Here is a 57,671-nt window from a genome sequence, read left to right as displayed (position 1 = left end):
GCTCTGCGACACCCAACAGATAGAACGAGAAATACAAATTGGTCGGTCCAATTCAACATTATTAAATATTGGTCTTGCCAATAAAATTCACGGCGTGTAGTTTTTCAGGCGTGATCATCCGAGCGGGCACCTGCCCGACTACAACAAAAAGAGATCAACAAAAAGAGACCCTCCTGATGTGTAGATATCCCGCCTGCAGCGCGCTCGGTGCCCTTCCCCTCACCAAGGAGCATCAGCATGCTGACCGTCATCTGTAACGAACCCGGCTCGTTAACCGCTATCGAACGCGATAAGCCACTTAGACAAGCCGGAGAAGTCCTTATCCGTGTCAAACGCGTGGGTGTCTGCGGCACCGACCTGCATATTTTCACCGGCAACCAGCCTTACCTCGAATACCCACGAGTCATGGGCCATGAGTTCTCCGGGATCGTCGAAGACGCCGACAGCAACAGCGAGCTTGCTGCTGGCGACGTGGTTTACGTGATGCCTTACCTTTCCTGCGGGACATGCATCGCTTGCCGCCAAGGCAAAACCAACTGTTGCACCCGAATTCAAGTGCTGGGGGTTCACTGCGACGGGGCGTTCACCGAATACCTGAGTATCCCCCAGGCATTCGTTCATAAAGCGGCGGGTGTTTCTCTTGATCAGGCCGCGATGATCGAATTTCTCTCGATCGGTGCTCACGCGGTGCGCCGCTCAAATGTGCAGGCGGACAAACGCGTGCTGGTGGTCGGCACCGGTCCAATTGGCATGGCCGCGGCGATCTTCGCCAGTCTTCGCGGCGCGAAGGTCACGGTACTGGATACCCGTGAAGACCGTCTGGCCTTTTGTAGCCAACACCTGAACATTCAAGCAGCGGTGCAAATCGGCGAAGGCGACAAGCAGGCTTTGGCTGACCTCACAGAAGGTGATTTTTTCGACGTGGTATTCGACGCCACCGGCAATGCCCGAGCCATGGAGCGTGGCTTCGAGTTCATTGCGCACGGCGGTACCTACGTGATGATTTCAGTGGTTCGGGACTCCATCACCTTCTCCGACCCTGAGTTTCACAAGCGTGAAGCCACCCTGATGGGCAGCCGTAACGCCACCCAGGAGGACTTCCACTATGTGGAGGAATGCTTGCGCAACGGCTTGATTCCAGATGCCGCGCTGAACACCCATCGGCTGACGCTCAAGGATGTTGCCGAATCGTTCACCACACTGCTCGACCCGAAACAGGGCGTCGTCAAAGCCATCATCGAGTGCTGAAAAAACGCATTTAGAGGACGCACCATGAACCAGCCCTCCTTGCTCGTTTTATCACCCGGGGATGATGTCGCTGTCGCCCGAGGTGACATCGCCGAAGCCCGGCAACTCAGCGCCGACGGCATTGAGCTGATCGCCCGGCAGCCGATTCCGTCCGGCCACAAGATTGCCCTGAGAGGCGTATCGGCCGGACAACGAGTACTCAAGTATGGCCAGCCCATCGGCCAGGCAACGCAGAACATCGAGCCCGGCGACTATGTCCACGTGCATAACCTGGCCATGCCGACCGTTAACTCCGAACACAGCGTGCAGAACGTCTATTCGCCGACTGCGTTGAGCCAAGAGCCTGCTACGTTCGAAGGTTACCTGCGCGATGATGGGCGGGTTGGCACCCGCAATTACATCGGTATCATTTCCAGCGTCAACTGTTCCGCGACTGTCTGCAAACACATTGCCCAGGCGTTCACTGCCGAACGTTTGAAGGACTTCCCGAATGTCGATGGCGTGGTTGCCATTACCCATGGCAGCGGTTGCGGCATGGGCGCCAAAGGTGAAGGCATCGACATCCTCAAGCGGACGTTGAGCGGCTACGCGAATCACGCCAACTTCGCCGGTGTGCTGTTGATCGGCCTGGGGTGTGAGGTCAACCAACTGACCCCGTTGCTGGATGAACTTGACGACCGCGCAGCCCTGTTGAAGGCCAGTCTGATCATCCAGGATGCGGGCGGCACACGTGAAACCGTGCAGCGCGGCATCGCCCATATAGAGGCGATGTTACCGATCATTAATAAATTCCAGCGTACAACCGTAGCGGCCAGCCACCTGTGCGTAGGTCTGCAATGCGGCGGATCGGACGGTTATTCAGGCATCACCGCCAATCCGGCACTGGGTGCAGCCGTGGACCTGTTGGTGCAGCAAGGCGGCACGGCAATACTTTCGGAAACCCCGGAAATCTATGGCGCTGAACACTTGCTGACGGCCCGCGCCGCCTCCCCGGAAATCGCAGCGCAATTGATGGAACGGATTCACTGGTGGGAAGCCTACGTGCGCCACAACGACGGTGACATGAACAACAATCCCTCGCCCGGCAACAAGGCCGGGGGCATCACCACCATTCTGGAAAAATCCCTGGGTGCCGTGGCCAAAGCAGGTGCTACCGGCTTGATGGGGGTTTACCAGTACGCTGAAACTATTGAAGCCCGTGGGCTGGTTTTCATGGACACGCCTGGCTACGACCCGGTTTCTGCGACAGGTCAGGTGGCAGGCGGTGCGAACCTCATTTGCTTCACTACCGGCCGGGGTTCGACTTATGGCTGCAAGCCCACACCCTCGCTGAAGATTGCTACTAATACAGGGTTATTTCAGCGCATGGAGCTGGACATGGATTTCAATGCCGGGGGGATTGTCGACGGGGTTGAGTCCGTCGCCGAGTCAGGTCAACGGTTGTTCCAGTTGATGCTCGATACTGCTTCCGGACGGCAAACCTGCAGTGAAGAGAATGGCCTGGGAGACAACGAGTTTTTGCCATGGCAGATCGGCGCGGTGATGTGATGACGGCTTGAATCCAGACAGCATGGACGCTTTCACCAGCGGCGAGGCAATCGGTCGCTATGGTAGCCTTCGCCAACTTTCCGATGGACGCCATAGCCATGGTTTCACCGATCAACGCCGCTGAGCGGAAGCCGTATCAGAAAATCGCCGATCAATTGCGCAATTACATTGCGCAGGCGGACTTCAAAACCGGTGCAAGGCTTCCCCCTGAACGTGACCTGACGCGGCTGTTGGGTGTGTCGCGACCTTCGCTGCGCGAGGCGTTGATTGCACTGGAGATCGAAGGCGCCGTCGAAATCAAGATGGGCTCAGGTGTTTATGTGCGCGCCACTCCCAAGGATGGCAGCAGCAAACCTGTGCCCCTGGGCGAGAGCCCCTCGGAGTTGATGCAGGCCCGAGCGTTGATCGAAGGCGAAAGCGTGATTCTGGCCTGTTTGCATGGCAAGAAAAGTGACTACCGCTATTTGCAGGACTGCATCGACGCCATGCGCGCAAGCATTGCCAATGGCCTGCCACCGCTGGAGGACGACCGCAAGTTTCATCATCGGCTGGCCAAAATGAGCGGCAATTCGGCGCTGGTGCGAATTATCACTGCACTGTTTGATGAGAGACACAACCCGATTTCTGCTCACTTGAGCAAGCATTCTGAGAATTCGTCAACCTGGGAAGCGGCGGTCACTGAGCATGAGGCGATTCTGCGTGCGGTTGCCAGCAAGGACGTACTCGGCGCCCAGACCTCAATGCGCCAGCATTTAAGTCGCTCGGAAGGACGCTGGCTGCAGGCGCTGGAGCCTGAGGATGGGGGGCGTTAGGGTTGGCTTGATGTCTGTGGCGCCTGCATCGCGGGCAAGCCCGGCTCCCACATGAGATCACATTCCACCTGTGGGAGCTGGGCTTGCCCGCGATGCAGGCGTTAAGGCCTATCAGCCCAACTGCTGCCGCACCGCCAGTTCCACCCCGCGAATCTCTGCCAAGCCTTTGAGCCGACCAATCAGCGAGTAACCAGGATTGCTGTTGCGATGCTGATCGTCGAGCAATTGATGACCATGGTCCGGACGCAATGGCAGGCGTGGGCCGCCTTCGCGTTCACGCCTGCGCTCCTCGGTGACCAGCTCGCGGATTACCCCGACCATATCAACGTCGCCGCCCAGGTGGTGGGCTTCGTGGAAGCTGCGCGGGTCGGCCTCGCGGCGGGTTGAGCGTAAATGCGTGAAGTAGATATATGGCGCAAAGTGCCTGGCCATGGCCACAAGGTCATTGTCCTCGCGCACACCGTAAGAGCCGGTGCAGAACGTCAGACCATTGGCCTGGCTAGGCGCGGCGTCCAGCAACCATTGGGTATCGGCGGCGGTGGACAGGATGCGTGGCAGCCCCAGCAGCGCACGAGGTGGGTCGTCCGGGTGAATCGCCATCCGCACGCCAACTTCTTCCGCTACCGGAATCAATGCACGCAGAAAGTACCCCAGATGCTCACGCAAACGGGCTTCGTCGATGTCCGCGTAAGTACGCAGCAAGGCCCGAAAATCTTCCAGGGTGTAATGCTCCTCGGCGCCCGGTAAACCTGCAATCAGCGTATTGACCAACGCCTGGCTCTGGCTTTCGGTCAGCCCTTCAAAATAGGTTTTGGCCTGCTGAATATCCTCGGCGCTGTACTCGGCTTCTGCCCCCGCACGCTTGAGGATGAACAGATCGAAGGCGGCAAACGCGGTCTGGTCGAAACGCAGTGCCCAACCACCGTCTGCCAGTTCCCACGCCAGGTCCGTACGTGTCCAGTCCAGTACCGGCATGAAGTTGTAGCAGACGATATCGATGCCGCAGCTTGCCAGGTTGCGGACGCTCTCCTGATAGTTGGCGATGTACTCATCACGTCGGCCACAGCCGCGCTTGATGTCTTCATGCACCGGGATGCTTTCCACCACTGACCAGGTCAGGCCAGCGTCTTCAATCATTTTTTTGCGCGCCGCGATGGCCTCTACTGGCCACACTTCGCCGTTGGGGATTTCATGCAGTGCGGTGACGATGCCGGTCGCGCCGGTTTGCCGGACGTCCGCCAGGGAGATCGGGTCTTTGGGGCCAAACCAGCGCCATGTCTGTTCCATGTGCTTCTCCTTTCTTGTTAGTGGTGTGCAGCGAAGCGTTGCAGCACGCTACTGATACCTTCGCCAACCAGCGAGCTGTAAGCCTGTTGCACGGCGTCACGAAACGCCGGGCGATTGGCCAACGCCGCCGGGAAAACTTCATCCAGCTCGAGAAATGCGTCTACCAGAGCTGCACCTTCGAAACGCCCCGCCAGATCGGCAAAGGTGGCGTTCAATGGATCGTCGATAACCTGCTCAGTCGGCTGCGTGCAGTAACGAATCCAGGCCGCGACGCCCAAAGCGGTACAAGCGATATCGCGACCGTCGTCAAGCAACTGCTGTGCGCCGAGCAGCCAGCGTTGCGGCAGCTTTTGCGAACCGTCCATGGCAATCTGGCGCAGACGATGTTGCAGGCTGTCATTGGCAAAGCGCGCTTTCAAATCACGGGCATAGAGGGAAAGATCGATGCCCGCCGGCATGTCTAACGTGGGGGCCGCTTCCTGAGCCATGTAATGTTCGATCAGGCCCGCGAGTTGTGGGTCATTGACCGCCTCGAACACCAACTCATGACCCGCCAGCACGCCCACGTAAGCCAATAACGAATGGCTGCCGTTGAGCATCCGCAGCTTCATCGTTTCGAAGGGCTGCACATCCTCAACCATCTGCACGCCTTCGACTTCCCAGTCAGGGCGACCCAGCGGAAAGTTGTCCTCGATTACCCACTGGCTGAAGCTTTCACACACCACGGCCGCAGGGTCATGGCAGTCCAGTTGTTGCTCCAGACGACCGAAAGACTCTGCGGTCATGGCCGGGACAATGCGATCGACCATGCAACTTGGAAACGCTACGTGCTGATCGACCCACTGCGCCAGGTCTTGATCCTGTTCTGCCGCCAGGCCGCGCACCGCTTGCCGGGTACGCTGGCCGTTGTCAGGCATGTTGTCGCAACACAGGACAGTGAAAGCCGGGATGTCAGTTGCCCGACGACGGCGCAAAGCTTCGAGGACGATGCCGGGCGCCGAACGCGGCGTGTGCGGATGAGCGATGTCATGGGCAATCGTCGGGTCTTCAACACGCAATTGCCCGGTAGACGGGCTCAGGCAATAGCCTTTTTCGGTGACGGTAAGCGTGACAATCCGCGTTTGCGGCGCGGCCATGCGTTGCAACAGCACTTCCAGCTCATCACCGCCCTCGCCCGCATACAACGCCTCGCGCACCATAGCAATTTCACGCAGCGTCACTTGTTCACGATCGCGGTACTCGGCAACGTGGTAGCGGCCATCCTGTTCGCGCAATAGATCAACCACGGCGCGATTGGAGCGCAGGTTGGCACTGCACAGCCCCCAACTGCTCTGCCCGTGACGATTGAGGTTGCGTTGCAGGTAGACCGCCTGATGGGCGCGATGGAACGCCCCAAGGCCCAGATGCACGATACCGATCTCCGAGGCAGGGTCGGCAGCAGGCACACGGTTCACAATTGGCATCGAAACGCTCCTTATGTTCTTGGATGGCTCAAGGCCGAATCATGCTGCGGCTGCGGGATCTGTGCAGCCGCTTCACCCGTGTCTGCAGCGCTCAGCGGTTTTACGTAACGCGCCACGCATACGGCGCCGATCACGGTCAATAGCCCTGCCAACAGGAACGCACTGGTGAACGAGCCGGTGAACTGCACCAGAAAACCGGTCAGGGTCGGGCCAATGATGCCCGAGGTGTTCGCCAGGAAATGCATGAAGCCACTGACCCCGCCCACGCGTGCGGCAGGTACGGTGTCCTGGATGATCGCCCAGTAAATGGCACCGGTCAGGTACAGGAAGAACACGGCCAGCGCGACAAGAATGACCGCTGGATAAAGTGTCTTGACCACACCGGCTACCGCAATACAGGCCGCGCAGGCGAGCAGGCACGTGACCAGCACCACTTTGCGGGAGAACATCATCCGCCCGGTCTTCTTGAACACGAAATCCGAGATGAAACCACCGAGGGCCAGACCGAGGAAACCCAGCAGCCACGGAATGACGGTGGCGATGCTCATATCCTTGACGTTCAAGCCATGGGCCATGGTCAGGTAGCTGGGGAACCAGGTCAGGAAGAAGAACAGCGTGTAGTTATAGGAAAAGAACGCCAGCGAGGTGAACAGCACGGTGGGTTGCTTGAGGTAATAACGCAGCGGATGCACCGGCAACGAAGCCACTTCGCTCGTGCCTTCGGCGCGCTGGATCTCTTCAGCCACCTTGCCTTCCGGTTTGTCCTTGACGAACTTGTACCAGACAGCGGCCCAAACCAGGCCCACGATCATGATGATAATGAACGATACTTTCCAGCCGTAGCTGATGGCAATAAAGCCCACTACCGGCCCGGAAATCGCCCCGCCCAGCGGCGTACCTGACATCGAAGAACCCAGCGCCCGCGCACGTTGTTTGGGCGTGTACCAGTTGTTGACCATCTTGCTCGTGGTGACGCTCAACGGCCCTTCACCCATACCGAACAGGATGCGGATCAGCACCAGCGAGGCGAAACCTACGGTCAGCACAGTCAGGCCGCTGAACAGCGACCACAAGACCATAGCCAGCAGCAGCGTAGTTTTTGCGCCGTAGCGATCAGCCGCCCAGCCACCGATGAAGTTGAACGCCGCATAGCCGACAAAAAAACTGCTGAAAATCATGCCCATTTCACCCGTCGTCAGACCGTAGTCCTTCTGGATGAAAGGGGCTGCAACGGACAATGCCGAGCGATCCAGGTAGTTAATGACGCCTGCCAGGAACAGCATGATGATGATTAATGTACGACCTTGACCAAACATTGGAACCTCCCGCTTTTTATGTTTATTCGGTGAGGGTGCCCAAAGGGGCACTCGTATCTACATCGGACTAGTGACGCGCTTCACCCAACTGCACCAGCACCTTGCGGGTCTGTTCAGGATGGTGTTCGATCAGGTCGATAGCTGCTGGCATCTCGTCGAAAGACACCTGATGGCTGACCAGCTCCTGAACCTGCAATTTGCCGCTGGCAATCAGCTCGATCACCTTGGGGAACTTGCGGTTGTTCAGGCGCGAACCCACCAGGGTCAGCTCCTTCTTGATCATTTCCAGTTGCACCAGATCACTCGGCGTCGCATTGAAGCCCAGCAGGCCGATGCGCCCGGCTGGCGAGGCCAGGCGAACCATTTGCGGCATTAACGACGGGATGCACGCCGCGTCGACAATCAGCGGCACGCCTTCGCCATAAGTCAATTCGCGCATCGTGGCTTCCACGTCGACAGCCTGACCATTGAGGGTACGACTGGCGCCCAGGGCTTTGGCGGTTTCCAGCCGCGCGTCGATCACATCGGTGACGGTGATGTCGGTCAAACCCAGCGCGCGAGCCATCTGAACCAGGGTCAGGCCAATCACGCCAGCCCCGTAAATCAGCAGACTGTCACCCGGATGCACCTGCATGCGATCCAGTACGTTGAGTGCGATGGAGTAAGGCTCGACCAGCGCCGCGTGGCTCAGGGACATCGAGTCAGGCAGGCGATGGGCGTTACCCGCCGGGACGCAGACTTGCTCGCTGAAACCACCGTCACGGTGCACGCCAATCACTTGCAGCCTGGTGCAGACGTTGGGACGGTTGATCCTGCACGGGTAACACGTACCGCAACTGATCACCGGGTCGATGCACACGCGGTCGCCGGCCTTGAGGTGTTCAACGCCCTCACCCACTTCGCGCACCACGCCAGAAAACTCATGCCCGGTAACCCTAGGGAAGCGCACGAAAGCGTTCTGCCCGTGGATGATGTGCATGTCCGAGCCGCAGATCCCGGCATAGGCGACGTCCACCTTGACTTCGCCGGGTGCGATTTGCGGCACCTCGACCTGGGCCAGGCCGAACTCAAAAGGTGCTCTCACTTGAAAAGCTTTCATCGGGTAACTCCTGTCAGGGCGGCCGCCGCCTGATGTTCTTGTTGTGGTAAATCGTTTTTTACTGGTATCGAAGCCGGGCTTACCAGTGCCAGAGCGTGCCGTCTTCCAGGCGATTGACCGGCAGGCTGGCGCGCTTGTAGGGGTATTTCGCCGCAAGGGTTTCGTCGATGTCGACGCCATGCCCCGGGGTTTCGCCGGGGGTGAAATGGCCGTCGTCAAAGCGATAGGCGTGAGGAAAGACTTCGTCGATTCGCTCGTCGTGAGGCATGTGTTCCTGAATGCCGAAGTTGGGCACCCAGGTATCGAAATGCAGCGCCGCGCCCATGCACACTGGCGACAGGTCAGTCGCGCCATGAAAGCCGGTACGAACCTGGAACAACGCGGCAAAGTCCGCAATGCGTCGCACATGAGTAATGCCACCTGCGTGTACCAGAGTGGCGCGGATGTAGTCGATCAACTGCTCCTGGATCAGCTCGCGGCAGTCATGAATCGAGTTGAAGACTTCACCCACCGCCAATGGCGTGGTGGTGTGCTGACGGATCAGGCGAAACGCTGCCTGATTTTCTGCCGGGGTGCAGTCCTCCAGCCAGAACAGGTTGAACGGCTCAACAGCTTTACCCAACCGACCGGCCTCGATAGGCGTGAGGCGATGGTGGACGTCGTGAAGAATGTGCAGGTCGTCACCGAAACGCTCGCGAACGGCTGCAAACAGTTTGGGCACATAGTTGAGGTACTTGCCGGTGTCCCACATATGTTCGGCAGGCAAATCGCTGTCAGCCGGTTCGTAACGCTCGCCGCTGCGCTTGGCCACGCCATAAGTGGTCGCAATCCCGGGAATCCCGCACTGCACGCGCACCGCTTTGTAACCTAGCTCGACATGGCGGGCGACTTCGTCCAGGCAACCCTCGATGTCTTTGCCGGTGGCATGCCCGTAGACCATCACCCGCTCGCGGCTCTTGCCACCCAGCAACTGATACAACGGCATGTTGGCCGCCTTGGCTTTGATGTCCCACAACGCGATGTCTACCGCGGCGATCGCGGTCATGGTCACCGGGCCACGGCGCCAGTAGGCCCCGCGATACAGGTATTGCCAGATGTCCTCGATACGATGAGCATCGCGACCGATCAGCGCGGGCAGTACGTGTTCTTCAAGGTAGGCGACTACCGCCAGTTCACGGCCATTGAGGGTCGCATCACCGATGCCGTAAATACCGGCATCCGTGACGATTTTAAGAGTGATCAGGTTGCGACCCGGACAGGTCACGATCACGCGGGCTTCAATGATTTTCATCAGTTGCGGGCCTCTGCGGCAAAAGAAAAAGAAGGCATATCGAGACTGGGCATCGCGGCCAAGGGGATCAGTGCGCCGCGATGCTGAACGACCTGAGCGGCCAGTCGATGTCCCCACTGAGCCGCGAGATCCGGGGCGCCGCCTTGCAGGCGACAGGAGAGATATCCGGCGCTGAACGAATCGCCTGCCGCCGTGGTGTCGACGATGTTGCGCACGGCTTCGGCAGGCACTTCGAAGCGCTCGCCGGCGCAGTTGATCAGGCATGACGCCGCGCCGCGCTTGAGCACGACCTCGTCCACGCCGAAGCTCGCATAGGCACTGAACAGGGACTCGACGTCGGCGTAACCAAACAAGGCTTCGTCGTCCTCCCAGGTGATCAGGGCCAGATCGGTCAGGCGCAGCATGTCGCTATAGACCTGACGCGCCGTGTTGGCGTCTGGCCAAAGGTGGGGACGGAAGTTGTTATCAAAAACGATCCGGGTGCCGGATGCCCGGGCTTGAACAACAGCCTGCAGCAAGCGAGCGCGGCCATCGGGCGTGAGGATCGCCAGGCTGATGCCGCTCAGGTAGAGGTAGTCGTAATCGGCCAGTGCCTGCAGCAACACATCTGCCTCAGGCCCATCGAACATGCGCCGCGCTGCGGCCTGGCCCCGCCAATAGACGAAACGTCGTTCGCCGCGCGTATCGGTCTGGATGACGTAAAGGCCCGGCAATGCGTCCTTGATCACCCGCACGTTCTGGTTGCCGACGCCTTCATCACACCACAACTGGCGCATGGCGTCGCTGAAGCTGTCGGCACCGATGGCGGTCACGTAATCAACAGCAATGCGCGCGGCTGGATTCAATCGGGCCAAATAGACGGCGGTGTTGAGTGTGTCACCGCCAAACGTCTGGCTGAAGTCTGAAGCTGACTCGGCACGCATCTCGATCATGCACTCACCCACCATCGCTACCTTCACGGGTTTGGGTGAAACGGATTGCGGCCGGTGTTTAGAAATCGCATTCATCATTACGCGCCTTTATTATTTTTAAAACGGCGTTTCATTTGTAGCTTGTGGCCGAGTTTTGATCAGATTTTCCTCACCGTCAAGAAAAATGAAACAGCGTTTTGATTCGCTAGCGTATATCCTTGGGTTTTCCGTTCCCGTTGGAGCCTTCATGGACAACAGCACTCTCCAGAACAATGAACTGGTCTCCGCAGTAGGCCGGACCATGGCGGTACTAGAGGCATTGGCAGAACATCCCGAGGAAAGCGGCGTATCGGAAATCGCGCAGAAACTGGACATGTCCAAAAGCACCGTTTACCGCTTTTTGCAGTCACTCAAGGCGCGTGGCTATGTGGTGCAGGACGCCGAAGACCGCTACCGGCTCAGCGTTCGACTGTTCGAGTTGGGTGCCCAGGCCCTGCCCCATCTGGACATCGTCCGCGAGGCTGAGCCAGGCATGCGCCGTATCAATGAGCTGACCGGCGAAACCGTACATTTGGGAATTCTTGACGAAGGCAGCATCGTCTACGTGCACAAGATCGACTCCAAGTACAACCTGCGGATGTACTCGCGTATCGGGCGCCGCGCGCCGCTTTACTGCACCGGGATCGGCAAGGTCTTGATGGCATGGCTGGATCAGCCGGAATTGTTGGCGCACTTGCAGGAAGAAAGCTTCGAGCGCCGCACAGCCAACACGCTGACAACCGTCGATGCTTATTTGCAGGAATTACAGGTGGTTCGCGACCAGGGTTATGCCGAAGACCATGAAGAATTTGAAGACAACATGCGCTGTCTGGCAGCGCCGATCCGCGACCGTTTTGGTCATGTGATCGGTGGCATGAGCGTTTCATTTCCCTGCTTCCGCTTTCGCGAAGAACTCAAGCAGGATTACGTCAAACAGCTGATGGAAGCCACGCAGCGCATTTCCAGCCAGTTAGGCTGGCACGCGAAATAACCTGCTGATCAAAACGCCTCTTCGATGACTCGCCGAAACGACTCGATAAAAACCGTCTCGGCGCGGTTCATCCGCTGATCACGGTTCCACATCAGAAACATATCGACATCCACCACACCGTCAGCCGGTGGCAAACGCCAGATCAGGCCGTTGTGCAAATCATTGTCCACCAGGTGTTCAGGCAAACAACCGATCCCGTAACCGGCAATGATCAACCGCCGAATCTCTTCAAAGCTGGGCGATGATGCGACGATTTTTCCGGTAAAGCCCTGCTGATCACGGAACACTGTCAACGGCGACAGATTGCCGCCAAGCTGGTCGCTGGTGAAGCTGACGAAGTTCTCGCCCTGTAACGCGTCCAGCGCCAACCCTCGTTTGCCGAACAGCCGATGTCGTTTGCCGCAGAAGAATGCGTAGCGCTGGCGCATTAACAAAACCCGCTCCAGTTTCGCCTGGGGGAAGCGGCACAGCCCGATGCCCAGACTGGCAGTTTTCTGGTTCAGCGAACTCTGAATGTCCGAACTGCGCATGACTTCAAGTTCCAGCTCGACACGCGGATGCAACAGATGAAAGTCCGCAAGAAAGTCGTCATAGAGCGGTGACTGCACATGACTGATGGACAGCACACGCACCTTGCCAACGACCTCTTCCTCGGCGCCCTCAACTGCCGTGCCCAGGCGCGAGACATTGCCATACATTTCCTGGGCAATCCCAAACACCTCCTCTCCGGCCTGAGTCAGATCGAAGCGCGGGCCCTTGCGCACGATCAACGCACAATCGAGCTGTTCCTCAAGGCGTTTCAGCGACTGACTGACCGCTGACTGCGTGACGAAAAGCCTTGCCGCCGCACGGCTGATACTGCGTTCCTGACCGATCGCCAGATACGTGCGCAACAGGTTCCAGTCCAGTCGATCATTGAGAAAGCGCCGACCTTGCCACTTGCCTTGTGCTTCGACCGATTCGTCGTTGTTCATCACCGCACCATTAGTAGCCTGGCTAATACACAAAATAAGTATTAGCAAATTGATTAATTATAGGCAGCGAGCGATAAAGCAGGGAAGCGCCCCCAGAGCGCTACGTGACCAGCCTCAATCCCTGCCATAACGCCAAAACCAAAAAGGGCCTTGCATGCGAACCTCATCCAATCAGCCTCGTCGCGCGGCTGCCGCGGCATTCGTTGGGACCACTATTGAGTTCTACGACTTCTACATCTATGCCACTGCGGCTGCATTGATTCTGGGGCAAGTGTTCTTTCCCAGTGATACTCCCGGCCTCAGCACCCTCGCGGCTTTCGGTACCTTTGCTGTCGGCTTCATCGCACGGCCCATGGCCGGGATGGTTTTCGGGCACCTGGGTGACCGTCTGGGCCGGAAAAAGATGTTGCTGTTCACCATGCTGCTGATGGGCCTGGCGACAACAGGGATTGGTCTGCTGCCAAGCTACGCCACTGCCGGTATCTGGGCGCCAATCGGGCTGGTGGCGTTGCGCATCGTGCAAGGCATCTCTGTCGGCGGCGAATGGGGCGGTGCGGTTTTGATGGCCAGCGAGCATGCACCCAAGGGTCGTAAAACCTTCTATGCCTCTTTCGCACAACTGGGCAGCCCGGCCGGTTTGTTGCTCGCGCTGATTGCATTCAGGCTGGTGACTTCTCTGGAGCCTGCTGAATTCGCCGACTGGGGCTGGCGTTTGCCGTTCCTGGCCAGCGGCGTGCTAATGATGATTGGCCTGGCGATCCGCTTTGGCGTTGAAGAATCACCGGAATTCAAAGAAGTCGCAGAGAAAGGCGAGACTGCCAAATACCCGGTGCTGGACGTGCTGCGCACCTGCTGGCGACAGATTCTCTTCGCAGCCTGTGCCGTCACCATTGGCTCGGCAGGATTCTTCTTCACCAACACCTTCATGATTACTTACGTGACCCAGTATCAGGGCATCTCCCGGGCGACCATCCTCGACTGCCTGTTTATCGTGACCGTCCTGCAATTCATTTCCCAGCCCATCAGCGCTTTGCTGGCTGAACGTATTGGCGAAGGCCGCTTCCTGATGTTGGCGGCGCTGCTCTCCATGGCCATGCCCTACCCGATGTTTTTACTGGTCGGCACGCAAAATCTAGCGTTGATGACCCTTGGCATCGCTATGGCCGTGATCACCCTGTCGGCGCTGTATGCGGTGATTGCTGGCTACATGGCTCAGGCTTTTCCAGCGCACCTGCGTTACAGCGGCATTTCCATTGCCTACCAGTTGATCTGTGCCATCGCCGGCGGCACAACGCCCATCGTCGGCACCTTGCTGGCAACTCACTACGCGGGACAGTGGTTACCGCTAGCGATCTTCTTCAGTGTGCTGGCAGGCATTTCGCTGTTCGGTGTCTGTGGCCTGGCCCGGCTGCGCGGCGAAAACAGTCCGGCTGCACAGCCAGCTTTCAACAAGGAGCTTTCATGAACACCCCAGACACTCTCGATGCCGTGGAATGGCAAGCCCGCTGCGAACTGGCGGCCCTGTATCGATTGATCGCGCACTTTCGCATGACGGACTTGATCGACACTCACATCAGCCTGCGCATTCCGGGCCCTGAGCATCACTTCCTGATCAACCGGTACGGCGTGATCTTCGACCGGATGACGGCTAGCGATCTGGTGCGCATCGATCAGCACGGTCAGGTGGTCAATGGCGATATCGAAAACAGCCGGGTCAACGCTGCGGGTTTTGTCATCCACTCAGCGATCCACATGGCGCGTGAAGACCTGAACTGCGTGATCCATACCCACACGGCCGCAGGCATGGCCGTTGCCGCCCAGGAACAGGGGTTGCTGCCGATCAGCCAGCACGCCTTGAAGTTCTACGGCAAGCTCGCTTACCACACCTATGAGGGCATTGCGCTGTCACTGGAAGAACGCGAGAGACTGGTGGCGGATCTTGGCCCCCACAGAGCGATGATCCTGCGCAATCACGGCCTGTTGGCGGGTGGTGGCAGCGTGGCTCAAGCGTTTCACGAGATACATTTTCTCGAGCGAGCGTGTCAGGCACAGGTTCAAGCCCTGTCCGGTAACAGTAAACTCGTGCAACCCAGCGAGGAAGTATGCCGTTTGACAGCCCAACAGTTTGATCGCGATGAAGCCGCAGAAATCATTCAGTTGAGCTGGAAAGCAGCACTGACCTTGATCGAAGACCAACGCGAGTCCTACTGCTCATGACCACCATCGTCCTGCTGACCAATGACACCGTTCTGAACAGCGAACTGCAAGCCGCATTCGCCCGTAACGCGCCTGAACTCAAGGTGGTATTGCCCGATGATCCGGCCGCCGTCGAGGCACAAATCGCCGCCTGTTGGTATCCACCCGCAGGCAGCATGGCGAACCTGCCCAACCTGCAACTGGTGCATTCGGTGGGCGCCGGTGTCGATCACTTGCGCACGGACCCGAGTCGAGCGGACCTTCCCGCCTGCCGCGTGGTGGACCCTGACCATCGGCGAGGCATGACCGAATACGTGCGCTGGGCCGTGCTGCATTTTCACCGCGACTTTGATCGCGTGGCCGCACAGCAACGCCAAAGCGCCTGGCAGCGTCATCCACAACAGCCCGCCGGTCAGTTCAAGGTAGGCGTAATGGGACTGGGTTCGCTGGGTGCCGCAATCGCCAGTGATCTGGCCGGTGCAGGCTACGCCGTAAGGGGCTGGGCACGTAGCCCGCGAGAAATCCCGGGCGTGATCTGTCATCACGGTGACGAGCAGTTCGAGGCATTCCTCAACGGGCTGGACATGCTGGTCAACCTGCTGCCCTTGACCGATGCCACCCGAGGCATTCTGTGTAGCAAGACGTTTGCCGCCCTGGCTCCTGGCGCGGTAATCGTCAATGCCGGACGCGGGCAGCACCTGATTGTTGATGACTTGCAACAGGCGTTGGTCAGCGGGCATCTGCGCGGCGCGGTGCTGGATGTGTTCGAGCAGGAGCCGCTGCCGGTCGACGACCCTCTGTGGCAGATGCCGGGCGTGATCATTACCCCGCACATGGCCTCCGCAGCCTCCGACGATTGCATTGCGCAGCAGGTCGCAGAAAACGCCCGCCGCCTTATCAACGGCGAACCCCTGAATAACCTGGTTGACCCGGATCTGGGTTACTGAAGCAAGCGCAAGAGGTTTAATGATGAACGTACTCAACTGCAACGGTGATCGGCTCTGGGGCAGCCTCATGGACATGGCCAAAGTCGGTGCCACAGCCAAAGGCGGCAATTGCCGTCTGGCCCTGTCCGCTGAAGACAAAGCCGGGCGTGAGCTGTTCATGGGCTGGTGTCGGGAAGCAGGCATGACCCTGAGCTTCGATGCCATCGGCAACCTGTTCGCCCGCCGCGCCGGACTGGACGACACGCTTGAGCCGATCGTGATGGGCAGCCATCTGGACACCCAGCCCAAAGGTGGTCGCTTCGATGGTATCTACGGCGTGCTGAGTGGTCTGGAAGTGGTGCGTTGCCTGAACGAACAAGGCATCCAGAGCCAGCGGCCGATCGAGATCGCGGTCTGGACCAATGAAGAAGGTGCGCGCTTCACACCTGCCATGTTTGGCTCTGCAGTATTCACCGGCAGCCTGGAATTACAGACCGCGCTGGACGCCTGCGATGCGGATGGTATCAGTGTCGCTCAAGCGCTGGACGCCACCGGGCATGTGGGTGAGCACCCCTTCAAACGTCCTTTCGATGCGTATTTCGAAGCGCACATCGAACAGGGTCCGATTCTTGAAGATAACGGCATCCCGGTGGGCGTGGTGACGGGCGGCCAGGCGATTTGCTGGCTGGACGTGCAGGTCAAAGGCCAGAGCGCCCATGCCGGGACTACACCGATGAAACTGCGCAAGGACGCGCTGTTTGGCGTAGCGCAAATGGCTGCGCAACTTGAAGCTTTGGCGGACGAATACGCCCCCAAAGGTCTGGTCACCATCGGTCAACTGAGCATCGCCAAATCGTCGCGCAATACCATCGCAGGCAGCGTGAATTTCACGGTCGATTTGCGTCACCACGAAGACGAGCAGATTGCGCTCATGGAACAGCAGGTCCAACAGCGTTTCCAGCAGGTGGCGGACGCCCGCGGGTTGACTCTGGACATCCAGCGCCACTGGCTAAGCCCGGCCACTCCGTTCGACAAGGATTGCGTCGCAGCGGTGCGCCGTGCCGTCGAGGCGCTGGGGTATCCACATCAGGACATCGTCAGCGGCGCAGGCCACGACGCCATCTTGCTGGCTCGGCATTGCCCGACCACCATGGTGTTCATCCCTTGTGTTGGCGGCCTGAGCCACAACGAGGCCGAAGACGTTTTACCTGAAGATGCACGCATGGGCTGCGATGTGCTGCTCAACGCAATTGTTGAGCGGATTCAGCGCTAGCCCGATATCCGTCACCACAAGCACCTGTCGGCCTCAACGCCGGCAGGCAGGGCGCGCAGATGCCCGATAAACAATCAGGCGCTCGCTGATCAGCACGCGCCAACTCCTCGTAGAACTGCCAATCAATAACTCAATCCTTTGGGCATACGCTCATTTTGGAGACATAAGGCATGAACAGCTCTGCGTATGTAGAAAGCCAGGCGCCGGTAACGGAAACGCCGGTCAACATGAAAAAGGTCGCCATCGCCAGCGTCATCGGCACCACGGTGGAATGGTATGACTTGTTCGTCTTTGCAACCGCGTCTGCACTGGTGTTCAACAAGATTTTCTTCCCGGCATTTGATGCCCTGATCGGCACATTGCTGGCGTTCGGCACCTTTGCTTCGGCCTACGGTGCGCGCATCGTAGGCGCCGCGCTGTTCGGTCACTTCGGCGACAAGCTGGGGCGCAAGTCGATGTTGTTGATTTCGCTTTTGGTAATGGGCGCAGCGACTTTCGCCATCGGTTTACTGCCCGATTACGCCAGCATCGGTATCTGGGCGCCGATCCTGTTGCTAACGCTGCGGATCATCCAGGGACTGGCACTGGGGGGTGAATGGGGTGGCGCAGTGCTAATGGCCGTGGAGCACGCCCCGGCTAATCAGCGCGGACTCTATGGTTCATGGGTACAGATCGGTGTACCGGCCGGAACCATGCTTGCCAACTTGGCATTTCTGGCCATTGCCGCCCTGCTCCCAGCCGAAGACTTGCTCTCCTGGGGCTGGCGTATTCCGTTCCTGGCCAGCGCATTGCTGATTGCCGTGGGTTTGTATATTCGCCTCAATATCAGCGAAACCCCTGCTTTCAACAAAGCGCAGAAAACCGAAAAGCACATCAAGGTGCCGCTTGCAGAGATCTGCCGCAAATACTGGAAACAGGTGTTGTTGGGCGGCATCGCTACCATGTCCACCGGCGCCTCTTTCAACATCATCGTTGCGTTTGGCCTGACCTACGGCACCCAGACGCTGGGCTTTAGCCGCACGATCATGCTCAGTGTGGTTCTGGCCTCCTGTGCGCTCTGCGTCTTTCTGTTGCCGGCATTCGGCGCGCTGTCTGATCGTATTGGACGCAAGCCCGTGATCATTGGCGGGATTATCGCCGAGGCCGTGGTGGCCTTCCCGATGTTCTGGCTGATGGACACCCGTGAGCTGCCGTTCGTGTTCCTGGGCTACATGCTGCTGATGACCGCCTTCGCCGCCAACTATGGGCCTATTGCGACCTTCCTGGCCGAGCTGTTTGGTACCCGGGTGCGTTATTCCGGGCTGTCAGTTGCTTACATGTTGTCCGGTTTGCTGGGTAGTGCTGCAACCCCGATCATCACCACGGCACTGCTGTCCTTGACCGGTAAAGGTTCTTCGGTCGCCTGGTACATGATCGGCTCGGCCGCTATTTCACTGATTGCGCTGCTCTTGCTAAGCGAAACCTTCAAGCGCGACCTGACCAAGGAAGCAGCCATTCATGGCTGATTGAGACCCACTATCCCCTGAACTACCGACAACTCTGTAGGGGCTGCCGAACACTGCGAAAGCGATTGGCCTGAGTCATCGTCATCGCAGCCTTCGACAGCTCCTGCAGTCAACGCGCGACAACTCGGTGTCAGGGCCTTCAGCGAACACGAGGATCAGCATGAAACGCATCAACTCAGCGCCAGGCACCATCGGCCCGGTCGGGCCTTACTCCCAGGCAGTCATCAGCGGCAATCTCGTCTTCACCGCCGGACAGATCCCGGCCTTTGACGGGCTCGACTCACAGCCAGAAACATTTGAAGAGCAGGTGCGCCAGACCCTGCGCAATCTGGAAGCGATCCTGATCGAGGCCGGGTCGGACTTCGATCATGTGATCAAGGTCAACAGTTACCTGACCGATCCCGCGCAGCTTGAACCCTTCAATCGGGTCTACAGCGAAGTGCTCGGCCATGCGCCACCGGCACGGACCACGGTCTGCGTATCGCTGTGGGGCGTATCACTGGAAATCGACTGTATTGCGCAATTAAAGGAAGCATAACGATGAGCGATGAAGAACTGCGGGAAAAACTGGAGCGTGTCAGCTTCGCTACGTTGGGGCATTTCCTTGAGGAAGGATTCGTCTCCCACGAAATCCGTTCAATGCTCAGTAACGTGAAGGTGGTGGGTCGCGCTTTTACGTTAAAGGTCGCCAACGCTGACGCCTTCGCCGTCAATCGGGCGCTGGCCAGCCTGGCCGAAGGCGACGTGCTGATCGTGGACATGCAAGGCGATCACCGCCACGCGTGCGTCGGCACGGTCACCTCCTGTGCCGCAACGGCACGCGGGGCAAAAGCAATCATCGTCGACGGTGCCGTTACCGATATCGTCGAACTGCGCGGCGCGGGGTTGCCGATATTTGCCCGAGGTACCAGTTTACTGACCACCAAGTTGTGCAGTGATACCGGCAGTGCCGTGGCGATACCGATCAAATGTGGAGGTGTCAGGGTGGAGCCAGGCGATTGGGTGATGGGCGATGATAATGGCTTGTTGATCACCAGCAGTGAAGCACTTGAACAAGTGATCGATATTGCGCTGGCCAGTGATGCTGCAGAACCGTTGTTGATACAACGTTTGCAGGCAGGGGAAGCGGTTGAGACGCTGTTGAAACTGGACGGCAGCACACATTAATAAGGCGCAGGTCGCTGGGCATGCCTTGGGAGTGGTTTAGCCGGGAGAGGGTTATTCCTGACAACTGTTCAGAAATTTTGCCCCCGCCCTCGCGGCTGAAGCCACTCCTGCGAACCTCACGTAACCTAATGAGCCGCTATCTACCGAACCAGCCGCTTCTCTTTTGACGGCCGATAACCAAAGAACGCGTTGTAGCACTTGCTGAAATGGCTGGGCGAGACGAATCCGCAGGCAACTAGCACTTCGACCTGGGACATTTCGGTGTGCTGCAGTAAGCGACGGGCTTCGGTGATACGCAGTTCGAGGTAATAGCGCTGTGGTGTGGTGCCCAACTGCTCCCGGAACAAGCGCTCGACCTGACGACGAGAGCGACCGGCGTACCTCACCAGTTGTTCCATTTCCAGTGGTTCCTCAAGGTTGGCATCCATCAGTTTCACGACCTCACGCAACGGTGCGCTGAGCGACAGATGGGCAGAACTCTTGATACGCCGATAACGGGACTCCTCAAAAGAAAGAATGTCCTCAATGCCTTCAACCAGTGCTTTGTCATGCAGCGCCTTGATCCACTCCAGCGCCATGTGAAAAGCGCCTGAAGGACTGGCGGCCGTCAAGCGGTCCCGGTCCACTACAAACGGTTCGCTAGTGACGTGGGTGACTTTGCAGATTTCAGCCAGTGCAGGACGATGCTCTGGATGGATCGCGCAACGGTAACTGTCGAGCAAACCGGCAACACCCAGAAACCACGCGCCATTCCACAAGCCCGCGAGTGCAGTACCCTGCTCCGCCGCCAGATTCAGTAACGCGGACAGCTCAGGGTAATGCTTGAGCTCAGTCCGGTAGCCGCCACAGATAACCAGCAAGTCCAGCCCCTTTATTTCCGCAAAGGTCAGCTGCGCATCCGGTCGAATCACTAACCCTAGATCGCTGACGACTTCGCCCTCCTGCAAACCGAAGGTACGGGTCGCAAACAAACCGGGACGCAGCAGATTTGCGGTGATGATGGTGTCCAGCGCCTGAGTGAATGCAGGCAGCGAGAAGTACTCGAGCAGCAAAAATCCGGCTTTCGTCTGGCGAGTCGAAGCCGTTGAGTCATCTCCGAGATAGCGGAAATTCTTGCCCTTCATGCCGCCGCTGAATTGACGTCGCTCGTTCATGTCGCGGGGTTCTCTGTCTCATCAACCGAATACCGGTCAGCGACCGGCCCATGCACCGCCATCAGTTCTGCAACCCAATCAATGAACACTCTGACCTTGATGCTGATGTGTCGATTGGGCGGGAACGCTACGTATAACGGCATCGGCTCCATCTGCCAGCCCTCGAATAGCCGGACCAGCTCACCGCCTGCCAAGTGCGGCTTTGCCATGTAATCGGGCAGCCAGAGCACGCCCATACCGGCCAGACCGGCTGCGAGATAGGCGTTGCCGTCGTCCACCGTCAAAACGTGCTGTCCGTTGATGTGCAGATGCTCGTCATTGTTATGCATGGCGTACGGCAGGGCTTTGCCGGTACGGGCCCACAAAAAACCGACGATCCGGTGCAGTGAATCTTCCAGCTCACGAGGGTGCGCGGGCGTGCCCAGGCGTTCCAGATAGCCGGGAGCGGCATAAACCCCAAGCTGCAAATCCCCCACCCGGCGGGCAATCAACGACTGATCGGTGAGTTCACCGCCGCGCACGACGCAGTCCACGTTATCGCCAATCAGGTCGACCACACGGTCACTGACGCCCATGTCGATCTGAATGTCCGGATATTTCCTGTGAAACGCTGGCATCGCTGGCATCAGGACCATTCGCGCCAATGGGCTCGGCACGTCCACGCGCAACCGGCCTCTGGGCAACGCTGCGGCACTGGAAAGACTGGTTTCTGCGTCATCGAGGTCGGCCAGGAGCCTAACCGCCCGCTCGTAATACACGGCGCCGTCAGCAGTCACGTTGACCTTGCGCGTTGTGCGATGGAGCAACTTGACCCGCAACCTGGCTTCCAGTTGCTGAATCAATTGGGTCACGGTGGTCTTGCTCATGTGCAGCGTATCGGCCGCTTTGGTAAAGCTGCCCGCCTCTACGACCCGTACAAAGGCCTGCATCGCATCAAAACGGTCCATTGCTGCCCCGGCTAAAACGTCTGGATTGTTTGGGATTCGCAAACAGTGCTGACTAAGGTTGCTCGTTTATCCCGTGGGTGCAAGTGCTTAGAGTCTGTTTCGTCGATACCTCACTCAATCCACTAGAAGGAAGCCCACCATGAGCCAACGTGACGTTGTATTTCCACCCGGTCGCCAGGCGCTTTACGAGCGCAACCGTTACTCACCGGCAATCCGCTCCAACGGTTTTCTGTTCGTCTCTGGTCAGGTCGGTAGCCAGGAGGATGGCTCGCCCGAGCCTGATCTGGAGAACCAGGTCCGGCGCGCTTTTGAGAACCTCAATGCCATTCTGGGGTCGGCCGGCTGTACATTTGACGATGTCATTGACGTCACGGTATTCATCGTCGATCCCGCCTCCAGATTTGAGACCATCTGGAAAATCGTACCGGAGTTCTGGGGTAATGCGCCGCACCCGACATTGACCGGGGTGGGCGTGACCTGGCTGTACGGCTTTGACTTCGAGATCAAGGTAATCGCCAGAATTCCAGAGGCTGCCACGCACTGACAACCCCACGAGGACGAGTGCTGATCGTCGTCCTCGACATTTTTTTATGTTTTTTTCACCGGCGTTGAGAAAAATCCCGGAGCGTTACGTCTTTGATGGTCAGTTTGAGAATTTTTCGCAAACGTAACCAAGACGTATGAAGGATCGTATTAATGCCGCGCCTACCTGCATTGCCGTCTCTTGCCCTCCTGATCATGCTGCCGATGGGCAACAGCTGGGCTGCCGAAGCCTCTGAAAGCCCGCGCACGCTGCGCTACAGCATGAGCGCACAGCCACTGGCTTCGGCGCTGGCGCAGTTCGCCCGGCAGAATCAATTGCAGTTGAGCTTTGACGCTGCCTTGGCGGCAGGCAAGACTGCGCCGGCAATCAGCGGTGAACTCAGTGAGCGCGAAGCGCTGACGCAGTTACTCAGAGACTCAGGTCTGGGCTGGTCGCTGACCGATGACCGCACGCTGTTGTTATTCGCGCAGCCTGCCAGCGGTTCTATCAACCTGGCGCCTTCGACGATTACCTCCACTGGTTTTGTCGAACACGCAGACGGCCCGGTCCAGGGTTATCGCGCAACCCGCAGCGCCACAGGAACCAAGACTGACACGGCCCTGCGCGACGTTCCGCAATCCATCCAGGTGGTCTCGCGTCAGGTGCTTGAAGACCAGCAAGTCAACAACCTCGGTGATGCGTTGACCAACATCAGCAGCGTGCAGCGCGGCAACAGCCATGGCGGTTCTTCGGAAAGCTTCATCATTCGCGGTTTCAAAGCCACTACGTATGCGGTGGATGGCATGCTGATCAATCCGCTGGTGTCGCGCCCTGAAGCCCTGCGTGATCTGGCCAACGTCGAACGTGTGGAAGTCCTCAAAGGGCCAGCGTCCGTACTGTACGGCCGTGGCAATCCCGGCGGCCTGATCAACCTGGTGACCCGGCAACCAAGCTTCACGCCCGAAGCCGAGGTCACAGCGCAAGCTGGTTCCTATGACTTCTATCGTCTTGAAGCCAACGCCAGCGGACCAATGGACGAAGCTAAAACGCTGGCCGGGCGCATGACCGTTGCGACCCAGACCGAGCGGGGTTTTCGCGACACATTCCGCGACAGCAAGCGCACCTATGTTGCGCCGACACTGCGCTGGGAACCCACCGATACCACGCGAGTGGATGCTGGCCTGGAATACATCAACCAGACCAGTCCGTTCGACAGAGGGCTAATCCCGGTCAACGGCAAGATCAACATGAGCGCCGACCGTTATTTGCACGAATCGTGGTCGCGCGACAAAGCTGACAAGGTTTCGGTCTGGTATCGCGCCGAACATGACGTCAACGACTGGCTGACCCTGCGTCAGATGACCCGCTGGGACCAGTCTCACAAAGATCGTTATGTCGTCGATTTGCGTGACCTGGAGGCCGACGGCCGTACCCTGCGCCGTCGTGCCACTGATGGCGATGAGCGCATCAAAACTCTGGACATGCAGTTTGAAGCCATTGCGCGCTTCGCCACCGGTGGCCTGAACCACACGGCACTGGCGGGTTTCGAGTACATCGACGGCAAGCGCAATGTCGCCAGTGATCGCGCGAACCTGGGCTCTATCGATATTTACAATCCAGTCTACGGTGCCCGGCCTGGTACGTTCGCGTTCAATGAGGAAAACGATTACAAAGTCGAGTCCTACAGTTTTTATCTTCAGGATCAGATTGACCTGAGCGAACAATGGAAGCTGATTGTCGGCGCGCGTTATGACGACACTCGTCAGCGCAATACCTCGACCAATGCGGACTACGAAGTCACCAAGACCAATCTGGACCCTACCAAGGTTTCCCCGCGTTTAGGTCTGGTTTACCAGCCCACTGACTGGCTCGCGCTCTACGCCAGCTACAGCACATCGTTTACCCCACAGAGCGATGTCCAACGCAGCGGCAGTACGCTGGACCCGGAAGAAGGTGAGCAATATGAGGTCGGCGCAAAATTTGAACTGATTCCTGATCGCCTCAGCGCAACCCTGTCGGTATTCGAGATCACCCGCCAGAACGTGGCCGCGCCCGATCCGACTGACGACAATTACTCCGTGCAAACCGGCGAACAACGCGTACGCGGCGTTGAGCTGGATGTCAGCGGCACACCGCTGGAAGGCTGGGAAATCATCGGCAACGTCAGCGCTCTGGACGCCAAAGTCACCAAGGACACTGAAATCGAAACTGGCAACCGCCTGGACGGCGTACCGATCCTCAGCGGTTCAGTCTGGTCCAGCTATCAACTGCAGAACGGTCCGATGAAAGGCCTGGGCTTTGGTGCTGGCGTGATCGCGGTGGGTGAACGCCAAGGCAATATCGACAATTCGTATGATGTGGGCGGATATGCCCGGATCGACGCCAGTGTGTTCTACGACATTGATGAGAACATCCGTGTCTCCCTCAAAGGCCGCAACCTGACTGATCGTAAGTACATTGAAACCGCGGCCGGTACCGACGGTAACTACGCAGGCGCGCCCGCCTCGTTCATTGCCAGTGTGAGCGCTAAGTTTTGAGTCCTCCGCCGTCCACACTGAATGCCGAAACCCTGCATGTCGCCTACCGCAACATTCTGCGTAAACGTCTGTGGATCTGCGGCGTGCTGGTCGCGACGTTGCTGGCTTGTCTGGTGGCTGACATCACCCTGGGTACTACCCGGTTCGCCGCCAGCGAAGTCTTGCTGGCGATATTCGACCCCGGCAGCGTCGACCCCGATACTCAGGTGATAGTCCGCGAATTGCGTCTGCCTTTCGCGCTGATGGCTGTATTGGTGGGTGCCGCACTGTCGCTGGCCGGTGCCGAAATGCAGACCATCCTCAACAATCCACTGGCGAGCCCGTTCACTCTGGGCGTGTCGTCGGCGGCATCCTTTGGTGCCGCGCTGGCGATTGTGCTGGACCTGGGGATTCCCGGGGTGCCAGGCAGCTGGTTGATCACGGCCAATGCTTTCATCTTTGCCTTTGCCTCGGTGTTGCTGTTGCAGGCAGTCGCCAGCCTTACCGGTGGCGTGCAGTCATTGGTGCTGTTCGGCATTGCTTTGGTCTTCAGCTTCAATGCCATGGTTGCCCTGCTGCAATATCTGGCATCTGCGGATGCCTTGCAGCAACTGGTGTTCTGGAGCATGGGCAGCCTGAGCCGAGCCAGTTGGCCCGCAGTGCAGACACTGGCCGTCGTGTTCTTTCTGGTCTTGCCGTTCAGCCTGCGCGCGTCATGGCAAATGACCACCCTGCGCCTGGGAGACGAACGTGCAGCCACACTGGGTATTGATGTCGCTCGCCTGCGTCTGGGCGCTTTGCTGCGTATCAGCCTACTCGCGGCCACCGCAGTAGCTTTCGTCGGCACCATTGGCTTTATCGGCCTGGTTGGGCCGCACATTGCGCGCATGCTGATTGGCGAAGATCACCGGTTCTTCCTGCCGGTCAGCGCCTTGATGGGCGCGTTGATCATGTCGTTATCGGCAATTGTCAGCAAACAGCTGATTCCGGGCGTGGTGCTGCCGATCGGGATCGTGACCGCAGTGGTCGGCGTACCGCTGTTCATGAGCCTGATTCTCAAGCGAGGCCGGACATGAGCCTTTTGCAAGTACGCAACCTGAGCGTTGGCTACAAGCGCAGCACGGTTTTGCATGGCATTGATCTGCCAGACATTGCCCCGGGTCAGGTAGTGGCGCTGGTCGGCCCCAATGGAGCTGGCAAATCGACCCTGCTGCGCAGCCTTGCTGGACTGTTGTCGGCAACCGGGGAAATCCGTCTTGGCGAACTGGATCTGCTGCGCTGCAAGCGTCGCGAACGGGCCGCCGTATTGGGCTTCATGCCGCAAACCTTGCCGGACGGCATTGCCTTGAGCGTGCTGGAGACATTGCTTGGCGCGTTACGCGGCGGAGATTCGCTGGCCATGGTCGGCAGTGCGAAGGAGCAACAAAACAAAGCCTGCGCTGTGCTGGAGCAATTGGGCATTCTGCACCTGGCACTGCACTCCCTGGACAGTCTGTCCGGCGGGCAGCGCCAAATGGTCAGCCTGGCGCAAGCGGTCATTCGCCAGCCGCGCCTGCTGTTGCTCGATGAACCTACCAGCGCACTGGATTTGCGCTACCAGAACGACGTCATGAGCATGGTCCGGCAACTGGCCGATCAGGGCCGCATTGTGGTTGTGGTCCTCCATGATCTGGGGCTTGCAGCACGCTGGGCCGATCAGGTCATGGTGCTTGAACGCGGTCGTTTGAACGCTGCAGGCACGCCCGAACAAACCCTGACTCCGGGCATGCTGGAGCAGGTCTATCGGGTTCAGGCCAGAGTCGAGCGCTGCAGCCTGGGCCGGGTGCAGATTCATGTCGATGGGTCAGTGGCATGAACCTCTCAAAAGCCTCGCTCCAACAACTGTCCCTGCTTCTACAGGTCCTGACGCCGGATGACGCCGAACTTGTGGGAGCAGGGCTTACCCGCGATAAACGATTACACGATGTACCGGATGGAACGCGGTGCCCAAATCGCGGGCAAGCACGGCTCCCACAGGAGGCGCGCGGGGTGTCATTGACTCCGCGCAATTGTCTGAAAAGCGGTGCATTGATAATTGCGGGCCTGCTGTTTCTACTCTGCACGGCCACTCAGGCTGCCAACTACCCAATCACCGTCACTGATCTCGCCGGGCGTAGCGTCACCCTGCCCCACGCCCCGCAACGTATCGTGTTGCAGGACAGCAATGTTCTTTTGTCCCTGGCCCTGCTGGAAGGTGAAGACCCGCTGGCCCGGGTCGTCGCCTGGGATAACAATCTGGCCAGCTCCGATCCGGGGCTGTGGAACGTGGTCAGTCAACGTTGGCCACAGGCGGATAAGATTCAGGACCTCGACTTCCCCGACACCGGCCAGTTGGACATCGAAAGCCTGTTGCGCACCCATCCTGACCTTATTGTTGCTCGTCTGAGTGGCCGGGCAGCCATCGAGAACACGGTGCTCAATAGCGTTCTTGAGCGTTTGGGCATCCCGCTGATCTACGTCGACAATGAGCTGGACCCGCTAGCGAACGTGCCGCGCAGTCTGGAACTGCTAGGCCAGGTGCTGGGCCGTGAAGACAACGCAAACGCTTACTTGCAGGTCTATCGACGGCAACTGGCCCGACTGCGAGAGACAGCTGCGGGTCTGCCAGCACCAAAAGTATTCGTCGAAGCCCGAGCGGGACAGGCCGGGGCTGGCGGCTGTTGCCACACTCAAGCGCACGCCGGTTGGGGCTTGCTGATAAAGAACCTCGGGGCAATCAACCTGGGCTCACGCTACTTGCGCAGCGAGTCCGCCGATGTGGCGCTGGAAACCTTGATCCTGAGTAAACCCGACGTCTACCTGATGACCGGCACTCAGCGCCTGCGCAATGGCGTCACCGCGATCCCTTTCGGCTACGGCGCCAATGCCGGGCGCATCAACAGCGAAATGCAGCGCTTGATGTCCCGCCCCGGCTTCAGCGCCACGGCTAGCTCGACAAAAGCGTGCGTACAGGGCCTCAATCACCAGTTTTACAACAGCGTCTTCAACATAGTTGGGGCACAATGGCTGGCGAAAATATTCTGGCCTGAGCAATTTGCTGATCTCGACCCGGATGCAGAGTATCGAACGTTGATCCGCGAATTCACCTCGCTACCCGACATGCCGTTTGTGTTTCATAAGCAGGTTTGCTTCACACCGGTTGAAGGGTGACGCAACTGAGCCGCAAACAATGATCCCAGCAGGCGCTCACCGAGCTTACGAGGCCAGCGAGGGGGAGTGTCAGACAGACCGTTATCGCTGGCCTCGTAACCTCGGTGAGCTCCTACAGGGCTTGCGTTGCCTTTAGACGGCCGAGCCCATCCAGATCAACGAGAACCTTTAATGATTAAACAACTGAAGCTCTGGGCTCGCCGCCTCAAAGCCAATCTGATTCTGCTCTGGTTATGCTGCCGTCAGCCGGACATGCCATGGCTGCCAAAGATCGTTGCGTTGGTCACCGTGGCCTACACCGTAAGCCCGATTGATCTGATCCCTGACTTCATACCGGTGCTGGGTTTTCTGGACGATGTGATTCTTTTACCACTCGGGATCGCCCTCGCCCTGCGCCTGATCCCGGACACGTTGCAGCAGCGCTGCCGCCCTGAAGCCGAAGCCATGGCAGGCGAGCGAATCAAGCTTAAGGGGCGCGGCTGGATGGTCGCCTGTATCGTATTGATCTGGCTGCTGATCGCCTGGGCCGTCTGGAAAATGTTTACCGGCTAGACCCGATCGACTCAGGCCAGCTCGAAGAGTACGTCTTGCGCGCCATCCCACAGGGTTTTCACACCCAGTGCGCGCAGGTTTTCCTTGCCCTGCACAACGGTCAGAAAGTGGTTGCCAGCCAATTGGCCCATCTTGCTGGCGAAGCAGCATGAACCGTAGGCAATGAGGATTTCTGTCTCGCTGTACGGTCCCGGATAAAACAGAATGTCGCCTACGGAGGGGTGACTGGTGTGATTTTCAAAACCGATCGGCTGATTTTCCAATAGCAACTGGTACTCACCCAGCGGGACCCAACAGCCTTCACCACTCCAGCGAACATGGATCAGTTTCTGGCGATACGGCAGCAATTTCAGAAACGCGGCAACAGTGTGCGGGGCATCAGGATTGGTTTCAGCGAGAAACTCGTATCCGCCGGCAGTGATTTTCAGAGTGGTCATGCAGAGCTGCTCTCAAGGGAAGTGAGTTGATCAGGTGGCGACACTACGTATCAGCGCCTAGGCAGGCTGACTGACCGAATCAGGTTTTCGAATGCTGTCGGGCTTGTCCCCACGAACCGCCGAGGCAGCAAGACTCACCTCAAAACAGCATCCATGGGGCACGCGGCTTTCCAGGTTCACCGACCAACCCTGGTGGAGGCAGATGCGCTGCACCAGCGAAAGACCCAGGCCGAGACCTTCCCCACGCTGCTCATCCCCCCTGACGAAAGGCTGGAACATGGCCTGCTGCTTTTCAAGCGGAATGCCAATGCCGCTGTCCTGCACCGAAAAGCGATCACCGTGCAGGCTTAAAGAGATGAAACCTTCGTCGGTGTAATGCCAGGCGTTGCGCAGCAGGTTACTCATTACCGAATGCAACAGCGTTGCGTTGTACAGGCGATCAGAACCGACACCCGGCTCGTACCGCAGGGTCAGGCCTTTTTCTTCAATAGCTTTGCGCCAGATATCCACCAGTTCGTCCGCGACCGCAACCAGGGTCGCGCGCGGGCCTTGGCCAGGTACTTCGGTTTCGATCCTTGCCAGCAGCAGGAAGGTTTCTACCAGTTGGCGCATGCCTTCGCTGGCCCGGGATATCCGTAGAACCTGATTACGCGAGCGCGGATCAACGGCAGGATTCTCCAGGAGCAGCTCACAGGAGCTGGCCAGCACCATCAGCGGGGTACGCAGCTCATGACTGACGTCACTGGTGAACATTTTTTCCCGGCTCAGCGCGGCACGCAGGCGACCGAGCGTGTCATCGAAAGACACCGCCAGCTCGCCAACCTCGTCATGGGCATAATCCGGCGCCAGAGCTGGCGCGGCGTCCATGATCTGATCCCTGTGACGCACCTGCTTCGCCAGCTTTACCACCGGAGCCATAACACGCTGCGCAAGCAGTCTCCCCAACAACAACGCCAACAGAACACTTAGAACGAAGCCTACCAATACGATGGCGAACAGAATACGTTCGCGCTGCACGGTCGCGGTCTGGTCACGGAGCAACACGTACTGGCGATCATCAACCACATCAACCATGGCGTAATAATCAATGTTGTCCTTTTTGATCCGGTGAAATCCCGGTTTCAACGGTTTGAGGACATCGGGCATGGTGAACAGCCCGGATGCATCCTGCACGTAGAAAAACGAATCCTTCTCCGGTCGGTGGCTCCAGTTAGCGACGTCATCCATCATCAGCAGCCGGTGCAGATCGCCGTTCATTGAAAGCGCCGTCAGCTTTTTGCCCACCAGATGCACGGTGACGACAATGCCCGCTGCAAATATCAACGCGACCAGAGTACTCATCAGCGTGAAAACGATGACGATGCGCTGTTTGAGACTGTGTTTGATATCCATGCAACTTCCGTCGACGTTTTACATCCGGGCAGTATCAGGCCAGATATGTCGTCATTTCGTCAACGGAGCTGCTGGAATCGGCCACTCAGAACGCTGGCATTGCACTGACCACACGCAGTGCCAGGCCTTCGTAAGCATCAAGGGTGATGGTGAATTCGCCCTGTTCCGTCAGATCGCCCTCAACCCGCTCATTGATGATGTCCACCACAGGACCCGGCGCAATGCCCGGCAGGTGCAGGGTTTCCACAATCGACTCAGAGCTGAAGTTCAACGCTGTAATCTGCGTGCCCTTCCCGGCCGGCAGCTCATGCACCATGATCAGCAGACCTGGATGCTCAACATCCGGGATCAGGATTTGCTTGCTGGCAGCGATGTCGTAAGCCCGACGTACGGCGAGAATTTTTTTCAGCTGCGAAGCAAATGAATCCGGACGCTGCAACTGGCTGACGATGCTGCCGTAGAGGGTCCGTGAACGCGGCATGTTGCCTGCAGAAACCTCCGCTTCCGGGTCCAGATCAACCAGATCGTAGGCCCCACGGTGAATCCAGCGGGTATCTCCGTCCTGCATCAGGTGCTGAACCTGATCGGCAGGCAGTGGCAACGCGCCGACCAAATCCCAGCCGGACAACGCGAAAACGCCGGGCTGCATGGCATTGAACATCACCAACAGCAAATGGATGTGCTGGATTTTATGAATGTCTTCTTCAGTGATGGCGTCCAGATCACGAATACCCAGCGCCGCCGTAATGATGCTGGCGGTGGTACAGGACACGCCATTGGTAACGAATTTCAGGTTGTACGGGGCATGTTCACCTGCGAGCTTCTCGTACATTTCCTCGCGGATGTGCTCTCGCAGAATATTGCCCGGCAGCGTCTGCCCCTGATAGTGATAGGTGTCGTGGGCATGCAACGTCCAGAAGTGCACCAGCTCGAGCGTCAGTTCATCGTGGTTTTGCAACGCGTGAATCAGCGACGCAGGATCAATACCGAACGCGTGAACCTGACGCAGCATTAACCGCAGAAACTCGGTGGTACCGGTCAACAGTGCGTGCTGATAGGCCGGACGCGAAATGAAGTCATAAGACAGGTCCGCGCCGCCATGAGACATCGAGGCAATGTCATCCAGAGTCAGGTTCAACTCCTGAAAACTGAAACCGCCCGCCTTGCGAATCGCGCCGCCCAACAGCTGGTTACCCGTGATCGACAATGGATGGCTCTCAGACCACGCATTGCCTTCAGCCTTGCGCTCGACGCCGAGGAAACCGTTGGCATCCAGACGCAAAACCCGTGCGCCCATGACATCAATGGAATGCAGAGCATCACCAATGATCATCTGCTGCGCAGCAAAACTTGGGTCCAGCCAGTTCAGCGATGGCTGCCCCTCCTTGAAGTAATGCAGATAAACCCAGCGCCGCGCCTTGCCGTCCACGCCCTGAACAATGCCAGTGGCGCTCCAGTCGGTTTCCTTGACACCTGGTTCAAAGAAAATCACCCGCTGTAACTGGCCAACGATGTAATGCTTGTCCTTGAGGGCGTCGACCACCTCAGGCATCAGGTTTACCGCATCGCGACCGGCCGGAATATCCGGCAGCAGTTGCCAGTCTTCTTCGCGAATCTCGACCATGTGATACAGGCCCGGATAATCCTCATACGCCATTTCTGCCAGGCGGAAATCAGAGCCCTTGCCGGTGTGGGACGGAATTACGTCATCAATCACCACGGCGTTGTGCGCTGCTGCAATGCGACTCAGGCTGAGTAATTGCGCATCGGTCCCCAGTTCAGGGTCGATGCCGAAACTGATCCGGTCGAAGTTACCGTCGATGGTCGGTGTGTGTTGCCGTCCCTGAAGGCCACCGGAGGTCTTCAGTGGACCGTTGTGAATGCCTTGAATACCGATTTCCGATAAGGCGTGCCACAGCGTTTCATCACCCAGAGCCTCGAGCACCGAGCCGCCCTGACGGGTGATGATCGACGCTGGATAAGCAGTAAACCAGACGGAAGCAATCGCCGAAGCGTCTCTGGGCCGGGATTCGGCGAACGGGCGTTGCCACAGCCTGCCCTGCCCCGAATACAACTTGGCCCGCTGGCGTGCGGCATTGAGCATTGATTGTTCAACCAGCCACTCTACGTACTGCTTATCCGGTGTCGTCATAAATTCCAATCATCCGTTTCTCGTGAATCGGGCGAAACGATCGGAGTGAATTCATCTGTTCCGATTGAGTCATGTGTTACCCGTTTTAAGAGCATCACGGGCGACAAACGTTGCATTTATGTTTGATCAGCGTGGGCCATAACGCAAAAAACTCCAGCGCCCAATGGACGCTGGAGTTTTTTGCAGACGCGTTGCAGGCGAAGTCGTCAGACCCGCCGCGGCATTCAGGCCACCGCGAACAACTCTTCTTTGATCTGCTTCTGCGCTGTGGTCAGTGCATTGGCACGTGGCTCGTCGCCGTAGGCCAGACCGTGGGCGAAGACGAATTTCAAATCAGTCACGCCAATGAAGCCGAACAGGACTTTGAGATAGTCTTCATGACCGACGCTGGTCGGCTGACCAACGTGCACACCACCGGCTGTGGAAACGATGATCACTTGCTTGCCGCCAGCCAGACCTTCCGGGCCTGTTTCGGTGTAGCGGAAAGTACGACCCGCCACACTGATACGGTCAATCCAGGCTTTCAGTTGAGTTGGAATGGTGAAGTTGTAAACCGGCGCACCAATCACAACCACGTCCGCATCGAGAAATTCCTGCAGGATTTGCTCGTTGTTCGCCACTTCCTGCTTCTGCGCAGCATCACGGCCTTCTTCAGGGGTGCCCGCAGCGGCCAGTGTTGCCGGGGAAAAGTGGCTCAGCGATTCGCTGGCCAGATCGCGATAAGTCACCTGAGCGTTTTGCTCGACGGAGGTAAAGGCTTCAACAACGTTACGGCTGAGCTGGCGAGACGCGGAGTGATCGCCGAGGATGCTGGAATCGATGTGCAAAAGTTTCATAACGTGCTTCCCAAATGAAAAGTCGCCAGCTGGCGATCAAGTGGGGATAATCCTACAGCGCAAGCCAATAGCTGATTAGTCGGCATAAATGCGATAGTTCGTTCTACCTACAGGACAATCGGTTATCAGCATGCAGGACCTTAACGATCTTTACTATTTCGCCAAAGTGGTCGAGTTCGGTGGCTTCGCGGCGGCCGGGCGTCTGCTGGGCATCCCTAAATCACGTCTGTCACGGCGCATTGCCGAACTTGAGTTGCGTCTGGGGGCGAGCCTGTTGCAACGCACCACCCGCAAACTGGCGCTGACCGCTGTGGGTGAGCGTTACCTGAGCCACTGTCAGGCAATGCTGTTGGAAGCGGAAATGGCCGACGAGGCGGTTGCCTCGCTATCAGCAGAACCTCGAGGACGTTTGCGGGTGTCCTGCCCTGTCGGGATGACCCATTGGAATCTGTCTGAGGTGGTCAACGAATTTCTGATCCGCCACCCGTTGGTACAACTGGAGTTGATTCTGGTCAATCGTCGGGTCGATCTGGTCAACGAAGGCATTGATGTGGCCCTGCGTGTCCGTGACGTTGGCGATGAAGATCCAAGCCTGATTGTTCGCCAGCTGTATCCGGCCAGCGCAGCCCTGGTGGCCTCTCCGGCGTTGCTTCGCGGGCGCAGTATCAAGCATCCGCAGGACCTCTCCAGTTTGCCAGCGTTGGGCGCCATCGAGGCGGATCGCAAAGTGCATTTTCAGCTGTTGCATAGCAATGGTGAGCGTTGTGAAGTGGCGATCGAGCCGCGTCTGGTGGTGGATGACTTTCCGATTCGCAAGAACGCAGCCCTGCTGGGGCTGGGCATGACGCTACTGCCGCTGATGAACTGCCATGAAGAGCTGGCCAATGGTCAATTGGTCCGCCTGCTACCCGACTGGTCACTGCCGAGCGGTAATGTTCAAGCTGCTTACACCCAGCGCCGCGGCATGCTGCCCGCCGTACGCGCATGGATCGAACACGTCAGCCTTGCGTTCAAGAATGAACCACTCTGGACTGATGTCCAGAAACCAACGGAGCAGACAGATGGACACTGAAGAGGTCGCCGGGTTTTGCCTGCAACTGCCTGGCGCTCGAGAAGATTACAAATGGGGTGGCACCCGTGTGTTTTCCATTGCAGGCAACAAAATGTTTGCGGTGATGGATCTGGCGGGCAAAGGCTTGTCATTCAAGGTCGCACCCGAACTGTTTCTCGGCTACGTCGACCGTCCGGGCATTCGTCCCGCGCCGTATCTGGCACGGGCCTACTGGATCAGCGTCGCTACACCCTACTCCCTGAGCGACGTCGAGTTGCGTGACCTGCTGACTCGGTCTCATCAATTGGTGGTCAGTAAGCTGCCGAAGAAACAGCAGATCGCCCTGAAGTTGTAACGGCTTGAGGCGGTGACGGGTTTAAGCTGTGACGGCTTAATAGAAATGCCTGGTCAGGTAGTTGCCGCCGAGAAACAGGCGATCAATCCAGATCGCCTGATGCAGCAAGACGATCAACCAGAACACTAACTGGAACGACAGTTTGCGGGTTTTATGCCGAAACGCTTGCTGTGCAACCAGTGCGCCCGGCCAGCCGCCCAGCAGTTCGACTGCGTGCAGCGCTTTCTCCGGCGTTCTCCATTCATTTGTTCTGGCCTGACGCTTGTCACGCCAATACAGGAAGAACGCCAACAAACTCATCACTGCATAGATCGCGCCGGGCACCCACACGCCATTGAGCAGTAACGACGTGAGGCCGGCACCCGGTAGCGCACAGATCATCAGAAAAATAGCCAGCTTCAGTCGCGGATAACGCAACGCCTGCTGTTTAGCAGTCGTCGGTTTGTTCGTTCTGACGCGTTGCTCTGAGTTCATCAACCTTGCACGCTGGTCCAGTCAATCCAGCCGAACTGCCAGGTCGCCAGAATCAACAGACCGAAGACGATGCGGTACCACGCAAATACCGCGTAGCTATGGGTGGCGATGAACTTGAGCAGGCCACGTACGGCAATCATGGCGAAGATGAAGGAGACAACGAAGCCCAGGGCAAATACCGGAAAATCGTCAGGCTGGAACAAGTGGCGATACTTGTAGCCCGAATACACCGCCGCGCCGACCATCGTTGGCATGGCCAGGAAGAATGAAAACTCGGTGGCGGTCTTGCGCGACAGGCCAAACAGCAGGCCGCCAATGATCGTCGAGCCAGAACGGGACGTGCCCGGAATCATCGCCAGACACTGGGCACAGCCAACTTTCAGCGCATCACGCCAGGTCATGTCGTCAACGCTTTCAGCATGCACCACGTGATCCCGGCGCTCGGCCCAGAGCATGATCACACCGCCTATAACAAGCGCCGTCGCCACCGTGATCGGGTTGAACAGGTATTCGTGGATCAGGTCTGCGAACATTACGCCCAGTATCACAGCGGGCAAAAAAGCGATCAGCAGGTTGATGGAGAAGCGTTGCGCCTGACGTTGCCTGGGCAGGCCAACCACCACGTCGAGGATCTTGCGCCGAAACTCCCAGACCACCGCGAGTATCGCGCCAAGCTGAATAATGATGTTAAAGGCCATCGCCCTCTCGCCACCAAAATCGATCAAGTCCGCAACAATGATCTGGTGTCCGGTACTGGAAATAGGCAGGAACTCCGTCAGTCCCTCCACAATCCCGAGAATCAGTGCCTGAGCGGCGGTCCATAGATCCATCATTCCCCCAAGTGAAGCATTGCTCGAAGCAGGCTTCTTGATATTGTCATGTTCAAACAGCGCGCAAATATGCCCGTCGAAAGGTGAAAAGTCCGTTAAAAACGGATGCTTACATCGTTGACCAAGGCAAGGCGTGGCGATCCTAGCAGACCTTAAAGCCGGACGCTGCCATTGAAGCTTGACGTGAAACCATTGACGTAACGGAGGCAATTCTTCAAGTAGTCGCTATCAGACGTTTTTTTGACGAATCACTGCGCTCGATGGTCTATGCGCTTACAATCGCGGCCGTTTTCCACCTCCGGGCAATCGCAATGCCCGGACTCAAAACCACCGCAATGGCCGCAGGCGCCATTCTAGTTCCGGAAAAGGTCGCGACTTGATGAAAGTTGTTGTGCTGACAGGCCCTGAGTCCAGCGGCAAAAGCTGGCTGGCAGCAGAAATACAGCGCTGCTTCGGCGGGGTTCTGGTGGGTGAGTATGTGCGTTTCTTCATCGAGCAGAATCAACGGGACACGACCTACGCAGACATTCCTCTAATCGCTCAAGGCCAACTGGACAACGAAAACGCCGCTCGCGCTACTGAGCCCCAATTGCTGATTCTCGATACGCATCTATTGAGCAATATTCTTTGGAGTCAGACGTTATTTGGCGATTGCCCTGCGTGGATCGAGCCTGCACTGCTGGCGCAACACTATGACCTGCATCTCCTGCTCGACCCGAGCGGTGTCGAATGGGTCGGCGATGGCCAACGTTGCCAGCCTGAGTTTGTGTCACGACAAACGTTTTTCCGCGACACGCTGCACTGGCTTGAACAACATCAGCAGACCTGGCAAGTGATTGGCGGTGACTGGCAGCAACGCCGTGAGCAGGCCTTCGCCGCGGTCGAACATCTACTCGAGCACGCTTGAGGCTCAACGAATCTGGTGCTTGTGCAGCAACCGGTAGAACGTCGGCCGGGAAATCCCCAGTACCTTGGCAGCGACACTCAGGTTGTCGCTGTGACGGGTCAATACATCACACAAGGCCTGACGCTCGGCCCGGGACTTATAGTCCTCCAGGGTGCCCATGGTACTGACGATATCGTCCTCACCGAGCAAACCCAGGTCAGCCGCTTCAATCTGCCGGCCCTCGGCAAGCACCAGCCCACGGCGAACTCGATTGGCCAACTCGCGCACATTGCCCGGCCAGTCATGCTTACCCATTGCGACCAATGCGTCCTGACTGAAGTTGCGCACGCGACGTCCGGTTTCCTGGCTATAAAAATGCGCAAAATGATTGGCCAGCAACGCCAGATCACCGTGCCGCTCACGCAACGGCGCGGTCCCCACCTGAAGAACGTTCAGGCGGTAATACAAGTCCTCGCGAAAACGTTTTTTACGGATGGCCGACTCTAGATCGACATGGGTAGCTGCCAGAACCCTCACATCTACGGAAATGGCTTCTCGTCCGCCGACGCGCTCGACCTGTTTGTCCTGCAGAAAGCGCAGCAGATTGGCTTGCAGCTCCATGGGTAAATCGCCGATTTCATCGAGAAACAAGGTACCGCCATCGGCGGCCTCGATGCTGCCGATTTTCAGCTCGTTTGCGCCTTCGAACGCGCCTTTCTCATAGCCGAACAATTCGCCCTGGAGCAAGTGCTCCGGCGTAGTCGCGCAGTTGATTGCAACGAACGGCTTGCTGCGCCGTTGCGATTGAGAATGCAGGGTGCGCGCCACCAGTTCTTTGCCGGTGCCCGGCTCACCGCGAATCAATACCGGCGACTCCGTAGGTGCCAGCTTGCTCAGCAGCCTGCGCAGCTCACGGATCGGACGACTCTCGCCGAGCATCTCGTGTTCTGGCCCCGATACAAAGACGGCGCCCTGTGCACGCAAACGCGCCATGCCGTAGGCACGACCCAGGGTGACCTGCATGCGCGCGACGTCAAACGGCAATGTATGAAAGTCAAAAAACCATTTGCAGACAAAATCACCGATTTTCTCCCGACGCAGGTCGTCCGGGCTCAATACCGCGATCCATTCGGTGTGACTGCGCGTGATCAGATCCTTGACGACCTCCGGATGCTCGAAGTGATAAGGCATCAGGCGAATCAAGCCCACGTCGCAACTGCGACTGACAGCGGATTCAACCGTACTGCTATCGACATCCCAGCCCGCGGCACGCAGGACGGGAATAAGCTGATGACAATCGTCGCACGGATCAACAATTAACAAGCGTCGCAGTGGTGGTGCCGATTCATGCATGGGGATTCCTTGGCGCCGCGATTGAAAATCAGATGAGTAAAATCATTTTATAAACAGGTAGTTGCAACTAACGATTTGAACATTAGCAAATATTTGACAGTCGCTTGGACTGTTTGACTATATGGTTCAGATCGAAAGGTAATTAGCTGTTCATGAATGGCGGGCGGGCGTTTTTTATGCGGCGCGGGTTGCTGAATATTCGTCGAACCTCGGTGCCGGAGGCCGTGAATACAGGGGGCATGTAAAAAAATTTGAAAATAATCGGCGAGCTGTGTGACTTGAAAGGTGTCGGGGGTCATCAACACAAGTAACCCGCTGAACGGTAAGCCCAACCGACAGCGCTCAAATTTGATACGGGCACTTTGAGGAAATAACCATGAACGCCCCATTGCGCTTCAACGATGCACTCTTGATCGCTGGACACGCTTTTGAACCTTTCCAATGCGTCGCCTGGGCACCGCAAGACGGTAACGGCGAGCTGAGCCTGACGGTCATCGACCGTACCAGCAATCGTATTGGTCGCCGCCAGATCGCACGCAGCACCTATTCGGATGCCAAACGCCTGGCCAACGAGCTTGAACTGGCCCGTGCTGAAATCAGCAATGAAGGCCACCGCCTTGAGCCGTGGACCATGCCAGCCTGAAGCAATCGCAGTACCCGGCAGGAGCTGCCGCAGGCCGCGATGGCGGAGTGTCAGAACAGACGCATCGCAGCCTTCGGCAGCTCCTACCGGATGGCATTCCAGGTAGTAGATCGTATCGCAGCGGTTCGAGAGTTCTACGGGCCTAGCGAGTCTTCAGTTCATTAATGTGCTGATACTCAATCCCCAGCCCCATCGCTATCTGTTGCGCCCTCCCCAGTCGAATCGGTCCGCTTTCAATATCGATCAGCAAGCCCGGACAGTTGAAGGCCGATAGCCCGCCCGAGTCTTTCACCCGCCCATCTGTCATGACCAGCAGACGCTGTTTTTCGGCAGGATGCTGCTTCTGACGTTTATCCAGCCATTGGCGAGCCTGATCAAACGCAGCGATTAACGGCGTGCCGCCACCTGCACCCAGTTCATCCAGCCAGGGTTGCAATGCCCGCGACGCTTTGAGCCCTTGATGCTGCCAGCGCGGAGTGTTGCCGCTGGCCGTCAGCAGCGCCAGACGCACACGGCGGCGATAGGCGTCATCAAACAGTTCGGCCAGCAGACCTTTGGCCTCGCGCAGCATTTGATGGCGCTTGGTGGAAGCCGATGCATCGACGATCACCAGCCACAGCTCATTGGCGTGCTGGCTTCGTGGTTGACGGATCAGGTCGGCGCGGACCTTGGGCCGTCCGCGCAACAGCGTCGGCAACCAGGCAATCGCTCCGTCAGCTCCGCTGCGTAACGCCCCGGTTCGACCACCCGCCACTTTACCGCGCCGGGGCTTGGCATCCGCCCCCGGAACTGTGCGAGGACGGATGCCTAAGGCTTTTTTGGCCAGCTCGGCACTTCACGACGCACGCCTGTCGGCATGGCCTGCGCTGGCAATTCCCCCCAACTGCCCTGCCCTTGATCCGGCGCGGACTGTTGAGTGTGTGTAGGCGGGTTTTGCTGCCATGCAGGTTGTTGCGGTGCCTGCTGCTCTTGAGGAGAGTTACGACGCCGATGACGCAAGGCAAACTCTGCCACGGCGTCGATGTCCTGCTCTTCAATGACCGAAACACCGCGCCATGCCGCATGGGCACGGGCAGCTCTCAGCCAGACCAGATCAGCACGCATACCATCGACACCCGCAGCAAAACAGCGCTCGGTAATGACAGCGAGTGACTGATCATCCAGCGCGATGTTGCCCAGAATACTGCGCGCCTGCTCGCAGCGCAGTTTCAGGGCCTGCTGCTGATCACTCCACTGCGCGCAAAAGGCCTGCGGATCGCTGTCGAAGTCCAGACGCCGGCGGATGATTTGCCCACGCTCGGCCGGCAATGTCTGCCCGCCCAGCGCCACGTTCAGGCCGAAGCGATCCAGTAACTGTGGCCGCAGTTCACCCTCTTCAGGGTTCATGGTGCCAATCAGCACGAACCGCGCCGGATGACGATGAGAGATGCCGTCACGCTCCACCAGATTCACGCCGCTGGCAGCAACGTCCAGCAGCAGGTCAACCAGATGATCAGCCAACAGGTTCACTTCATCGACATACAGCACGCCGCCATCGGCCTTGGCCAGCACGCCAGGTGAAAACTCCGCCCGACCTGCGCCCAACGCAGCGTCCAGATCCAGGGTACCCACCAGCCGTTCTTCGGTAGCGCCTAACGGCAGCGTGACAAACTGCCCGCTTGCCAGTAAGTCCGCCAGCCCCCGTGCCAGCGTCGATTTCGCCATGCCCCGCGGCCCTTCAATCAGCACACCGCCGATTTTCGGGTCAATGGCGGTCAGGCACAGCGCCAGTTTCAGTTCGTCGGCACCCACCACTGCAGCCAGCGGGAAATGCGGGGTGTCGCTCAGAATCTTGTCAGGCAACGTCATCAGCTCTCTTCTATATCCAGCAACAGGCTTTCCAGCGCATCACGATAATTACCTGGCTCTTGCCATAGCCCACGCTGCTGGGCTTCAAGCATACGTTCGGTCATATCACGCAAGGCATCAGGGTTGTGCTGCTGAATGAATTCCCGGGTCGACGGATCCAGCAGATAGGCATCGGCCAAAAGCGCATATTGATGGTCGTCAATCAATTCGGTGGTGGCATCGAACGCAAACAGGAAGTTCACAGTGGCGGCCATCTCGAATGCGCCTTTATAACCATGGCGTTTGACGCCGTCGATCCATTTCGGATTCGCCGCCCGGGAGCGGATGACCCGGTTCAGCTCTTCCTTCAGCGTACGAATCTTCGGCAAGTCCGGCTGGCTATGGTCGCCATGGTAGCTGGCGGTCTTCTGGCCACTGAGGCTTTCAGCGGCCGCGAGCATGCCACCCTGGAACTGGTAATAGTCGTTCGAATCGAGCAGGTCGTGCTCGCGGTTGTCCTGGTTCTGCACCACCGCCTGAACCTGCGACAAGCGTTTCGCAAAGCGCTCACGCGCGGGCGTGCCTTCATCGGCCGCGCCATAAGCGTAACCGCCCCAGTTCAGATAAACCTCGGCCAGATCATCCCGGCTCTGCCATAAACGACCGTCGATGGCGCCCTGCACGCCCGCACCATAAGCACCGGGCTTGGCGCCGAAGATACGCCAGCCTGCCTGACGCGCAGCCTCGTCATCAGCAACGCCGTTTTTCAACAGCGCGGCACGCTCTTCGCGAACCTTGGCGGCCAACGGGTTCATGTCGTCTGGCTCGTCCAGAGCAGCGACAGCCTGTACCGCAGCGTCGAACAGGCGGATCAGGTTGGCGAAGGCGTCGCGGAAGAAACCCGAGACCCGTAGCGTCACGTCAACACGCGGTCGATCCAGCAAGCTCAACGGCAGAATCTCGAAGTCATCGACACGCTGACTGCCAGTCGCCCAGACCGGCCGTACCCCCATCAGCGCCATCGCCTGGGCGATATCGTCGCCACCCGTGCGCATGGTTGCGGTGCCCCAAACCGACAACCCAAGTTGACGTAAATGATCACCATTGTCTTGTAAGTGCCTCTCCAGCAACAAGTTTGCTGACTGGAAGCCAATACGCCATGCGGTGGTGGTGGGCAGATTTCGCACATCGACCGAAAAGAAGTTACGCCCGGTAGGCAGCACGTCTATACGCCCGCGACTCGGCGCACCGCTGGGGCCTGCGGGTACAAAGCGCCCGCGTAGCGCATCCAGCAAACCCTGAATCTCTGCCGGACCACATGCGTCGAGTCGCGGCGCCACAACTTCTTTTAAACTATCAACAATATCCAGTAACTCTTTGTTTTCAAAAGGAATATCAAAATATAAATCGTCGATTACTTGTTCAATCATCCACGCAGCGTACAGCTCCAAACGCTCGCGGGTATCACCCGCCGTTCGCCATGGATCTGCGCTGATGGCGAGAAGCGCTGGCGGCCTGGCTGCCAGCCAGGGCTCGGCAAGCTCACAGTCCAGCGGGTCGAAACCCAGCTCAAAGGCTTTACTCAAGGCCCGCAACAGACTCGATTGCGCGCCCCGGCCATCGCCTCGAGGAATACGCAACAACGCCAGCAAGGTATCGATACGCAGGCGGCCGGTGGGTGACTCACCGAAGATATGCAGACCGTCGCGAATCTGGGATTCCTTCAGATCACACAGATAGGTGTCCAGCCGTGGCAGCCAGATCGCGGCGTCTTCATCCTGTAAGGAATTACCCAGCGCCAATTCCCGATCAATATGGGTTTCGCGGACCAGCTTGAGGATGTCGCGTTGCAGTTCCAGAGCACGACGAGGATCAAGCAACTGTGCTTCGTAGTACTCGTCCGCGAGCAGCTCAAGATTGCGCAACGGCCCGTAGGTTTCGGCCCGGGTCAGCGGCGGCATAAGGTGATCGATAATCACCGCCTGCGTGCGGCGTTTTGCCTGAGCGCCCTCACCCGGATCGTTAACGATGAATGGGTAAACGTTTGGCATCGCGCCGAGAATCGCATCCGGCCAGCAAGTCTCCGACAGCCCGACGCCCTTGCCCGGCAGCCATTCCAGATTGCCGTGCTTGCCCACATGCACCACCGCATGTGCGCCGTAGGCTTTACGCAACCAGAAATAGAACGCCAGATAACCATGGGGCGGGACCAGATCAGGGTCGTGATAGACCGCACTGGCGTCCACCTGATAACCCCGCGCGGGCTGAATACCAACAAAGGTCAGGCCAAATCTGATCCCGGCAATCATCATCCGCCCACTGCGGAACATCGGGTCTTTATCCGGCGCGCCCCAGCGGGCAATCACCGCTTCACGGTTGGCCAGAGGCAATTGCTCAAACGCCGCGGTGTACTCATCGAGCGCCATGCTTTGGTGACAGGGACGCAGATCAACGTTGTCCAGATAATTGGTCACGCCGCCGAGCAACTGGTGAATCAGGTCAGTGCCGGTTTCCGGCAACCCGGCAACCGGGTAGCCCTCGCCCTGCATGGCACGCAGGATATTAAGTGCGGCCGCTGGCGTATCGAGGCCGACACCATTGCCGATTCGCCCGTCGCGGGTGGGGTAATTGGCCAGAATCAGTGCAACGCGCTTGTCGGCGTTCGGCAAACGCCCAAGCAATACCCAGCGACGCGCCAGCTCAGCAACAAAGTCCATGCGCTCCGGCTGCGGGCGATAGCAGACCACATCCGACTGACTGCGCTCGCTGCGCCAGGCCAGATCCTTAAAGCTGATCGGTCGACTGATGATCCGCCCGTCCAGCTCCGGCAACGCAATGTGCATGGCCAGATCGCGGGCACCCAGGCCTTGCTCGCTGGCGCGCCAGCCAGGTTCGTTATCCTGGGCGCAAATCGCCTGAATCACTGGCACATTGCGCCTGAAGGGCCGCAGGTGCGGGGTTTCCGGGCTGGACTGAGCAAAACCTGTGGTATTCAGGATCAGCTCAGCGCCCACATCGTCCAGCCAATCCTCGACCACCGTCATGCAACCCGCCTCTTTGAGGCTGGCCACGGCGATGGGCAACGGGTTCAAGCCTTGCGCCTGCAAACGAGCGCAGAACACGTCGATGAACGCGGTATTGGCGGCCTGCAAGTGGGAACGGTAGAACAGCAGCGCTACGACGGGCTGATCCATCACCCAGTCAGCGAACCATATTTCAGGATCGGCGCTGACGCCTTGGGGATGGTAAACCGCAGTACGCGGCAAGGCTTTTGGCTCGGACCACGGATAATCCCGATCCAGCATACGAGTAGCAAGACAACGGTAGAAATCCAGTGCGTTGTGCATGCCGCCCTGACGCAGAAACTGCCATAAGCGGTGGCAATCCTCGGCGGGCGCAGTGCTGCGCTCAGTCAGCTCGGGGTCATGGCGGTCACAACCCGGCACCATGATCACTTGCACGCCCCGTGCTGCCAGCTCCATCAGGCGTTCGACGCCGTAGCGCCAGTAGCCGATCCCGCCGTGCAGTGAAATCACAATCACTTTGGCGTGGCGCAGCACCTCATCGACATAGAGATCGACCGAAGCGTGGTTTTGAACCTGCATCGGGTTAGCCAGACGCAAGCTCGGGTAATCGTCCGGCAGTTGCTGAGCCGCTTCGGCGAGCAGTGCCAGGCTTGAATCACCGCTGCAGAGAATCACAAGCTCGGCGGGGGTTTGCCCCAAGTCGGCAATACTGTCGTCCGGTACAAAACCACCGGGCTGGGTTCTCAGCAGATGCATGAATCAACCCGCTAGCGCAGCGCGCAGCTGGGATTCAAGCGCAGCAGCGTCGAGTTTCTGGCCAATCAATACCAAATGAGTGGCGCGCTCTTCGTCAGCCCCCCAGGCGCGGTCGAAGTGCTTGTCGAAACGCGTACCCACGCCCTGAATCAGCAAGCGCATCGGCTTGCCCGGTATGGCGGCGAAACCCTTGACCCGCAGAATGCCGTGCTGCACGACCAGTTGGGTCAGTGCATCGAGCAACAGACTGTCGTCAGCTTCGGGCAGTTTGATTGAAATGGAATCGAACGCGTCGTGATCGTGGTCATCATGGTCATCGCCTTCGTGATGATCGTGATGGGTCTTGCGACCATCGATATGCTGTTCGGATTCAGCACCCAGGCCCAGCAAGACATTGATAGGCAGACGACCGCTGCTGGCTTCGATGACCTTGACCGCTGGCGGCAGCTCTTCGGAGACTTCGGCACGCACGGCGGCCAGACCGGCAGCGTCGATCATGTCGGACTTGTTGAGGATTACCAGATCAGCGCTGGCCAGTTGATCAGCAAACAACTCATGCAGTGGCGATTCATGATCCAGGTTCGGATCGAGCTTGCGCTGTGCGTCGACCTGATCAGGGAAAGCAGCAAACGTACCTGCGAGAACTGCGGGGCTGTCGACGACAGTGATGACCGCATCAACGGTGCAGGCATTACGAATTTCTGGCCACTGGAAGGCTTGTACCAGTGGTTTTGGCAGAGCCAGGCCGGAGGTTTCGATGAGGATGTGGTCCAGATCGCCACGCCGTGCCACCAGTTCACGCATGACCGGGAAGAATTCTTCCTGCACGGTGCAGCACAAGCAGCCGTTGGCCAGTTCGTAAACGCGGCCAACCGCCTCTTCTTCAGTGCAGCCGATGGTGCATTGCTTGAGGATTTCGCCGTCAATGCCCAGCTCGCCGAACTCATTGACGATCACGGCAATGCGCCGGCCCTCAGCGTTATCCAGCATGTGGCGCAGCAAGGTGGTTTTGCCCGAACCGAGGAAACCGGTAACGATAGTGACGGGAAGTTTGGCCAGTGTTTTCATCGGATGCCCTTTGGCAATACGGCGGGCAAGCAGGACGAAAACCCTGTGTGGCCACAGATGTGTAGCCACAGAGATACGATTCGCCACCGGATCACCCCGCCCGGTTGTAGTGAGAATTCGTCGGGCACAAGGCCCGAATCGAGGCAGGTCTCCTGGCTTGCGGCGCACCTGGAGTATCTCCGGGGCAGTCATTGCGCCTTCCCGCACAGACAGAGGCTGTGCAGTGGCTTTGCAAAGACTGTGCGATAAATCAGCACCGCTTACAGTTGCGGGGGCAGCCGCGGCATCGACCGCGTTCCCGTCTTAGCTCCATGCCATTGGATCAGCTGGAGAACCTCGAACCTGCAAGGCTACGCAGTGACTGCGGGCAGGTCAATCAACTGATTGACGTTCCCCGCAGGCGCGTGCTCTCCTACACGCCTTGTTACGGGTGCCCCTCACAGGGTGAAACGGGAAACCGGTGCGTTCAGGCCTTTGGTCTGTACAAGTCCGGCGCTGCCCCCGCAACGGTAAGTGAGCGAAGAATCAGATCCACTGTGCCGATCACGGCATGGGAAGGCGATTCTTGCAGGTTGAACGCCATCGAGCGCTCACCCCCTCGCAAGCCCGGAGACCGGCCCGACATGAAACAAATAACGAACCCGCGGTGGGCGGGCGCAGTTGCACTCCCCTGACACTCGTCAGCGGGACAGTGCTGCGCATGCCTGCTTGCCGACATTCAGAGGGAAGCGCCATGTCGATCAGTACAACCAGCCATTCCGCCAGCACTGCAACCACCCGAAGCCAACGCCTGACCGCCGCCATCAGCGCAGCGATTCTTGGCGCATGCCTTGTGTACTTCGCCGGTTTCTCCCACATCGAAGCGGTACACAATGCCGCCCACGATACCCGGCACAGCGCCGCCTTTCCTTGCCATTGAGACCTGACGCCATGTTCAAGCGAATCGCTCAAACGGCCGGGTTTACTGGCCTGCTTGCCGCCCTGCTGTTGACCCTGCTGCAAAGTTTCTGGATTACGCCGTTGATCCTGCAGGCTGAAACCTATGAAAACGCACCTGCCGAGCAGGTCCATGAGCACGCTCACGGCGAGGCCGCACCGGCGGGTCACGTGCATGACGACGAAGCCTGGTCGCCGGAAGACGGCTGGCAGCGCATCGTCTCGACCACCGGTGGCAATCTGGTGGTCGCGGTCGGCTTCGCACTGATGCTGGCTGCGCTGTACACCTTGCGAGCGCCGGGCAAAACCTCCCAAGGCCTGTTCTGGGGGCTGGCCGGTTTTGCCGTGTTTACCCTGGCGCCAACGCTGGGCCTGCCACCTGAGCTGCCGGGCACCGCTGCTGCGGACCTCAATCAGCGACAAATCTGGTGGATCGGCACGGCAGCCTCGACGGCTGTTGCTCTCGCGCTGATCGTCTTTGCCCAGAACTGGCTTTTGAAAGCCTTGGGCGTTGCGATTCTGGTAGTGCCTCACCTCATCGGCGCTCCGCAGCCTGAAACCCATGAAAGCCTGGCACCAGAAGCGCTGGAGTCGCAATTCGTGATGGCTTCGCTGCTGACCAACGCGGTGTTCTGGATCGCCATGGGGCTGATCAGCACGTGGCTGTTCCGTCGCAACAATCCTGATCTCGACCCTGCCTGATCTTGAGCAAGTTTGACATAAGCAGTCTCGCAGCAAACATTGGACTTGTAGGAGCTCATGAGCACCGCGAGGCAGCGATGGCGTCCCGCCAGATACACCCTCATCGCTGCCTCGCAATGCTCGTGAGCTCCTACAGAAAAACATTTCAATTCAGTGAGTTATATGTTGTTTGATAAAAAGCGGCCGATCCTGGTGGCAGGCTTGGGTTGCCAACGTGGTTGCTCCGCAGCGGCGCTGCTGGAGCTTATTGAGCGCAGCCTTGAAAGTCATGATCTGCGCCGTGAAGACATCAGCGCCCTTGCCTCTATCGACCTGAAAAGCCAGGAGCCAGGCCTGCTGGAATTAGCGACTGAGCTTGATTTGCCGTTGAGTTTCTTCAGCCCGGAACAATTGACCGCCTACGAGTCGCAGCTCAGTCATCGCTCAGAGATCGCCTTTGAATACACCGGTTGCTATGGCATCGCAGAAAGCGCCGCGCTGGCTTCGGCAAGCCAGTCAGGCGCTGCCGAGCTGCTGATAACTCGCAAGAAATCCTCGCAAGCCACTTTTGCTTTGGCCATTGCCCGGCCAATTCGCTGATAATCGCTATTTTTGCCCCTTCACATCTGGAGTCTTCATGACGGTCTTTTTCATCGGCGCAGGCCCCGGCGATCCTGAGCTGATCACAGTCAAAGGCCAGCGGCTGATCCGCAGTTGCCCGGTGATCATCTATGCAGGCTCGCTAGTGCCTGCCGCCGTTCTGGAAGGCCACCAGGCGGTTCAGGTGAGCAACAGTGCCGAGTTGCACCTGGAACAGATCATCGCCTTGATGAAATCTGCTCATGAACAGGGCCAGGATGTGGCCCGCGTGCACTCCGGTGACCCAAGCCTGTATGGCGCTATTGGCGAGCAAATTCGCCACTTGCGTGAATTGAATATTCCGTTCGAGATCATCCCGGGCGTTACGGCGACTGCAGCCTGTGCTGCGTTGCTGGAGACTGAACTGACCCTGCCGGATATTTCTCAGACGGTCGTTCTGACCCGTTACGCGGACAAGACGTCGATGCCCGAAGGCGAAGCTCTGGCCGATCTTGCCCGTCACAAGGCAACCATGGCGATTCATCTGGGGGTCAATAACCTGTCGAAGATCGTCGCCGAACTGACACCCCACTACGGAGCAGATTGCCCGATCGCTGTGGTGCATCGCGCCAGCTGGCCGGATCAGGACTGGGTCGTCGGCACTCTGGCGGATATCGAAGCCAGGGTTGAAGAGAAGGGTTTTCGCCGCACGGCGCTGATTCTGGTGGGGCGTGTGCTGTCCAGCGATGCATTCAGCGAGTCATCGCTGTACCGTGCCGGGCATGCGCATTTGTTCAGGAAGTACGAGGGCACGCGTTAAGCACAATTTACTGTGGGAGCCGGGCTCGCCCGCGATGAGGGTGACGCGATCTAAAAGTTAACCAACCTCATCGCGGGCAAGCCCAGCTCCCACAAAGGATTAGCATTCCAACTTATAACCGCAGCATGCTCAGGTATCCCGATCACACAAAAAACCCCGAACACGTCGGGGCTTTTGATACTGCGCAGCAAACAGCTTAGTAGTAAGCGTTTTCTTTCTGCGTGTGGTCAGTCACGTCACGCACGCCGTGCAGTTCTGGAATGCGCTCAAGCAAGGTGCGCTCGATGCCTTCCTTCAGCGTCACGTCAGCTTGGCCGCAACCCTGGCAACCGCCGCCAAATTGCAGAACAGCGATGTGCTGTTCCTGCTCTTCAACCACGTCAATCAACGTGACCTGACCGCCGTGGCTGGCCAGTCCTGGGTTGATCTCGGTTTGCAGGTAATAGTTGATGCGCTCGTTGATCGGGCTATCAGCATTGACCATTGGCACTTTAGCGTTGGGTGCCTTGATCGTCAGCTGGCCGCCCATGCGGTCGGTGGCGTAATCAACAACGGCATCATCCAGAAAGTTTTCGCTGAAGCCGTCAATCCAGGCCGTGAAGCTTTTCAGGCCAATGGCCTTGTCTTCCGGTTTTTCTTCGCCCGGCTTGCAGTAGGCAATGCAGGTTTCAGCGTACTGGGTGCCAGGTTGGGTAATAAACACGCGGATGCCGATGCCCGGGGTGTTCTGCTTTTCCAGCAGATCGGCCAGGTAATCGTGGGCAGCATCGGTAATTGTAATAGCGGTCATGAAAATTCCTCGCAGACGTGCGGGCAGTTTACGCCAATCCCCAGCTTCGTACAAAGTCCTAGTGTTTTTGTCAGGAAAGCGCTTGAGAAGCATTTCTGGCGCGTCTTTCGTCCAGCCAACCTTTCATGCGCCGGTAAAGGCCCTTCTCCAGCCATTCATAACTGATCCATGCACCCAGCGCGATGACCGGTACGCAGATAGCGAAAACCAGATAGGGATTGAGGTCGTAGTGTTGCGAGGCGAGCCAGCCGCCGTACAGCACCAGAACATGGAGCAGATAGACCGAGTAGGAACAGTCACCCAGCACTTTGAGAACCTTGTTACCCCTGAATACCGGTTCCATGGCGATGCACGACAGCACAATCAATGCACTTGGCAGGCCCCAGTTAAGCAACCGCTGCTGATCAGCACCCAAGTGATAAATGACCACCAGTCCTGTGGCGATACCCAGCAACGGTAGCCAGAACCCTTCTTTGATCCAGCCCTTGCGATAAATGATGCCGATGCCAATGCCCAGCAAGAACTCATAAATGATGTCGTTGCCGTAGAAACGGCTGATCAGCCCGGAACGCGCCAGCACCTCACACACCGCAAACAGCGCTGCAGCCACAATCAAGGGTCGATGACGCTGCTTGAACAGGAAAACCGTGGAGAACAATAGATAGAAGAACATCTCGTAATTAAGCGTCCAGCCTACGTTCAGCGTGGGGTACAAGCCATAGCCGCCAGGATTCTCTGCCGGGATGAAAAACAGCGACAGCATGAACGTCTGCCAATTGATCACCTGGTGAGGCAGCAACGGCGCTGCAAACACCAGTAGCAAGCCCATGGCTGCGGTGTAGAACCAGTACGCCGGGACAATCCGGATAATGCGATTGAGCATAAAGCGGCTGGCAGGCATTTCACTGTTCTGAGTAGAAAGGAAGATCACCAGGCCACTGATGACGAAAAAGATATCAACCCCCACTGCCCCCTTCGTCACGAAGAAGTCGCCAACCGGGCCGCTGGCGTGGAAATTGAAAAAAATCTGCATGAAGTGATGACACACAACGACCCACGCGGCGAGTGCCCGCAGGGCTTGAACCGAAATCAACATCACAAACCTCATTGCCTCTTTTAACAACAATCCAGGGCCGCAAAAACATCAGCATGCACAAGGACACTCACGGGGTCGGACCGTGATAGTTCCTAAAAGGTCATGAAAAAATGAGATTTCCGGTCAGCGGTAGATGGCTGCGGGCCATGTGGAGCATGGTGTGCAGCATTCACTGATGACGTGGGACCGGCTTTAGCCGGGAAGAGGCTCGTACATGCAGTACAGCTCTATCGTTAGAAATACCGCCTTCCCGACTAAAGCCGGTCCCACGTCGGCTTCCGGGCCAACATAGAATCTTCCACATGAGAAATGCGATCTCATGTGGGAGCGAGGCTTGCCCAATAAGGACGGCGCAAATCTACAGATTCTCGTACCGATTCATGTCCATCACCCCCGCCTCGACAGGATCGGTTTCCTGAATATAGCGAGTCAGGTCATGAAAGTACGCCCAGAACTGCGGATTACTACGGCGCACGCCCCAACGTTCAACAATCTTCTCAAACTCCTGCTGATGCCGGGCTTGCTGCATGAGCTGAACAAACTCAGGCACCTGACTGGCAGGCACGTTGAACATGAAATTAGGGTAGCTCGCCAACACCCCCGGATAAATCGTCAACGTGTCCAGGCCGGGCTGGTAACGATAGGACTCACCCAGCAAGAACGCGACGTTGGTATGGGACCGGTTGCGCAGCATGCTGTACATCGTTCGTTTGCCAGTGCCATCTTCAATACGCAGCATCGTTGCTTCAGGCAAAAAATCAATAACCTTCAACCCTGCCGCCGGGCGTCCAGTGAGATGGCTCAGCGACTGCTCGACCTGAGCGAAAGTGTCACTGATACCCGCCCGCGAACAGTAAGCGCCTGAACAGCGATTGATTGGGTCCGGCGCAGCATTCAACGTACCTGCACGCTCTACCAGCTTCAGGGCGAAATCGCGTTTCGGATCCTTCTCGTCCAGTTTCATGCCGCTTGGCGTGTCATTGTCGATGCTCTGATAGTCGAGCCACATCTTCACTTTGCCGCCGTTGCGATACCAGTCACTCAAGATATCGTCACGTTTGTTGGCCGGCATCAGACGCAAGAAGTTAACCTCGGCGCCATTGCGGATCAGGTCGAAATAAAGCCGCGTCTGAACCTGATGCGACACGTTGCCGTAAACATCGAAGTTCACCGCCAACTGATAATACGTGCGCTCCAGCAGCGGGAAATCGAACAGCCATAACGTCTGCGGTACTTCACCGATCAGGCCTTTATTGACCGACGCACTGTCAAAGTGGCGGAAGACGGTCAACAAGGCGTTATCGTTGCCAGCCCATAATGTCGCCCAGCCAGGGGGCGGCATGTCGGCGTAGCTGTCGCGGCGCAGGTCTTCATATTCGTTGCGCTTGTCTCTGTAGCTGTGCCACAAGCTCAGTACACTGCCCACATCATCGTTTTGCCCCGGCATGGCCAGCAAGGGTGTCGCCAGACCGCGATACCGTGCATCGAAGATATAGCGGTCGTGGGCTGGCTCCTGGAACATCACCCAGAACTGATCGCGAATCACGTCAGTAGCAATCTGCCCGCGACACACAGGTCCGCGAATAAACGTGCGGACGAAGTATTCCGCGTTATCCAGCATGAATTGATAACGCGCGACCGCAGGAATCGCCTCGAAGGTTTCGAACGGATTGGCACGACGCCCCGGGCCGTACCCTGGCAACGAATCCACGTGCCAATCGTTGCCGTAGAACAGCTGCTTGACCCGGGCCATCTTCTGCGGGCCAAGCGGGTAGGTGATGTGAGTCTTGTGAACGATCACCCCTTTGACTTGTTCAAGACGGTAATAGAAGTCGCTTCCCGGATCGTCGTTCGGCCTGCGGGTGGCTATCACATCGATCGGCTGACCGCTCGGCGTGCGCGAGCGCACCCACTGAAAGAAATGCCCCGGCTCACCGCCTGCAAAATAGATGTGCGCGAGGAACAGATGCTCGTACAACCAGCGGCCCACCAGCGCCTGAGTCGAACCTGGCTGATTGAGCAAAGCTTCCCACTCGGCAATCTGCGACAATTCACTGATTGAGGGGCTTTGCGCCTTGTCATCCACCGGAGCGCCCGCAGCGAACCAGCGTTGCAGGGTCTCGTACTCAGCGTCGCTCAACCCGGCGACGGCCAGCGGCATACCTTCTTTGGGGTGCGCCTGGGCATATGCGTTGTACTCCCCCGGCTGGGCGCAGAGGTTTTCACGATTCAGGCCCAGCACGATTTCAGGCGGGATCTTCGCATTCGGCTCGAGCGGTGCGTTACGTCCCAGGTCGAGCATTCTGCTCATTAATGCAGCCTGGCTTCCCTGGGCGTCGAGCACCGAGTAAAAACCCTTGCTCTCCCAGGCTTTCGGCCCATTGGCATCGATGAACAAACGGGTGGGCGCCTGAGCAACGCTGCGATCGCCTTCATACACCGGAATCTTGCTGGCGCCTCGAGCAACGCCCTCCCCGGCCCCCAGATTCAACTGGCATGGCGCGTCGTTGCAGGCATGACAGGCCACGCACTTCTCGGTAAGGATTGGCTGAATATCCCGAACATAGGAAATGTTCGGCTGCACAGGCTGGTCGACCGCTTGGGCCTGAGACATGCCGATCAACAACACAGCGATGCTTATTAAGAAGCGATACGGCATATCCAGCGTCCAAAAGGTCGAGAAAGGTAAAAAAACGCAGCAATTCTACAGAGGATATCGCACGCCAACATGAGCGATATTCATACCAAAGTGTTATCAACACCAAAACCGTTCGGGTTTGCTATCATTTCGACCTTTCTGTATCGATCTTTTCCAGGTAGCCCTATGTCTGATCGCACCGCCCGTCTTCATGCTCTCCAGCAAGCTCTTCAGCAGAGGATCCTGATCCTTGACGGTGGCATGGGCACCATGATCCAGAGCTATCGCCTTGAGGAAGAAGACTATCGCGGCAAGCGTTTTGCCGACTGGCCAAGCGACGTCAAGGGCAACAATGACCTGCTGGTGCTGACGCGCCCGGATGTGATCGGCGCTATCGAAAAGGCCTATCTGGACGCCGGTGCCGATATTCTCGAGACCAACACGTTCAACGCCACCCAGGTTTCCCAGGCCGACTACGGTATGGAAGAGATCGTTTACGAGCTGAACGTCGAAGGCGCTCGGCTGGCGCGTAAAGTCGCCGATGCCAAGACCCTGGAAACGCCAGACAAGCCGCGTTTCGTCGCGGGTGTTCTCGGCCCGACCAGCCGCACCTGCTCGCTGTCCCCGGACGTCAACAACCCTGGTTATCGCAACGTCACGTTCGATGAGCTGGTGGAAAACTACACCGAAGCGACACGTGGTCTGATCGAAGGCGGCGCGGACCTGATCCTGATCGAAACCATTTTCGATACCCTGAACGCCAAGGCCGCGATCTTTGCCGTGCAGGGCGTCTTCGAAGAGATCGGCTTCGAATTGCCGATCATGATTTCCGGGACCATCACCGATGCCTCCGGACGTACCCTGTCCGGGCAAACCACTGAAGCGTTCTGGAACTCGGTAGCCCACGCAAAACCGATCTCGGTGGGCTTGAACTGCGCGCTGGGCGCCAGCGATCTGCGCCCTTACCTGCAAGAGCTGTCGAACAAGGCCAGCACTTATGTATCCGCGCACCCTAACGCGGGCCTGCCCAATGAGTTTGGCGAATACGACGAACTGCCAAGCCAGACAGCAAAAATCATTGAAGAATTCGCCCAAAGCGGCTTCCTGAACATTGTCGGCGGCTGCTGCGGTACAACACCGGGGCACATCAAGGCTATCGCCGAAGCCGTCGCCGGTTATGCGCCGCGACAAATCCCGGACATCCCGAAAGCCTGTCGCCTGTCCGGTCTTGAGCCGTTCACCATCGATCGCAACTCGCTGTTCGTCAACGTCGGCGAGCGGACCAACATCACCGGTTCCGCCCGCTTTGCCCGCCTGATCCGTGAAGATAACTACACCGAAGCCCTGGAAGTCGCCTTGCAACAGGTCGAAGCAGGTGCCCAGGTGATCGACATCAACATGGACGAAGGCATGCTGGATTCGAAGAAGGCCATGGTGACCTTCCTCAACCTGATAGCCGGTGAACCGGACATCTCCCGGGTGCCGATCATGATCGACTCCTCCAAATGGGAAGTGATCGAAGCCGGCCTCAAGTGCATCCAGGGCAAAGGCATCGTCAACTCCATCAGCATGAAGGAAGGCGTCGAGCAGTTCATTCACCACGCCAGGCTGTGCAAGCGCTACGGTGCTGCGGTTGTGGTCATGGCGTTCGACGAAGCCGGTCAGGCCGATACCGAAGCGCGCAAGAAAGAAATCTGCAAACGCTCCTACGATATTCTGGTCAATGAAGTTGGCTTCCCCCCGGAAGACATCATCTTCGACCCGAACATCTTCGCCATCGCCACCGGTATCGAAGAGCACAACAACTACGCAGTCGATTTTATCAATGCCTGTGCCTACATCCGCGATGAACTGCCCTATGCACTGACGTCGGGCGGTGTGTCCAACGTATCGTTCTCGTTCCGCGGCAATAACCCGGTACGGGAAGCGATTCACTCGGTGTTCCTGCTGTACGCGATCCGTAACGGCCTGAGCATGGGTATCGTCAACGCCGGGCAGCTGGAAATCTACGACCAGATTCCGGCCGAATTGCGCGACTGTGTTGAAGACGTCGTACTCAATCGCACCGAAGATGGTACCGACGCCTTGCTGGCCATTGCCGACAAGTTCAAGGGCGATGGCAGCGTTAAAGAAGCGGAAACCGAAGAGTGGCGCGGCTGGCCGGTGAACAAGCGCCTGGAACACGCGCTGGTCAAAGGCATCACGACGCACATCGTTGAAGACACCGAGGAGTCCCGTCAGTCCTTCGCCCGCCCGATCGAGGTGATCGAAGGCCCGCTGATGTCCGGCATGAACATCGTCGGTGACTTGTTCGGTTCGGGGAAAATGTTCCTGCCGCAGGTGGTCAAGTCCGCCCGCGTAATGAAGCAAGCAGTTGCCCACCTGATTCCGTTCATCGAGCTGGAAAAAGGTGACAAGCCGGAAGCCAAGGGCAAGATCCTCATGGCTACGGTGAAGGGCGACGTGCACGACATCGGCAAGAACATCGTGGGCGTGGTGCTGGGCTGTAACGGCTACGACATCGTCGACCTGGGCGTGATGGTCCCAGCAGAGAAAATCCTGCAAGTTGCCAAAGAACAGAAGTGCGACATCATTGGCCTGTCGGGCCTGATTACTCCGTCGCTGGATGAAATGGTTCATGTTGCCCGGGAAATGCAGCGTCAGGACTTCCACCTGCCTCTGATGATCGGCGGCGCGACCACCTCCAAAGCCCACACGGCGGTGAAGATCGAGCCCAAGTACAGCAACGATGCCGTGGTCTACGTGACGGACGCCTCTCGTGCTGTTGGCGTGGCGACGCAACTGCTGTCCAAAGAGCTGAAACCGGCCTTCATCGAGAAAACCCGTCTTGAGTACGTCGAGGTTCGCGAGCGCACTTCTGCTCGCAGCGCCCGCACCGAACGCCTGAGCTACGGCGCAGCGGTTGCCAAGAAGCCGCAGTTTGACTGGGCGGCTTACAATCCGGTGAAGCCGACGTTTACCGGTGCCAAGGTGCTGGAAAATATCGATCTGGACGTGCTGGCCGAATACATCGACTGGACGCCGTTCTTCATCTCCTGGGATCTGGCAGGCAAGTACCCACGCATCCTGACTGACGAAGTGGTCGGTGAGGCCGCCACGTCATTGTTCGCCGATGCCCAGCAAATGCTGCGCAAGCTGATCGACGAAAAACTCATCAGCGCCCGCGCCGTGTTTGGCTTCTGGCCGGCCAATCAGGTGAATGATGACGACCTGGAAGTCTACGGCGACGACGGCCAGCCACTGGCGACGCTGCATCACTTGCGTCAGCAGATCATCAAGACCGACGGCAAGCCGAACTTCTCGCTGGCTGACTTCGTTGCGCCGAAAGACAGCGGCATCACTGATTACGTGGGCGGCTTCATCACCACTGCGGGCATTGGCGCTGAAGAAGTGTCCAAGGCCTATCAGGATGCGGGCGATGACTACAACGCAATCATGGTCAAAGCCCTTGCCGATCGCCTCGCCGAAGCTTGCGCCGAGTGGCTGCACCAGCAAGTGCGTAAAGAGCACTGGGGTTATGCCAAGGATGAGCAACTGGACAACGATGCGCTGATCAAAGAGCAATACGCAGGCATACGCCCTGCTCCCGGCTATCCAGCCTGCCCGGACCATACCGAGAAAGGCACCCTGTTCGAACTGCTGGACCCGATGCCGGACGGCAAGCCGGGCAAAAGCGGCGTGTTCCTCACCGAACACTACGCCATGTTCCCGGCAGCGGCGGTCAGCGGCTGGTACTTCGCCCACCCGCAGGCGCAGTACTTCGCCGTGGGCAAGGTCGACAAGGATCAGGTCGAAAGCTACGCCGCGCGCAAAGGTCAGGACCTGAGCGTAACCGAGCGCTGGCTGGCGCCGAATCTGGGGTATGAGGAGTGAGCAGTAATCCTCAGGGATTGAACTGATAATGCAGTCCTGTGGGAGCTGGGCTTGCCCGCGATAAGCGATGTACACAACTTTCATGTCGCAATTCTTGTGTACATATCCGTAACCGCTGTCACGGCTGATATTGGTTGCGCCCTTACGGCGCCTCACTTTTGGGGCGCAAAAGTAAGCAAAACGCTCTTACCCCACCACTAGGTGCCTCGCTGTCGCTCGGCATA

49 protein-coding genes and 2 riboswitches are annotated in these 57,671 nt (G+C 58.1%); of the genes, 26 read left to right on the top strand and 23 right to left on the bottom strand.

The window, feature by feature from the left end; translation table 11 throughout:
- Positions 1-237 precede the first annotated feature (237 nt).
- The 3 genes from AUC60_RS01420 to AUC60_RS01410 all read left to right on the top strand — a co-directional run bounded on the left by AUC60_RS01420 (position 238) and on the right by AUC60_RS01410 (position 3,608).
- Positions 238-1,248, top strand: a complete 1,011-nt coding sequence (locus AUC60_RS01420) for a zinc-binding alcohol dehydrogenase family protein (RefSeq protein ID WP_087264256.1) — start codon at positions 238-240, stop codon at positions 1,246-1,248.
- Between the two features lie 24 nt (positions 1,249-1,272).
- Complete coding sequence (locus AUC60_RS01415; protein WP_087264254.1) at positions 1,273-2,796, top strand: UxaA family hydrolase; 1,524 nt, start codon at positions 1,273-1,275, stop codon at positions 2,794-2,796.
- A 98-nt stretch (positions 2,797-2,894) separates the two neighbouring features.
- Complete coding sequence (locus AUC60_RS01410) at positions 2,895-3,608, top strand: FadR/GntR family transcriptional regulator (protein WP_087264489.1); 714 nt, start codon at positions 2,895-2,897, stop codon at positions 3,606-3,608.
- A 111-nt stretch (positions 3,609-3,719) separates the two neighbouring features.
- Here AUC60_RS01410 and uxuA read toward each other — a convergent pair whose 3' ends face one another.
- The 6 genes from uxuA to kdgK form a co-directional block, all read right to left on the bottom strand.
- Entirely contained in the window at positions 3,720-4,895 is a 1,176-nt protein-coding gene (uxuA, locus tag AUC60_RS01405) for a mannonate dehydratase (RefSeq protein ID WP_087264252.1), read from the bottom strand.
- 17 nt (positions 4,896-4,912) lie between these two features.
- Positions 4,913-6,358: a mannitol dehydrogenase family protein gene (locus tag AUC60_RS01400; RefSeq protein ID WP_087264250.1), complete on the bottom strand. Its 1,446-nt coding sequence runs from the start codon at positions 6,356-6,358 to the stop codon at positions 4,913-4,915.
- An 11-nt stretch (positions 6,359-6,369) separates the two neighbouring features.
- Positions 6,370-7,674, bottom strand: coding sequence for an MFS transporter (locus tag AUC60_RS01395; RefSeq protein WP_087264248.1), 1,305 nt, complete (start codon positions 7,672-7,674; stop codon positions 6,370-6,372).
- A gap of 67 nt (positions 7,675-7,741) precedes the next feature.
- The gene (locus tag AUC60_RS01390) at positions 7,742-8,773 is read right to left on the bottom strand and encodes a Zn-dependent oxidoreductase (protein WP_087264247.1); all 1,032 of its coding nucleotides are present in this window, start codon (positions 8,771-8,773) and stop codon (positions 7,742-7,744) included.
- A 79-nt stretch (positions 8,774-8,852) separates the two neighbouring features.
- Positions 8,853-10,064: a D-mannonate dehydratase ManD gene (gene manD, locus AUC60_RS01385; RefSeq protein WP_087264246.1), complete on the bottom strand. Its 1,212-nt coding sequence runs from the start codon at positions 10,062-10,064 to the stop codon at positions 8,853-8,855.
- Positions 10,064-11,071 carry a 2-dehydro-3-deoxygluconokinase gene (kdgK, locus tag AUC60_RS01380; protein ID WP_087264244.1) on the bottom strand — a complete coding sequence of 336 codons (1,008 nt, stop codon included), beginning with the start codon at positions 11,069-11,071 and terminating at the stop codon, positions 10,064-10,066. The genes manD and kdgK overlap by 1 nt, the downstream gene beginning before the upstream one ends.
- Positions 11,072-11,222: 151 nt before the next feature.
- On the opposite strand from kdgK, the gene kdgR reads away from it, so the two are divergent.
- The gene (gene kdgR, locus AUC60_RS01375) at positions 11,223-12,005 is read left to right on the top strand and encodes a DNA-binding transcriptional regulator KdgR (RefSeq protein WP_087264242.1); all 783 of its coding nucleotides are present in this window, start codon (positions 11,223-11,225) and stop codon (positions 12,003-12,005) included.
- 8 nt (positions 12,006-12,013) lie between these two features.
- Here the strand turns inward: kdgR and AUC60_RS01370 are convergent, their stop codons facing one another.
- Positions 12,014-12,979, bottom strand: a complete 966-nt coding sequence (locus AUC60_RS01370) for a LysR family transcriptional regulator (RefSeq protein WP_087264240.1) — start codon at positions 12,977-12,979, stop codon at positions 12,014-12,016.
- Positions 12,980-13,133: 154 nt separating this feature from the next.
- Between AUC60_RS01370 and AUC60_RS01365 the strand changes: the two genes are divergently transcribed.
- From AUC60_RS01365 to AUC60_RS01335, 7 genes are all read left to right on the top strand, one after another.
- Positions 13,134-14,444, top strand: coding sequence for an MFS transporter (locus AUC60_RS01365; protein WP_087264238.1), 1,311 nt, complete (start codon positions 13,134-13,136; stop codon positions 14,442-14,444).
- Complete coding sequence (locus AUC60_RS01360) at positions 14,441-15,196, top strand: class II aldolase/adducin family protein (RefSeq protein WP_087264236.1); 756 nt, start codon at positions 14,441-14,443, stop codon at positions 15,194-15,196. Before AUC60_RS01365 ends, AUC60_RS01360 begins: the two co-directional genes overlap by 4 nt.
- The gene (locus tag AUC60_RS01355) at positions 15,193-16,122 is read left to right on the top strand and encodes a 2-hydroxyacid dehydrogenase (RefSeq protein ID WP_087264234.1); all 930 of its coding nucleotides are present in this window, start codon (positions 15,193-15,195) and stop codon (positions 16,120-16,122) included. Before AUC60_RS01360 ends, AUC60_RS01355 begins: the two co-directional genes overlap by 4 nt.
- A 22-nt stretch (positions 16,123-16,144) precedes the next feature.
- The gene (locus tag AUC60_RS01350) at positions 16,145-17,374 is read left to right on the top strand and encodes a Zn-dependent hydrolase (RefSeq protein ID WP_087264488.1); all 1,230 of its coding nucleotides are present in this window, start codon (positions 16,145-16,147) and stop codon (positions 17,372-17,374) included.
- Positions 17,375-17,544: 170 nt separating this feature from the next.
- Positions 17,545-18,879 (top strand): MFS transporter, encoded by a 1,335-nt coding sequence (locus tag AUC60_RS01345; protein WP_087264233.1) that lies wholly within the window; start codon positions 17,545-17,547, stop codon positions 18,877-18,879.
- A gap of 160 nt (positions 18,880-19,039) precedes the next feature.
- On the top strand, positions 19,040-19,417 hold the full coding sequence (locus AUC60_RS01340) for a RidA family protein (RefSeq protein ID WP_087264232.1): 378 nt from the start codon (positions 19,040-19,042) through the stop codon (positions 19,415-19,417).
- Positions 19,418-19,419: 2 nt separating this feature from the next.
- Positions 19,420-20,046 (top strand): RraA family protein, encoded by a 627-nt coding sequence (locus AUC60_RS01335; protein WP_087264230.1) that lies wholly within the window; start codon positions 19,420-19,422, stop codon positions 20,044-20,046.
- Between the two features lie 140 nt (positions 20,047-20,186).
- Here AUC60_RS01335 and AUC60_RS01330 read toward each other — a convergent pair whose 3' ends face one another.
- Positions 20,187-21,200 (bottom strand): GlxA family transcriptional regulator, encoded by a 1,014-nt coding sequence (locus AUC60_RS01330; RefSeq protein WP_087264228.1) that lies wholly within the window; start codon positions 21,198-21,200, stop codon positions 20,187-20,189.
- Positions 21,197-22,147 carry a LysR family transcriptional regulator gene (locus AUC60_RS01325; protein WP_087264227.1) on the bottom strand — a complete coding sequence of 317 codons (951 nt, stop codon included), beginning with the start codon at positions 22,145-22,147 and terminating at the stop codon, positions 21,197-21,199. Before AUC60_RS01325 ends, AUC60_RS01330 begins: the two co-directional genes overlap by 4 nt.
- 139 nt (positions 22,148-22,286) lie before the next feature.
- Between AUC60_RS01325 and AUC60_RS01320 the strand changes: the two genes are divergently transcribed.
- The 6 genes from AUC60_RS01320 to AUC60_RS01295 all read left to right on the top strand — a co-directional run bounded on the left by AUC60_RS01320 (position 22,287) and on the right by AUC60_RS01295 (position 28,927).
- The gene (locus tag AUC60_RS01320) at positions 22,287-22,691 is read left to right on the top strand and encodes a RidA family protein (RefSeq protein ID WP_087264225.1); all 405 of its coding nucleotides are present in this window, start codon (positions 22,287-22,289) and stop codon (positions 22,689-22,691) included.
- Between the two features lie 152 nt (positions 22,692-22,843).
- Positions 22,844-25,207, top strand: coding sequence for a TonB-dependent siderophore receptor (locus AUC60_RS01315; protein WP_087264223.1), 2,364 nt, complete (start codon positions 22,844-22,846; stop codon positions 25,205-25,207).
- Entirely contained in the window at positions 25,204-26,262 is a 1,059-nt protein-coding gene (locus AUC60_RS01310) for a FecCD family ABC transporter permease (protein ID WP_087264222.1), read from the top strand. The genes AUC60_RS01315 and AUC60_RS01310 overlap by 4 nt, the downstream gene beginning before the upstream one ends.
- Entirely contained in the window at positions 26,259-27,041 is a 783-nt protein-coding gene (locus tag AUC60_RS01305) for an ABC transporter ATP-binding protein (protein WP_087264220.1), read from the top strand. The genes AUC60_RS01310 and AUC60_RS01305 overlap by 4 nt, the downstream gene beginning before the upstream one ends.
- Positions 27,042-27,214: 173 nt before the next feature.
- A complete protein-coding gene (locus AUC60_RS01300) occupies positions 27,215-28,375 on the top strand; it encodes an ABC transporter substrate-binding protein (RefSeq protein WP_158099087.1) in 1,161 nt (386 codons plus the stop codon).
- A gap of 171 nt (positions 28,376-28,546) precedes the next feature.
- Positions 28,547-28,927: a YkvA family protein gene (locus AUC60_RS01295; protein ID WP_087264216.1), complete on the top strand. Its 381-nt coding sequence runs from the start codon at positions 28,547-28,549 to the stop codon at positions 28,925-28,927.
- Positions 28,928-28,938: 11 nt separating this feature from the next.
- Here AUC60_RS01295 and AUC60_RS01290 read toward each other — a convergent pair whose 3' ends face one another.
- From AUC60_RS01290 to AUC60_RS01275, 4 genes are all read right to left on the bottom strand, one after another.
- Positions 28,939-29,364: a DUF3830 family protein gene (locus AUC60_RS01290; protein ID WP_087264214.1), complete on the bottom strand. Its 426-nt coding sequence runs from the start codon at positions 29,362-29,364 to the stop codon at positions 28,939-28,941.
- Between the two features lie 57 nt (positions 29,365-29,421).
- A complete protein-coding gene (locus AUC60_RS01285; protein WP_087264212.1) occupies positions 29,422-30,756 on the bottom strand; it encodes a sensor histidine kinase in 1,335 nt (444 codons plus the stop codon).
- An 85-nt stretch (positions 30,757-30,841) separates the two neighbouring features.
- Complete coding sequence (gene treS / locus AUC60_RS01280; protein ID WP_087264210.1) at positions 30,842-32,908, bottom strand: maltose alpha-D-glucosyltransferase; 2,067 nt, start codon at positions 32,906-32,908, stop codon at positions 30,842-30,844.
- 224 nt (positions 32,909-33,132) lie between these two features.
- Positions 33,133-33,744 carry an FMN-dependent NADH-azoreductase gene (locus tag AUC60_RS01275; RefSeq protein ID WP_087264208.1) on the bottom strand — a complete coding sequence of 204 codons (612 nt, stop codon included), beginning with the start codon at positions 33,742-33,744 and terminating at the stop codon, positions 33,133-33,135.
- Between the two features lie 130 nt (positions 33,745-33,874).
- Between AUC60_RS01275 and AUC60_RS01270 the strand changes: the two genes are divergently transcribed.
- Positions 33,875-34,816 carry a LysR substrate-binding domain-containing protein gene (locus AUC60_RS01270; protein WP_087264207.1) on the top strand — a complete coding sequence of 314 codons (942 nt, stop codon included), beginning with the start codon at positions 33,875-33,877 and terminating at the stop codon, positions 34,814-34,816.
- On the top strand, positions 34,806-35,150 hold the full coding sequence (locus AUC60_RS01265) for an MmcQ/YjbR family DNA-binding protein (protein ID WP_087264206.1): 345 nt from the start codon (positions 34,806-34,808) through the stop codon (positions 35,148-35,150). Before AUC60_RS01270 ends, AUC60_RS01265 begins: the two co-directional genes overlap by 11 nt.
- 36 nt (positions 35,151-35,186) lie before the next feature.
- On the opposite strand, the gene AUC60_RS01260 is transcribed toward AUC60_RS01265, so the two are convergent.
- Both AUC60_RS01260 and AUC60_RS01255 read right to left on the bottom strand, forming a co-directional pair.
- Entirely contained in the window at positions 35,187-35,624 is a 438-nt protein-coding gene (locus tag AUC60_RS01260; RefSeq protein ID WP_087264204.1) for a DUF1294 domain-containing protein, read from the bottom strand.
- Positions 35,624-36,454: an undecaprenyl-diphosphate phosphatase gene (locus AUC60_RS01255; RefSeq protein ID WP_087264487.1), complete on the bottom strand. Its 831-nt coding sequence runs from the start codon at positions 36,452-36,454 to the stop codon at positions 35,624-35,626. The genes AUC60_RS01260 and AUC60_RS01255 overlap by 1 nt, the downstream gene beginning before the upstream one ends.
- A 379-nt stretch (positions 36,455-36,833) precedes the next feature.
- Here AUC60_RS01255 and AUC60_RS01250 point away from each other — a divergent pair, with 379 nt between their 5' ends.
- A complete protein-coding gene (locus AUC60_RS01250) occupies positions 36,834-37,361 on the top strand; it encodes an AAA family ATPase (RefSeq protein ID WP_087264203.1) in 528 nt (175 codons plus the stop codon).
- Between the two features lie 3 nt (positions 37,362-37,364).
- On the opposite strand, the gene AUC60_RS01245 is transcribed toward AUC60_RS01250, so the two are convergent.
- Positions 37,365-38,693, bottom strand: a complete 1,329-nt coding sequence (locus AUC60_RS01245) for a sigma-54 dependent transcriptional regulator (RefSeq protein WP_087264201.1) — start codon at positions 38,691-38,693, stop codon at positions 37,365-37,367.
- A 376-nt stretch (positions 38,694-39,069) separates the two neighbouring features.
- Between AUC60_RS01245 and AUC60_RS01240 the strand changes: the two genes are divergently transcribed.
- A complete protein-coding gene (locus AUC60_RS01240; protein WP_027901210.1) occupies positions 39,070-39,336 on the top strand; it encodes a hypothetical protein in 267 nt (88 codons plus the stop codon).
- Between the two features lie 142 nt (positions 39,337-39,478).
- On the opposite strand, the gene AUC60_RS01235 is transcribed toward AUC60_RS01240, so the two are convergent.
- Genes AUC60_RS01235 through cobW form a run of 4 tightly spaced genes read right to left on the bottom strand, consistent with a single transcriptional unit; the run spans position 39,479 to position 46,013 of the window.
- Entirely contained in the window at positions 39,479-40,090 is a 612-nt protein-coding gene (locus tag AUC60_RS01235) for a vWA domain-containing protein (RefSeq protein ID WP_087264200.1), read from the bottom strand.
- 53 nt (positions 40,091-40,143) lie between these two features.
- Positions 40,144-41,163 carry a magnesium chelatase ATPase subunit I gene (locus AUC60_RS01230; protein ID WP_405622774.1) on the bottom strand — a complete coding sequence of 340 codons (1,020 nt, stop codon included), beginning with the start codon at positions 41,161-41,163 and terminating at the stop codon, positions 40,144-40,146.
- Positions 41,164-41,183: 20 nt separating this feature from the next.
- Positions 41,184-44,945: a cobaltochelatase subunit CobN gene (cobN, locus tag AUC60_RS01225; protein ID WP_087264197.1), complete on the bottom strand. Its 3,762-nt coding sequence runs from the start codon at positions 44,943-44,945 to the stop codon at positions 41,184-41,186.
- A 3-nt stretch (positions 44,946-44,948) separates the two neighbouring features.
- Positions 44,949-46,013 (bottom strand): cobalamin biosynthesis protein CobW, encoded by a 1,065-nt coding sequence (gene cobW / locus AUC60_RS01220; protein WP_087264196.1) that lies wholly within the window; start codon positions 46,011-46,013, stop codon positions 44,949-44,951.
- 125 nt (positions 46,014-46,138) lie between these two features.
- Positions 46,139-46,367, bottom strand: a riboswitch (cobalamin riboswitch).
- A 57-nt stretch (positions 46,368-46,424) separates the two neighbouring features.
- Positions 46,425-46,649: riboswitch (cobalamin riboswitch) on the top strand.
- 97 nt (positions 46,650-46,746) lie between these two features.
- Here cobW and AUC60_RS01215 point away from each other — a divergent pair.
- The 4 genes from AUC60_RS01215 (at position 46,747) to cobM (ending at position 49,029) form a co-directional block, all read left to right on the top strand.
- Positions 46,747-46,932, top strand: coding sequence for a CbtB domain-containing protein (locus AUC60_RS01215; RefSeq protein WP_087264194.1), 186 nt, complete (start codon positions 46,747-46,749; stop codon positions 46,930-46,932).
- Between the two features lie 11 nt (positions 46,933-46,943).
- Positions 46,944-47,651 carry a CbtA family protein gene (locus tag AUC60_RS01210; protein ID WP_087264193.1) on the top strand — a complete coding sequence of 236 codons (708 nt, stop codon included), beginning with the start codon at positions 46,944-46,946 and terminating at the stop codon, positions 47,649-47,651.
- Positions 47,652-47,813: 162 nt separating this feature from the next.
- A complete protein-coding gene (locus AUC60_RS01205; protein WP_087264192.1) occupies positions 47,814-48,230 on the top strand; it encodes a cobalamin biosynthesis protein in 417 nt (138 codons plus the stop codon).
- A 37-nt stretch (positions 48,231-48,267) separates the two neighbouring features.
- Entirely contained in the window at positions 48,268-49,029 is a 762-nt protein-coding gene (gene cobM, locus AUC60_RS01200; RefSeq protein ID WP_087264190.1) for a precorrin-4 C(11)-methyltransferase, read from the top strand.
- Positions 49,030-49,225: 196 nt separating this feature from the next.
- Here the strand turns inward: cobM and nfuA are convergent, their stop codons facing one another.
- The 3 genes from nfuA to AUC60_RS01185 form a co-directional block, all read right to left on the bottom strand.
- Positions 49,226-49,819 (bottom strand): Fe-S biogenesis protein NfuA, encoded by a 594-nt coding sequence (nfuA, locus tag AUC60_RS01195; protein WP_027902653.1) that lies wholly within the window; start codon positions 49,817-49,819, stop codon positions 49,226-49,228.
- A gap of 70 nt (positions 49,820-49,889) precedes the next feature.
- Positions 49,890-50,915, bottom strand: coding sequence for an acyltransferase family protein (locus tag AUC60_RS01190; RefSeq protein ID WP_087264189.1), 1,026 nt, complete (start codon positions 50,913-50,915; stop codon positions 49,890-49,892).
- A gap of 358 nt (positions 50,916-51,273) precedes the next feature.
- The gene (locus AUC60_RS01185; protein ID WP_087264187.1) at positions 51,274-53,574 is read right to left on the bottom strand and encodes a fatty acid cis/trans isomerase; all 2,301 of its coding nucleotides are present in this window, start codon (positions 53,572-53,574) and stop codon (positions 51,274-51,276) included.
- A 165-nt stretch (positions 53,575-53,739) separates the two neighbouring features.
- Between AUC60_RS01185 and metH the strand changes: the two genes are divergently transcribed.
- Entirely contained in the window at positions 53,740-57,447 is a 3,708-nt protein-coding gene (metH, locus tag AUC60_RS01180; RefSeq protein WP_087264186.1) for a methionine synthase, read from the top strand.
- Positions 57,448-57,671: the final 224 nt, after the last annotated feature.

Origin of the sequence: Pseudomonas caspiana (assembly GCF_002158995.1) — a bacterium.
In the GTDB taxonomy this organism is placed as follows: domain Bacteria; phylum Pseudomonadota; class Gammaproteobacteria; order Pseudomonadales; family Pseudomonadaceae; genus Aquipseudomonas; species Aquipseudomonas caspiana.
The sequence above is the reverse complement of the archived record's forward strand: the minus strand, read 5'-3'. Positions and strand labels throughout refer to the sequence as shown.

Coding starts and splice junctions, on each gene's coding strand:
- AUC60_RS01420 (WP_087264256.1), top strand. CDS start 238: ATGCTGACCGTCATCTGTAACGAACCCGGCTCGTTAACCGCTATCGAA.
- AUC60_RS01415 (WP_087264254.1), top strand. CDS start 1,273: ATGAACCAGCCCTCCTTGCTCGTTTTATCACCCGGGGATGATGTCGCT.
- AUC60_RS01410 (WP_087264489.1), top strand. CDS start 2,895: ATGGTTTCACCGATCAACGCCGCTGAGCGGAAGCCGTATCAGAAAATC.
- uxuA (WP_087264252.1), bottom strand. CDS start 4,895: ATGGAACAGACATGGCGCTGGTTTGGCCCCAAAGACCCGATCTCCCTG.
- AUC60_RS01400 (WP_087264250.1), bottom strand. CDS start 6,358: ATGCCAATTGTGAACCGTGTGCCTGCTGCCGACCCTGCCTCGGAGATC.
- AUC60_RS01395 (WP_087264248.1), bottom strand. CDS start 7,674: ATGTTTGGTCAAGGTCGTACATTAATCATCATCATGCTGTTCCTGGCA.
- AUC60_RS01390 (WP_087264247.1), bottom strand. CDS start 8,773: ATGAAAGCTTTTCAAGTGAGAGCACCTTTTGAGTTCGGCCTGGCCCAG.
- manD (WP_087264246.1), bottom strand. CDS start 10,064: ATGAAAATCATTGAAGCCCGCGTGATCGTGACCTGTCCGGGTCGCAAC.
- kdgK (WP_087264244.1), bottom strand. CDS start 11,071: ATGAATGCGATTTCTAAACACCGGCCGCAATCCGTTTCACCCAAACCC.
- kdgR (WP_087264242.1), top strand. CDS start 11,223: ATGGACAACAGCACTCTCCAGAACAATGAACTGGTCTCCGCAGTAGGC.
- AUC60_RS01370 (WP_087264240.1), bottom strand. CDS start 12,979: ATGAACAACGACGAATCGGTCGAAGCACAAGGCAAGTGGCAAGGTCGG.
- AUC60_RS01365 (WP_087264238.1), top strand. CDS start 13,134: ATGCGAACCTCATCCAATCAGCCTCGTCGCGCGGCTGCCGCGGCATTC.
- AUC60_RS01360 (WP_087264236.1), top strand. CDS start 14,441: ATGAACACCCCAGACACTCTCGATGCCGTGGAATGGCAAGCCCGCTGC.
- AUC60_RS01355 (WP_087264234.1), top strand. CDS start 15,193: ATGACCACCATCGTCCTGCTGACCAATGACACCGTTCTGAACAGCGAA.
- AUC60_RS01350 (WP_087264488.1), top strand. CDS start 16,145: ATGAACGTACTCAACTGCAACGGTGATCGGCTCTGGGGCAGCCTCATG.
- AUC60_RS01345 (WP_087264233.1), top strand. CDS start 17,545: ATGAACAGCTCTGCGTATGTAGAAAGCCAGGCGCCGGTAACGGAAACG.
- AUC60_RS01340 (WP_087264232.1), top strand. CDS start 19,040: ATGAAACGCATCAACTCAGCGCCAGGCACCATCGGCCCGGTCGGGCCT.
- AUC60_RS01335 (WP_087264230.1), top strand. CDS start 19,420: ATGAGCGATGAAGAACTGCGGGAAAAACTGGAGCGTGTCAGCTTCGCT.
- AUC60_RS01330 (WP_087264228.1), bottom strand. CDS start 21,200: ATGAACGAGCGACGTCAATTCAGCGGCGGCATGAAGGGCAAGAATTTC.
- AUC60_RS01325 (WP_087264227.1), bottom strand. CDS start 22,147: ATGGACCGTTTTGATGCGATGCAGGCCTTTGTACGGGTCGTAGAGGCG.
- AUC60_RS01320 (WP_087264225.1), top strand. CDS start 22,287: ATGAGCCAACGTGACGTTGTATTTCCACCCGGTCGCCAGGCGCTTTAC.
- AUC60_RS01315 (WP_087264223.1), top strand. CDS start 22,844: ATGCCGCGCCTACCTGCATTGCCGTCTCTTGCCCTCCTGATCATGCTG.
- AUC60_RS01305 (WP_087264220.1), top strand. CDS start 26,259: ATGAGCCTTTTGCAAGTACGCAACCTGAGCGTTGGCTACAAGCGCAGC.
- AUC60_RS01295 (WP_087264216.1), top strand. CDS start 28,547: ATGATTAAACAACTGAAGCTCTGGGCTCGCCGCCTCAAAGCCAATCTG.
- AUC60_RS01290 (WP_087264214.1), bottom strand. CDS start 29,364: ATGACCACTCTGAAAATCACTGCCGGCGGATACGAGTTTCTCGCTGAA.
- AUC60_RS01285 (WP_087264212.1), bottom strand. CDS start 30,756: ATGGATATCAAACACAGTCTCAAACAGCGCATCGTCATCGTTTTCACG.
- treS (WP_087264210.1), bottom strand. CDS start 32,908: ATGACGACACCGGATAAGCAGTACGTAGAGTGGCTGGTTGAACAATCA.
- AUC60_RS01275 (WP_087264208.1), bottom strand. CDS start 33,744: ATGAAACTTTTGCACATCGATTCCAGCATCCTCGGCGATCACTCCGCG.
- AUC60_RS01270 (WP_087264207.1), top strand. CDS start 33,875: ATGCAGGACCTTAACGATCTTTACTATTTCGCCAAAGTGGTCGAGTTC.
- AUC60_RS01265 (WP_087264206.1), top strand. CDS start 34,806: ATGGACACTGAAGAGGTCGCCGGGTTTTGCCTGCAACTGCCTGGCGCT.
- AUC60_RS01260 (WP_087264204.1), bottom strand. CDS start 35,624: ATGAACTCAGAGCAACGCGTCAGAACGAACAAACCGACGACTGCTAAA.
- AUC60_RS01255 (WP_087264487.1), bottom strand. CDS start 36,454: ATGGATCTATGGACCGCCGCTCAGGCACTGATTCTCGGGATTGTGGAG.
- AUC60_RS01250 (WP_087264203.1), top strand. CDS start 36,834: ATGAAAGTTGTTGTGCTGACAGGCCCTGAGTCCAGCGGCAAAAGCTGG.
- AUC60_RS01245 (WP_087264201.1), bottom strand. CDS start 38,693: ATGCATGAATCGGCACCACCACTGCGACGCTTGTTAATTGTTGATCCG.
- AUC60_RS01240 (WP_027901210.1), top strand. CDS start 39,070: ATGAACGCCCCATTGCGCTTCAACGATGCACTCTTGATCGCTGGACAC.
- cobN (WP_087264197.1), bottom strand. CDS start 44,945: ATGCATCTGCTGAGAACCCAGCCCGGTGGTTTTGTACCGGACGACAGT.
- cobW (WP_087264196.1), bottom strand. CDS start 46,013: ATGAAAACACTGGCCAAACTTCCCGTCACTATCGTTACCGGTTTCCTC.
- AUC60_RS01215 (WP_087264194.1), top strand. CDS start 46,747: ATGTCGATCAGTACAACCAGCCATTCCGCCAGCACTGCAACCACCCGA.
- AUC60_RS01210 (WP_087264193.1), top strand. CDS start 46,944: ATGTTCAAGCGAATCGCTCAAACGGCCGGGTTTACTGGCCTGCTTGCC.
- AUC60_RS01205 (WP_087264192.1), top strand. CDS start 47,814: ATGTTGTTTGATAAAAAGCGGCCGATCCTGGTGGCAGGCTTGGGTTGC.
- cobM (WP_087264190.1), top strand. CDS start 48,268: ATGACGGTCTTTTTCATCGGCGCAGGCCCCGGCGATCCTGAGCTGATC.
- nfuA (WP_027902653.1), bottom strand. CDS start 49,819: ATGACCGCTATTACAATTACCGATGCTGCCCACGATTACCTGGCCGAT.
- AUC60_RS01190 (WP_087264189.1), bottom strand. CDS start 50,915: ATGTTGATTTCGGTTCAAGCCCTGCGGGCACTCGCCGCGTGGGTCGTT.
- AUC60_RS01185 (WP_087264187.1), bottom strand. CDS start 53,574: ATGCCGTATCGCTTCTTAATAAGCATCGCTGTGTTGTTGATCGGCATG.
- metH (WP_087264186.1), top strand. CDS start 53,740: ATGTCTGATCGCACCGCCCGTCTTCATGCTCTCCAGCAAGCTCTTCAG.